The organism is Coralloluteibacterium stylophorae (assembly GCF_018122625.2).
GTDB lineage: Bacteria > Pseudomonadota > Gammaproteobacteria > Xanthomonadales > Xanthomonadaceae > Coralloluteibacterium > Coralloluteibacterium stylophorae.
Map to the genome: position 1 here is coordinate 55,772 of NZ_JAGQFT020000005.1, position 57,671 is coordinate 113,442.

Sequence of the window (57,671 nt, forward strand, 5' to 3'; positions counted from 1 at the left end):
CGGCACGCATGGCGGGCACAGCCCGCAGCCGCGGCGGGCGCTGGGGCCGCGCCCCCCGCGCGGGTGCCTCAGCGCGCCGCGGATTCGAGCTGCGACTGCGCGACCACGGCCTCGATGCCGGATTCGAGCTGGACCAGCAGCCTGGGGTCGTCGCCCAGTTCGGCGAGGCTGGAGACCTCGCCCACCTCGCCGGCATGCGCGCCGCCGGCGATCCGCACCTGCGTGCCGTGCGCCACGGTCACCCCGGCGACGGGTTGGTGCGACAGGTAGGCGCTGTACTGTTCGGGAGTCGGCTTCATCGGCGTCGGCGCCTCGTGCGGAAGGGGCGGCGACGATGCAACGGCCCCGGCCAATGCCGCGTGAGGCCGGGCGCCTTGGGGCGCGGGCCGAGGCGGTGCTTCCGCAGGAGCGGCTTCAGCCGCGATGGGGGCAGGGATGGGGGCAGGGATGGGGAACAGGGAACAGGGAACAGGGAACAGGGAACAGGGAACAGGGAACAGGGAATGGGGAATGGGGAATGGGGAATGGGGATGGGTGCTTCTGTAGGAGCGGCTTCAGCCGCGACCGGGCGGGCGGGCGCGGGACGGGCGCAGGGCGGACGTCGGGAACGGGTCGGTCCTGGGCTCGGGCATCGGTCGATGCAGGCCGGCGCCGTGGCACGGGGCCGATGTGGGAGGGGCTTCAGCCCCGACGGTGTGCGGTCGGGCGCAGGTCGCGGCTGAAGCCGCTCCTGCGGATGGGCGTTCCGTCTCGTGCCCGAGCCAGGCGGCGCAGCCGGTCTCACGCTCCGAGGCGCATCCAGGTCGGGGCGTGATCGCTCGCCTTGGGCTCGCCGCGGACCCAGCGATCGACGCCGGCCTCGCGCAGCCGCGGGGCCAGCGCGGGGCTCAGCAGCAGGTGGTCGATGCGCAGCCCGGCATCGCGCTCCCAGCGCTGCCGGAAGTAGTCCCAGAACGTGTAGATGCGCGCGTCCGGGTGCAGGTGGCGGAGCGCGTCGGTCCAGCCCTGGGCGAGCAGGCGCTGCCAGGCGGCGCGGCTCTCCGGCTGCAGCAGGGCGTCCTTCTTCCAGGAGCGCGGGCTGTAGATGTCGAGTTCGTCGGTCGGCACCACGTTGTAGTCGCCGGCCAGGACCACCGGATGGCCGCTGTCGAGCAGGCCCTGCGCATGGGCGATCAGGCGCTCGAACCACGCCAGCTTGTAGTCGAACTTCGGTCCCGGCTGCGGGTTGCCGTTCGGGAGGTAGAGGCAGCCGACGATGAGCCCGTGCGCGGCGGCCTCGAGATAGCGGCTGTGACTGTCGTCCGCATCCCCGGGCAGGCCGCGGCGACTCTCCAGCGGAGTCATGCCGCGGGCGAGGATGGCCACGCCGTTCCACGACTTCTGCCCGTGCCAAAGCGCACCGTAGCCGGCGGCCTCGATCGCGGCCTGCGGGAAGGCCTCGTCGGGACACTTCAGCTCCTGCAGGCAGACGATGTCCGGGCGTTCGCGCTCGAGCCAGGCGAGCAGGGCCGGCAGCCGCGAGCGGATGCCGTTGATGTTGAAGGTGGCGACGGTGAGGGCGGTCATGGGCCGTCACCGATACGCAGGCGCGCGTGTAGGCGTCGTCCGCGCCGGCCTCAGTAGAAGGTGAAGCTGTTCTCGAGTTCGGCGTCGTCGAGGTCGAGCTCGTATACGCCCTCGGCCGACGCGGTCGGACGCGGCGGCGCGTCGAGCCGCTCCGCCAGCGCTTCCCAGTCCTCGACGTGGCCGTCCATGCCCTGCGCGGCGAGCAGGCGGCGGTCGAGCGGAAGGCCCGCGGCCAGCGCATGCGCGACGTGCACGGCGGTGGTGGTGCCGAAGGCATCCTCGTGCGCCTGCGCCGGCCGTGCCTGCCAGGCCACGGCGTTGACGATCTCGCGCGGCAGCGCCCACAGGTGCAGCAGGTAGGCGCCGGCGACCGAGTGCGCCGGCGGCAGGTCCTGCGCGTCCCACTCGTCGCCGGCGAAGAGGTCGGCTACGGCCTCGTTGCGCAGCGGCAGCAGGCGCCCGATCTCGGCCAGGGTGGCGGCGGTCGCGACCATGCCCGGGTTCAGTCCGGCGGCCTCGGCGCCCAGCCCGCGCAGGAGCCGGGTGGCGATCTGCGCGCCCAGCAGGGCGCGTTGCTGCAGGCTCGCCTGCGCCTGCGGCGAACCGACCTCGCCGAAGGCCTCCGCTGCCAGCACCACGCCGATCAGGGTGTCCATGCCGAGGCGGACCAGGGCCTGGCCGAGGTCGACGATCGGCGAGCCGCGGTTGTAGAGCGCGGAGTTGCTGAGCTGCAGCACCTTGGCGGTGACCGCCGGGCTGCCGCGCAGCAGCTCGATGATCCGGCTGCTGTCGCTGTTGGGGTCGGTCGCCAGGCTCATCAGCGACAGGGCGATGCCCGGAGGTGCCGGCAGCTTGCCCAGCGCGGTGATCTCGCGGCGCAGGCGCGGGTCGTCGAGCATCGCCGCGAGACGGTTGACCATGTCCAGCGCCGTGGTGAGGTCGCCGGGCTCCAGCGGCGTGGTCATCACCCGGTGCGCGAGGTCGAGCTGGCCGATGGCGTCGGCGTCGGCGGCATAGCGCAACACGGCGAAGCGCATCATCCCGGGCGCGATCGCACCGCACTGCTCGAGCAGGTCGCGGGTCGCCGCGCGCGAGGATTCGAGATGGATCACCGCCGCATCGAAGGCGCGGCCGGCCAGCACGTCGGCCAGTACCGCCGGATCCTCCAGCGCCACCACGTCCCAGTCCGGACGCAGTTCCAGCAGGGCGCGCTCCAGCGCGTGCAGGCGGCTCGACTGGTCGTCGACGATGAGAAGGTGCATGGCAGGTCCGCGGGTCGGGTTTCGTCGCCAGCGGTATCGGCCGCGGCTGAACCGCCTTGAGTCGCGTTCCGTGATCCGGCACGCGGTTTGCAGGATCCGACGCGCCGGCGCGGCGCGCGCCGGTCGACGCGGGCGCACCCGTGCGGAGCGCCCACGGCGATGGCGGAAGGCGAAGACGGCCAGGAAAAGACCGAACAGCCAAGCGAAAAACGGCTGCGCGACGCCCGCGAGAAAGGCCAGATCGCGCGCTCCCGCGAGCTCAACACGGCGCTGGTGTTCGTCGCCATCGCCGGCGGGCTGCTGGCCATGGGTGGCCACCTGGCGCACGCGGCGCTGGGCTGGATGCGCGAGGCGCTGTCCTTCGACGTCGCCCGCATGGGCGACCTGCGCCGGCTGCCGGTCCATTTCGGCGAGCTGCTCGGCGGCCTGCTCTGGCACGCGCTGCCGCTGATGGCGCTGTGCCTGGCGGCCGGCCTGGTCGCGCCGATGCTGCTGTCGGGCCTGCGCTTCAACAGCCAGTCGCTGGTGCCGGACTTCAAGCGCATGAACCCGGCTGCCGGGCTCAAGCGCATCTATGGGCGCGAGGGCGCGGTCGAGCTGCTGAAGGGCATCCTGCGCGTGCTGCTGATCGGCATCGCCGCGGGCCTGGTCCTGTGGGGCGCCTTCGGCAGCCTGCTGGCGCTGATCAACCAGCCGCTGGAGACCGCCGCCGCACAGGGGCTGGGGCTGACCGTGCGCCTGGTGCTGGTCATGACCTGCGCCCTGGTCGCCCTGGCCGCCGCCGACGTGCCCTACCAGCTCTGGAGCCACCGCCAGAAGCTGATGATGAGCCGCCAGGAACTGCGCGACGAGATGAAGGAGTCCGAGGGCAGTCCCGAGGTCAAGGGTCGCGTGCGCCGCCTGCAGCAGGAGATGGCGCAGCGGCGGATGATGGAGGACGTGCCGAAGGCCGACGTCATCGTCGTCAACCCGACGCACTACGCGGTGGCGCTGAAGTACGACGCCGGCAGCATGGGCGCGCCGCGGGTGGTGGCCAAGGGCGTGGACGAGGTCGCCCACCGCATCCGCGGCGTCGCCGAATCGGCGCGCGTGCCGGTGATCTCGGCGCCGCCGCTGGCCCGCGCCCTGCACCGCGAGGTCAAGATCGGCCAGGAGATCCCGGTCAAGCTCTACGCCGCGGTGGCGCAGGTCCTGTCCTACCTCTACCAGCTGCGCGAATGGACTCCCGGCCGGGGCGTCCCGCAGCCGAGCCTGGGGGCGGTGAAGCTGCCGCCGGGGTTCGAGGATGTGTGAGGGGTGGGGAACGGGGAACGGGGAACGGGGAACCGGGAACCGGGAGCCGGGAATCGGGAATCGGGAATCGGGAATGGCGGCGTGGCCGCGGTGTCCGGCGTTTCCTCGCCGAGGGTGAGGTGAGGGCGCGCGTGTTGCTGTGGGAGGGGCTTCAGCCCCGACGGGCGCCGGGTCGGGGCTGAAGCCCCTCCCACGGGCGACGGGCCATGCTTGGATGGTTCCCGGTGCTTCCACCCGGCGACCGGGGTTCGCGGATGTGGGCGGTGAGGTGGAGCGGGGAATCGGGAATCGGGAATCGGGAATGGCGGCGTGGCCGCGGTGTCCGGCGTTTCCTCGCCGATGGTGAGGTGAGGGCGCGCGTGTTGCTGTGGGAGGGGCTTCAGCCCCGACGGGCGCCGGGTCGGGGCTGAAGCCCCTCCCACAGGCGACGGGCCATGCTTGGACGGTTCCCAGTGCTTCCACCCGGCGACCGGGGTTCGCGGATGAGAGCGGTGAGGTGGAGCGGGGAATCGGGAATCGGGACTCGGGAATGGCGGCGTGGCCGCGGTGTCCGGCGTCTCCTCGCCGAGGGTGAGGTGAGGGCGCGCCTGTTGCTGTGGGAGGGGCTTCAGCCCCGACGGGCGCCGGGTCGGGGCTGAAGCCCCTCCCACAGGCGACGGGCCATGCTTGGACGGTTCCCGGTGCTTCCACCCGGCGACCGGGGTTCGCGGATGTGGGCGGTGAGGTGGCGCGGGGAATCGGGAATGGGGAATCGGGAATGGCGGCGGCGCCGCGGTGTCCGGTTTCTCCTCGCCGAGGATGAGGTGAGGGCACGCCTGTTGCTGTGGGAGCGGCTTCAGCCCCGACGGGCGCCAGGTCGGGGCTGAAGCCCCTCCCACAGGCGACGACCATCCATTCCCGATTCCCCATTCCCCATTCCCCATTCCCGATTCCCCATTCCCGGCCCATTTCCGACTCCCCATTCCCGCTCCATCCGCACTGGCACAAACCCTGCATCCCCCGCCGCGTCGCTCCCGCGAGGCCGTGCTGCCGTGATCCGATCCGAGGTCCTCCACGTCGCTCTCCACCGTCGCGCCCCGCGCGGCGTCGCGTGCCGCGGGGCGCGCTGAGATGGCGGCGACGCAGGCGGCGCAGGGGGTGAAGTTCGGGCAGGTGGTGCGCCAGGGGCTCGGCGCGCCGCTGATCGTGATGGCGATGCTGGCGATGGTGGTGGTGCCGCTGCCGCCGCTGGTGCTCGATGCGCTCTTCAGCTTCAACATCGCGCTGTCGATGGTGGTGCTGCTGGGCGTGGTCTACATCAAGCGCCCGCTGGAATTCTCGATCTTCCCGACCGTGCTGCTGATGGTCACGCTGCTGCGCCTGGCGCTGAACGTGGCCTCGACCCGCGTGGTGCTGCTCAACGGCCACAAGGGCCCGGGCGCGGCCGGGCATGTGATCGAGTCCTTCGCCGACTTCGTGGTCGGCGGCAGCTTCGCGGTGGGCCTGGTGGTGTTCACCATCCTCACCATCATCAATTTCGTGGTGATCACCAAGGGCGCCACGCGCATCTCCGAGGTCTCCGCGCGCTTCATCCTCGACGCCCTGCCCGGCAAGCAGATGGCGATCGACGCCGACCTCAACGCCGGCCTGCTCTCGCGCGAGGACGCCAAGCTGCGCCGCCAGGAGGTCCGCGAGGAGGCCGACTTCTACGGCTCCATGGACGGTGCCTCCAAGTTCATCCGCGGCGACGCCATCGCCGCGATCCTGATCCTGTTCATCAACCTCATCGGCGGCCTGGTCATCGGCATGGCCCAGCACGGGCTGTCGTTCTCCCAGGCCGGCACCACCTACGTGCTGCTGGCGATCGGCGACGGCCTGGTGGCGCAGATCCCGGGCCTGCTGGTCTCGGTCGCGGTGGCGATGCTGGTCAGCCGCGCCACCGGCGCGCAGGACATGGGCAAGGCGGTGCAGGGCCAGGTCTTCGGCCAGTACAAGGCGCTGATGATCACCTCGATCCTGCTCGGCGTGGTCGGCCTGGTGCCGGGCATGCCGAACCTGGCGTTCCTGAGTCTGTCGGCGATCACCGGCTACGCCGCCTGGGTGCTCTACAGGAAGTCGAAGAAGGACGAGGCGCCCGCCGCCGAGGTCGCGCCCGTCGGCGCCGACGGCGCGCCGATGCCGGCGCCGACGCCGGAGCTGTCCTGGGACGAGCTGCGCCCGGTCGACGCGCTCGGCCTGGAGGTCGGCTACCGCCTGATTCCGCTGGTCGACGCGTCCAAGGGCGGCGGCCTGATGGCGCGGATCAAGGCCGCGCGGCGCAAGCTGACCCAGGACCTGGGCTTCCTGGTGCCGGCGGTGCACATCCGCGACAACCTCGAGCTCGGCCCCGGCACCTACCGGGTCCTGGTCCACGGCGTGCCGGTCGCCACCGGCGAACTGCACCCGGACCGCGAGATGGCGCTCGACCCGGGCCGCGTCTACGGCAACCTCGAGGGCATCGCCGGCAAGGACCCGGCCTTCGGCCTGGACGCGGTGTGGATCCTGCCGGCGCAGCGCGCCGAGGCCGAGGCGCTGGGCTATACCGTGGTCGACGCCAGCACCGTGGTCGCCACCCATATCTCGCACCTGGTCCGCGAGCACGCCGCCGAACTGCTCGGCCACGAGGAGGTGCAGGAGCTCCTGGCCACCCTCGGCAAGGCCGCGCCCAAGCTGGTCGAGGACCTCACGCCCAAGGCCCTGCCGCTGTCGGTGATCGTGCGCGTCCTGCAGAACCTGGTGTCGGAGAAGGTCCCCGTGCGGCAGATGCGGCAGATCGCCGAGGCCCTGATCGAGCACGCGCCGATGACCCAGGACCCGGCCGCGCTCACCGCCGCGGTGCGCACCGCGCTCGGTCGCTTCATCGTCCAGGAGATCAACGGCATGGCGCCGGAGCTGCCGGTGTACACGCTCAACCCGGGGCTCGAGCGCGTGCTGCAGGACTCCGTGTCCGGTGGCGGCGGCGCCGTCGAGCCCGGCCTCGCCGAGCGCCTGCACGGCAGCCTCGGCGACTGCGTGCAGCGTCAGCAGGCCGTCGGCGAGCCCGCCGTCCTCCTGGTCCCCGGCGCCGTGCGCTCGGTGCTGGCCCGCCTCACCCGCCACAGCGTCCCCGGCCTGTCGGTGCTGGCCTACGGCGAGGTGCCGGAGGACAAGCGGCTGAAGCTGATCGGGTCGATAGGGTAGGGAGGCGGGTAGAGCGGGAATCGGGAAACGGGACGCGGGACCCGGGGGTGAGGCACGGGCCCGGGCGCGGGGCCGGAAGCCAGGCCGACGTGACGGGCTCGCGCCCACTCGCGAGGGAAGGGCTGGTAGAGCGTAGCCGCGCACGGTCTGCCCGTCGCCGCCGGCAGGTAGCGCTCCGAATCCGCTTCCCGACCTCCCTCGCAGCGGGGAGGGAGCAGGGCGCAGGGCGACACGGGCTCACGCGGCACCGGCAGGCCGTCCCCGAGGACCGCCCGAAGCGTCCCGCCCCGACCCCTGCAGCTCCCGGGTCCCCATTCCCGCTTCCCGATTCCCGGCCCACCGTTCTGGCACGCCAGTTGCAACAAGAGCCCCGACACGTTCCCGGGGCCTTCCCATGCGAATCCGACGGTTCACCGCTCCCGACATGCGCACGGCCCTGGCCCAGGTCCGCGATGCGCTGGGGGCCGACGCGGTCATCCTCTCCAACAAGCGCGGCGAGCACGGCATCGAGATCGTGGCCGCGACCGACTACGACGAGGCGCAGGTGCAGCAGGCCCTGCGCGCGGCGATGCCGGAACCGCGGCAGCCGGAGCCCGCACCCGCGATGCCGCCCCCGCCGCCGGCGCCGGTGATGCAGGCGACGCCCGTCCCGGCCGCCGGGATCCCGGCGGCCCGCGCCGACCTCGACGACATGCCGGCGCCGACCCTGTCCTTCGCCGCGCGCCTGGCCGCCATGCAGCAGGCCCAGCCGCAGCCGGGTCCGCCGCAGGCGGAGGCCTTCGCCGTGGCGCCGCCGCGCGCCCCGGTCGCGCCGCAGGCCGCGCCGACGCCCGCCGCCGCGCAGCAGCCGGCCCCGGTTCCCGTCGCCACGCCGGAGCCGGCGCTGCCGTCCCCGGCCACGCCCTCGGCCGCGCGCGGCATCGCCCCCGAGCACGTGATCACCGCCATCGACACGCGCGCCAGGCGCCTGCCGCCGATGCCGGCGCCCACGCCCGACCCCGAAGCCGCCGTCGCCGAACCCGCGCCGCCCGCGCACGCCCTGTCCGCGGTGCCGCAGGCACCGCGCGCCGAGGCCGGCGTCGACGAGCTCCGCGAGGAACTGGCCGCCATGCGCGGCATGATTGAGCGCGAGATGGCGCGGATGAACGACGAGCGCCTGCGCGGCGCCCCGGTCCGCGCGCAGATCCTCGACCTCCTCGGCGACTACGGCTGCGAGATCGAACTCGCCCGCAGCATCGCCGCGCAGATTCCCGCCGACATCGAACCGGCGCGGGCCAAGGGCCTGATGCTGGGCCTGCTGGCCAAGAAGCTCGCCATCGCCGAGGTCGATCCGGCCGAGTCCGGCGGCGTGCTCGCCCTGGTCGGCCCGACCGGCGCCGGAAAGACGACGACGCTCGCCAAGATCGCGGCGCGCTACGCCTCGCGCCACGGCGCCCGCGACGTCGCCCTGGTCACCACCGACACGGTGCGCGTCGGCGGCCGCGAGCAGCTGGCCGCCTACGGCCGCCTGCTCGGCATGGCGGTGTTCGAGGCCGACAGCGCCGAGTCGCTGTCCAGCCTGATCGAGCGCCTGGCCGACTACCGCCTGGTGCTGGTCGACACCGCCGGGCTGTCGCAGCGCGACCGCGCGCTGATGACGCGGCTGGCCTGGCTGCGCGGCAGCCAGCGGGTGAAGAGCCTGCTGGTGCTGCCGGCCAACGCGCATCCGGCCGATCTCGACGAGACCCTGCGCCGCTTCCGCGGCATCGAGCCCGCGGGTGCGGTCCTGACCAAGGTCGACGAGACCGGCCGCCTCGGCGCCGCGCTCTCGGTGCTGGTCCGCCATGGCCTGCCCCTTGCATACGTAGCGGACGGCCAGCGGGTTCCCGAGGACCTGCAGACCGCCGAAGCCCACCGCATCGTGCTGCGCCTGGACGCCCTGCGCCGCGCCGCCGATACCCAGACCGAAACGGAGAACGCGCATGTCGCCTGAGTCGTCGTCACACCCCGCGTCGCGCGTCCCCGAACAGGCCGCCGGCCTGGTCGCCGCCCGTCGTCCGCCGGTCCGGGTCATCACCGTGACCAGCGGCAAGGGCGGCGTCGGCAAGACCAACGTGTCGGTGAACCTTGGCGTGGCGCTGGCCGCCGCCGGGCGCAAGCCGCTGCTGCTCGACGCCGACCTCGGCCTCGCCAACGTCGACGTCATGCTCGGGCTGTCGGCGGAGCGCACCCTCGCCGACGTCATGGCCGGCCGCTGCGGCCTGGCCGACACCATCCTCGAGGGCCCGCACGGCCTCGGCATCGTCCCGGCGTCCTCGGGCAAGCGGCACATGGCCGAGCTGACCCCGGCCGAGCACGTGGGCCTGATCCGCGCCTTCTCCGAGATCGACCGCCCGCTCGACACCATGCTGGTCGACACCGCCGCCGGCGTGACCGACAGCGTGCTGACCTTCTGCCAGGCCGCGCAGGACGTGATCGTCGTGGTCTGCGACGAGCCGGCCTCGATCACCGACGCCTACGCCCTGATCAAGGTCCTGTCGCGCGAGCGCGGGGTCAACCGCGTGCAGGTGCTGACCAACCAGGTCGGCAGCCCGCAGGAAGGCCGCGCGCTGTACGAGAAGCTGGCCCGGGTCAGCGACAAGTTCCTCGACGTGACCCTGGCCTACCTCGGCATGGTCCCGCACGACGAGTACCTGCGCCGTGCCGTGCAGCGCCAGCTGCCGGTCACCGTCGCCTATCCGTCCAGCCCCTCGGCGCGCGCCTTCCGCGAGCTCGCCGGGCGCATCGAGCGCTGGCAGCCGCCGGCCGCCGCGCGCGGGCACCTCGAATTCTTCGTCGAACGCATGATCGATGCCGGAGGCATGGCCGCATGATCGTCCCCGCAGCCGAATACCGGGCCGTCGCGCAGGACAACGCCGCCGCCCTGGTCCAGCAGCACACCGAACTGGTGCGCCGCATCGCCCACCACCTGGCCACGCGCCTGCCGGCCAGCGTCGAGATCGACGACCTCGTCCAGGCCGGCATGCTCGGCCTGATCGAGGCCTCGCGCGGCTTCGACGCCAGCCAGGGCGCCAGCTTCGAGACCTACGCCTCGATCCGCATCCGCGGCGCCATGATCGACGAGATCCGGCGCGGCGACTGGGTGCCGCGCTCGGTCCACCGCGGCGCGCGCAGCGCCGCCGCGGCGATCCACCGCGTCGAGCAGCGCACCGGGCGCGCCGCCCAGGCGCAGGAGGTCGCCGACGAGATGGCGCTGCCGCTGGCGGAGTACCTGAAGCTGGTCGAGAACGCCGCCCGCGGCCACGTCCTGAGCCTCGACGCCCAGGCCGAGGACGCCGGTGAGATGCCGGCGGTGCGCGACGGCGGGCCGTCGCCGCAGCAGCGCCTGGAGCGCTCCGAGTTCGCGGCGATGCTGGAATCGGAGATCCACCGCCTGCCCGAGCGCGAACGCCTGGTCCTGTCGCTGTACTACGAGCAGGAGCTAAACCTTCGGGAGATCGGTGCCGTTCTAGGGGTGAGCGAATCGCGCGTGTGCCAGATCCACGGCCAGGCCATGGTCCGCCTGCGCGGACGCCTGGAACCCTTCCGCGGCATCGACGCCGACCTCGACGACGAATGATCCGGCCGCCCGCCCCCGCGCCGGCCCACCCCTACGGAGCAGTGCCTTGAACACCAACATGAAGATCCTGATCGTCGACGACTTCTCGACCATGCGCCGCATCGTCAAGAACCTCCTCGCCGATCTCGGCTACACCAACACCGTCGAGGCCGACGACGGCACCAGCGCGCTGACCGTGCTGCGCCAGGGCGGCATCGAGTTTGTGGTCACCGACTGGAACATGCCGGGCATGACCGGCATCGACCTGCTCAAGGCGATCCGCGCCGATGCCGCGCTGCGCATGCTGCCGGTGCTGATGGTCACCGCCGAGTCCAAGCGCGAGCAGATCATCGAGGCCGCGCAGAACGGGGTGAACGGCTACATCATCAAGCCGTTCACCGCGATCACCCTCAAGGAGAAGCTCGACAAGATCTTCGAGCGCATGGGAGCCGCGGCGTGAGCGCGGTGCACATCGACCGCGCGGAGTTCGCCGCGCGCCTGCAGTCGGCCCTGGATGCGATGGAGCGCGGCGACGACGTCAGCCTGCGCGGCGAGGTCGAGGCGCTGGCCGCCTGGCGCGCCGCGTCCCTGGTCAAGGGCCTGTCGCGCATCGCCCGCGAGCTCGGCGACGCGCTCGGCGAGATTCCCGCGCAGGGCAACGAGGCCGCCAACGAGCTGCCCGACGCCTGCGACCGCCTCGACCACGTGGTCAAGACCACCGAAGAGGCCAGCCTGCGCACCCTCGACCTGATCGAGGCCGGCCGCGGCCACCTCGACCGCATCGCCGCCGGCGGCCTCGACGACGCCCAGCGCGCCGAGCTCGACGCCCTGCGCGCGTCGCTGTCGGAGATCTCGCTGGCGCAGAGCTTCCAGGACCTCACCGGCCAGACCATCCGCAAGGTCGTGGGCATCGTCCGCCGCGTGCACGAGGGCTTCAACGCGCTCGGCCTGCCGCCGGAGGAGCACGCCGGACGCAGCGCCAAAGCCGGCCTCGCCGGGCCCGCGGTGCCCGGCCTCGACCGCCATGCCGTGTCCCAGGAGGACGCGGACGACCTGCTTTCCGCGCTCGGCCTGTGACCGCGCGCGCCACCCGGACCTGCCCATGAGCGCCGTCACCGACGACATCGCCGCCGACTTCATCGTCGAGGCCCAGGAAATCGTCGACCGCCTCGGCGAGCAGCTGGTCGACCTCGAGCACGCGCCCGGCGAGGCCGAGCGCCTCAACGCCGTGTTCCGCGCCTTCCACACCATCAAGGGCGGCGCCGGCTTCCTCGACCTGCCGCCGATGGTGGCGCTGTGCCACGTGGTCGAGGACGCCCTCAACCTCGCCCGCAGCGGCGAGCACGCGCTGTCGCCGGCCGACTTCGACGCCGCCCAGCAGGCGGTCGACGGCGTGCGCGACATGCTCGCCTCGATGACCGCCGGCACCGCGATGCCGGAGGCCGCACCCGAGCTCATCGCCTACTTCAAGGCCATCGTCGCCAAGCCGACGCCGCCGGGCGCCGCGCCCGCCGCCAAGGCCGCGCCCGCACCGGTGCGCAAGCCACAGGCCAGGGCCGCCAACGACGCCCCGGCCGCGCCCGCCGAGCCGCCCGAGGCGACGGTGCGCGTCGACACCCGGCGCCTGGACGCCATCGTCAACCTGGTCGGCGAGCTGGTGCTCGCGCGCAACCGGCTGAAGACGCTGCGCGAGGAGCTGCGCGACGAGCGCCTGGAGCGCGCGGTCGGCGCCCTCGACATCGCCACCAGCCGCCTGCAGTCGGCGGTGATGAAGACCCGCATGCAGCCGGTCGGCCGCGTGTTCGCGCGCTTCCCCAAGCTCGCCCGCGACGTCGCCCGCTCGCTGGGCAAGGACGTCGACCTGCAGATGGACGGCGTCGACACCGAACTCGACCGCAACCTGGTCGAGACCCTGGCCGACCCGCTGGTGCACCTGGTGCGCAACGCGATCGACCACGGCATCGAGGACGGCGACCTGCGCGCGCGGCTGGGCAAGCCGCGCAGCGGCACCGTGCGCCTGAAGGCGACCCAGGAAGGCGACCACGTCACCATCGAGGTCTCCGACGACGGCGCCGGCATCGATCCCGAGCGCCTGCGCGCCAAGGCCCGCGAGAAGGGCCTGATCGACGACGAGTCGGCGGCGCGCCTGAGCCCCGACGAGTGCCTGCAGCTGGTGTTCCTGCCCGGTTTCTCGACCAAGGCCCAGGTCAGCGACCTGTCCGGCCGCGGCGTCGGCATGGACGTGGTGCAGTCCAAGATCCGCGAGCTTTCCGGCGAGGTCCGCATCCAGTCCGAGATCGGGCGCGGCAGCCGTTTCCTGATCCGCGTGCCGCTGACGCTGGCGATCCTGCCGACCCTCCTGATCCAGTGCGGCGAGGCGGTCTACGCGCTGCCGCTGGCGCGGGTCACCGAGGTCATGAGCTGCAAGACCCGCGAGCGGCGCTGGATCAACGGCTGCCCGGTACTCGACATGCGCGAGCGCCCGCTGCAGCTGCTCGACCTGAGACGCTGGCTGGGGCTGTCCGATCCCGGCGCGGACGAGCTCATCGTGGTCGTGCTGGAAGGCCGCGACACCCGTTTCGGGCTGATCGTCGACGCGGTGCGCGGTCGCGAGGAGATCGTGATCAAGCCGCTGCCGCGCACCCTGCGCGGGCTGCCGGGCTATGCCGGCGCCACGCTCATCGGCGACGGCAGCCTGGCACTGATCCTGGACATCGACGGCCTGCCCGGCGGCTCAAGTAACGCGGTGACGGGCCGATAGGCCGTGCCATGGACCTCCTGAGTCTCATCGGCCTGGTGCTCGCGCTGGTCGCCCTGATCGGCGGCAGCGTGCTCAAGGGCGCGGGCATCTCCGGCCTGTGGTCGCCGGCGGCCTTCGTCATCGTGATCCTGGGCACGCTCGCGGCGATCCTGCTGCAGACCCCGATCGCGAGCTTCAAGCGCGCGCTCGGCATGGTGCGCTGGGTCCTGTTCCCGCCGCCGTCGGCGCGCGAGGAACTGCTCGCGCAGATCGTCGAGTGGGCGCAGATCACCCGCAAGCAGGGCCTGCTGGGCCTGGAGAGCCTGGTCAGGCAGCAGGAGGATCCCTTCATCCAGAAGGGCCTGCAGATGCTGGTCGACGGCATGGAGCCGGATGCGATCCGGCAGATGCTGGAGGTCGAGATCGACGCGCTGGAGCACCGCGAGACCGCGGCGGCCAAGGTGTTCGAGGGCATGGGCATCTACGCGCCCACGCTCGGCATCATCGGCGCCGTGCTCGGCCTGATGGCGGTGATGAAGAACCTTTCCGACCCGAGCAAGCTCGGGCACGGCATCGCCGCGGCCTTCACCGCGACGATCTACGGCATCGGCGCGGCCAACCTGATGTTCCTGCCGATCGCCAACAAGCTGAAGGCGGTGATCGCCGGGCGCATCGGCGAGCGCGAGATGCTGGTCGAGGGCATGATCGCCATCGCCCAGGGCGAGAACCCGCGCAACATCGAAGCCCGCCTCGCCGGCTACCTGCACTGAAGGGCCGGCAGCCATGGCCCGCAGGAAGAAGCACGAGGAGCACGCCAACCACGAGGCCTGGGCGATCCCCTACGGGGACCTGCTCACCCTGCTGCTGGCCTTCTTCGTGGTGATGTACGCGATCTCCTCGCTCAACGAGGGCAAGTACCGGGTGCTGTCGAACTCGTTGTCGGAGGCCTTCGGCGGCGCACCGCGCTCGATCCAGCCGATCCAGGTCGGGCCGGTCGCGCCGGCCGACCTGCCGCCGCACCAGAGCCGGCCGATCCCGCTGGGCGCGCGCGCCAACCCGATCCGGCTGATGCCGAGCATGCGCTCGTCCTACGGCCCGCAGCTGTCCGAGCGCGAGCCCGCCTACCTGCCGGTGGCGGTGCCGGCCAACGACCGCGAGCGCTACCGCCACCGCGGCGCGCAGGCCCAGCTCGGGCGCATCGCCATGGCGCTGGAGGACGCGCTCGAGGACCTGGCCGCGGCCAACCTGGTGCGCCTGACCCACGGCGACTACTGGATCGAGGTCTCGATCAACAGCGACATCCTGTTCGCCAGCGGGTCGGCGGCGCTGGGCGAGAACGCGCGCCGGATCATCGCGCGGCTGGCGCCGACCCTGGCCGAGGTGCCCAACCTGCTGCGCGTGGAGGGCCACACCGACGACCGCCCCATCCACACCGCGGCGTTTCCTTCCAACTGGGAACTCTCCGCCGCGCGCGCGGCGAGCGTGGTGCACGTGCTGGCCGCCGACGGCGTCGCGCCCGGGCGCATGGCCGTGGTCGGCCAGGGCGAGTTCCATCCGAGCGCCGCCAACGACACGCCGGAAGGCCGCAACGCCAACCGCCGCGTGGCCCTGATCATCCTCGCCACGCCGGAGGCCGAGGCCGACGCCGCGGGCGAGCCCGACATCCACAGCGCGCAGGCGGGCGAATCCCCGCCGGCCGCGTCCTCAGCGCCGGAGGCAGGCTGACATGCAGACCTGGACCATCGCCAACCAGAAGGGCGGCGTGGGCAAGACCACGACCACGCTCGCGCTCGGCCACCTGCTGGTCCGCGGCGGCCGCCGCGTGCTGCAGATCGACCTCGACCCGCACGGCTCCCTGACCCGCGCCCACGGCGTGCCGGTCGACCCCGCGCCCACCGGCGCCCTCGACCTGTTCGCCGAGCAGCCGCGTGCCATCGCCGAGGTCGCGCGCAGCACGCCGCTCGACGGCCTCGATCTGGTCGCCGCGCAGCCCGCCCTGGCCACGCTCGAGCGCCGCGGCGCCACCCAGCCCGGCCTCGGCCGTGCGCTGTCGCGCGCGCTGGCCGAACTCTCCGGCTACGACGTGGTCCTGCTCGACTGCCCGCCGACCCTCGGCCTGCTGATGGTCAACGCGCTGGCCGCGGCCGACCGCCTGATCGTGCCGACCCAGACCGACCCGCTGGCCCTGCACGGCCTCGAGGGCATGCTGCGCACCGCCGACATGATCGAACGCTCGCGCAGCCGCGCCCTGCCGACCGCGGTGGTGCCGACCCTGCACGACCGCCGCACCCGCGCCGCCCAGGACACCCTGGTGGTGATGCGCGAGCGTCACGGTGCGCACGTGTGGCCGGACGAGATCCCGCTCGACACCCGCCTGCGCGACGCCGCGGGCTTCCTCGATCCCGACCTCCGTCGCGGGCGCGGCCTGCGCGCCTACGACGATCTTCTGGACTGGCTCCTCGAGGGCGAGACGGCCCAGCGCGACCAGGTGGCCTGATGACTCCCACGACTTCCCCCGTCGACCCCATGCTCGACGACTACATGGACCTCCTGCTCGGCCCCGACCCGGCCGTGCCCGAGGCGACCAACGATGCCGCGCCGCCGGCCGAGGGCCTGCAGTCGGCGCTGGCCGATGCGATCGCGCTGGGCGAGGGCGACGAGACGCGCGCGCCGGTCCCGGCGCCGCCGGTCGCCGGCGACGCCGAGCGCGAGGCCGCGCTGGACGCGGTGCTCGACGCAGCCGGGGCGGACGACGCTCCGCCGGCGCCGGGCGATTCCGACGACCTGGAGGCGGCATTCGAGGCGGCGCTGAACCTGCCGCAGGCCGACGCTCCGCCGGCGCCGCCGGCCCCGGGCGATTCCGACGATCTGGAGGCGGCATTCGAGGCGGCGCTGAACCTGCCGCAGGCCGACGCTCCGCCGGCGCCGCCGGCCCCGGGCGATTCCGACGACCTGGAGGCCGCGTTCGAGGCGGCGCTGAACCTGCCGCAGGCCGACGCCCCGCCGGCGCCGCCGGCGCCGGGCGATTCCGACGACCTGGAGGCCGCGTTCGAGGCGGCGCTGAACCTGCCGCAGGCCGGCAAGCCGCCCGCGCCCCAGGCACCGGGCGATTCCGACGACCTGGAGGCCGCGTTCGAGGCCGCGCTGAACCTGCCGAAGGTGCGAGCGGTCCCGGCCCCGACGCCGCTGCGCGCGGCCGCCTCGACGCCGCTGACCCGTGCCGAACACGGCAGCAAGGCGCCGGTGTCGGCGCAGGGCAGCCGCTGGCTGTACCTGCGCATCGCCGGCCAGGCGCATGCGCTGGAACTGCTCAAGGTCCAGGAGGTCCTGCGCATCCCGGCGATCCAGCCGCTGCGCGGCGCCTCCACCGGCATGCTCGGCGTGATGAACCTGCGCGGCCAGATCGTGCCGGTGCTGGACCTGGGCGCGCTGCTCTACGGCCAGTCCTGCGTGCCGGACGAGGCCAGCCGCGTGGTCGTGCTCGAAGAGCGCGGCGAGACCCTCGGCCTGCTGGTGCAGGGCGTGACCGATGTCGCCACGCTCACCGCGGCCATGGTCGAGCCGCACGCGATCGTCGGCACCAGCCGCGCCGCCGGCGCCTTCCTCGGCATCGCCCGGGTCCAGTGCGGACCGGTCGTGCTGCTCGACGCCGGGCACCTGCTCGCCGCCTGAGCGAAACGCGGCGTGCATCACGCCCGGCCGCCGTCGCCGTCCTCAAGCCCGGGCGACGGCGGCCGATACACGTCCCAGAGTCCTTCCTAGAGTCACCGAGATGACCGCAGTAGATCTGGGTGCCGACCTCGGCATCGAGGCCGCCGCCGAACTGAAGGCGCGCCTGTCGGCGCACCTGGCCAGCGAATGCGGGGTGGTGCTGGCGGCGGAAAACGTCGAGCGCGTGCACACTGCCTCGCTGCAGTTGCTGAGTGCGTTCGTGCGCGACCGCCGCAAGGCCGGCCTGCGCACCGACTTCGAGGCCTGCGCCCCGCCGCTGCGGGAGGCCGCGCGCCTGCTCGGCCTCGACGTCCACCTGGGCCTCGACACCGTGGCGTCATCCGAAACAACTTCCATCCCGGAGCAGTCCAAATGAGTTCCAAGATCCTCGTCGTCGACGACTCGACCTCGATGCGGCAGATGGTGGCGTTCGCCCTGAGCAGCCAGGGCTTCGACGTCACCGAGGCCGAGGACGGCGTGGCCGCCCTCGATCGCGCCAAGGGCCAGCGTTTCTCCGCCGTCGTGACCGACGTGAACATGCCGAATATGGACGGCATCTCGCTGATCCGCGAGCTGCGCCAGCTGCCGGACTACAAGTTCACCCCGCTGCTGATGCTCACCACCGAGTCCGGCACCGACAAGAAGGCCGAGGGCAAGGCGGCCGGCGCGACCGGCTGGCTGGTCAAGCCGTTCAACCCCGAGCAGCTCGTCGCCACGGTCCGCAAGGTCCTGAGCTAGACGCGCTCCGCCACGCCGCCACACCGCCGCACCCCGCTCCCGCCACTACGCATCGATCGCCATGAACATGGACATGCAGCGCTTCCAGGCCGTCTTCCTCGAGGAGAGTCGCGAGGGCCTCGACATCATGGAAGCCGGCCTGCTCGCGCTGGAATCCGGCCAGGGCCAGCCCGACACGATCCATGCGGTGTTCCGCGCCGCGCACTCGATCAAGGGCGGCGCCGGCACCTTCGGCCTGCAGACGCTGGCGTCGCTGACGCACCTGCTCGAGACCCTGCTCGACGAGATCCGCGACGGCCGCCGTGCGCTGACCGCCGCCGCCAGCGATGCGATGCTGAACTCGGTCGACGTGCTGCGCGGCCTGCTCGGCGCGGTGGAGAGCGGCGGCGCCGAGGATGCGGCTGCGGTCGGCGCGATCAGCGCCCAGCTCAGGGCCGTGCTCGACGGCAGCGCCGCGCCGGTCCAGGCCGCCGCGCCCGCCGCCGCGCCCGCGGCGCAGGCCGAGGCCAGACCCGAGGGCTGGCGCATCGGCTTCAAGCCGCAGCCCGGCCTGTTCATGGGCGGCAACGACCCGCTGCGCATCTTCCGCGAGCTCGACGGCCTCGGCCGCTTCAGTGCCACCGCCGATCTCTCCGCACTGCCGGAGTTCGACGCGCTCGACCCACTCGCCGCGCACATCGCCTGGGACCTCGGCCTGATCGGCGAGATCCCGCGCGCCGCCGTCGACGACGCCTTCGCCTGGGTCGAGGACGAGTGCGAGCTCAGCGTCGAGCCGCTGCTGCCCGCAGCCCCGGCCGCGCCCGTGGCCGAAGCGCAGGCCGAACCGGCGGAGCAGGCCTCGGCCACCGTCGTGCCGATCAAGCCGACCGCCGACGCCGCGGCCGCGGCGTCGCCCGCCAGCGGCGGCGACGCGCAGGCCGACACCACCATCCGCGTCAGCGTCGCCAAGGTCGATGCGCTCATCAACCTGGTCGGCGAGCTGGTCATCACCCAGGCGATGCTGCAGCAGGCCGGCGGCGAGTTCGAGGCCGGCCCCGCGCAGAAGCTCCTGGCCGGCCTCGCCCAGCTCGAGCGCAACACCCGCGACCTGCAGGAGGCCGTCATCGGCGTACGCATGCTGCCGGTGTCCTCGGTGTTCCAGCGCTTCCCGCGCCTGGTCCGCGACCTCGCCGGCCGCCTCGGCAAGCAGGTGCGCCTGCAGACCACGGGCGAGTCGACCGAGATCGACAAGAGCATGATCGAGAAGATCGCCGACCCGCTGGTGCACCTGGTGCGCAACGCGATCGATCACGGCCTGGAGACGCCGGAGGACCGCCGCGCCGCCGGCAAGTCCGAGACCGGCACGCTCACCCTCGACGCCTCGCACCAGGGCGGCCACATCCTGATCGAGGTCGGCGACGACGGCCGCGGCCTGAACCGCGAGCGCATCATCGCCAAGGCCACCGAGCGTGGCCTGGCGCTGCCGGAGAACCCCACCGACGCGCAGGTCTGGGACATGATCTTCCAGCCCGGCTTCAGCACCGCCGCGGCGGTGACCGACCTCTCCGGCCGCGGCGTCGGCATGGACGTGGTGCGCAGGAACATCCAGTCGCTCGGCGGCGAGGTGGCGATCGAGAGCAAGACCGGCGGCGGCACCCGCATCCTGGTCAAGCTGCCGCTGACGCTGGCCATCCTCGACGGCATGACCGTGGCCGTCGGCGGCGAGACCTTCGTGCTGCCGCTCAACCACGTGATCGAATCGCTGCAGCCGCAGGCCGGCGACATCCGTGCGGTGCAGGGCGACGGCCGCCTGCTGCGCGTGCGCGGCGACTACATCCCGATGCGCGACATGCGCTCGCTGTACCGGCTGCCACCGGCGCCGGGCGAGGGCCGGCCGCTGGTGGTCGTGGTCGAGAGCGAGGGCCGCCGCATCGCGCTGCAGGTCGACGCGCTGCTCGGCCAGCAGCAGATCGTGGTCAAGAACCTCGAGTCGAACTACCGCAAGGTGCAGGGCGTCTCCGGCGCCACCATCCTCGGCGACGGCCGGGTGGCGCTGATCGTCGACGTCGGCGACATCGCCCGCGGCATGGCGCACCTGCAGGCGGCCTGAGCCGCCGCGCCTCCGAGCTGCAGGAGCGGCTTCAGCCCCGACCTGCGGGAGGGTGTCGGCGCCGACCCGCGTCCCGTCGCGCACCGTCGGGGCTCGAAGCCGCTCCCGGATCGGGCTCCCCGCCGTAACCCGGGACTGCACCGGCCGCTGCCGGAGCTCGCGATCGAGCCGTTGGTCCCGACATCTGCGCCCTTGCGCCCGACCCGGTCGCGGCTGAAGCCGCTCCTACGGACGCGCGGATGGTGTGCCGGCCGCAGATGCTGTGTAGGAGCGGCTTCAGCCGCGACCTGCGGGTGGGCTTCGGCACCGACCCGCATCCCGTCGCGCGCCGTCGGATTCATGCCGCCCCGCGGGCCCGCACCGCCCGCCCCGCGCATCGGAAGGACGAACGGGTGTTCAGTGCGCAGGCGCCGTGCCGATAACGACGTCGACGCCATGTGAATGGCGACGTCATGCCGGAGCGCTTCCATGTCCCTGCTGCAGTCCACCCGCTGGTCCATTTCCGCCAAGCAGTCCCTCGCCATCGCCGTGGCGATCTGCGTCGTCTTCGCCGCGCTCGCCTTCGGCGTGGCGCGGCACGTGGAGGGCGTCACGGCCGACAAGGCCCAGGCGCAGCTGCGCAGCGCACTCGAGGTGGCCGACGCCAGCGTGGCCCGCTTCCACGACAGCCTGCTCGCCGACACCGAGCGCCTCGGCCAGGCCTTCGTCGCCGCCCTGCCGGAAGGCGAGGCCGCGCTCGAGGCGCCGCGCCCGGTGCGCGGCCGTGGCGCCGCGGACGCCGGGGCCGACCCGGTGCCGGTGCTGACCTTCGGCGGTGAGCCGCTGGACGGCGAGGGTGCGCTGGTCGACCGCTTCACCGAATCCACCGGGAGCATCGCCACCGTGTTCGCGCGCGAGGGCGAGGACTTCCGCCGCGTGGCCACCTCGCTGCGCCGCGAGGACGGCGAGCGCGCGACGGGCACCGTGCTCGACCACGCCCATCCGGCCTATGCACGCATGCTCGCGGGCGAGGGCTACACCGGCACCGCGACGCTGTTCGGCACGCTCTACATGACCCGCTACGTGCCGCTGCGCGACGCCGCCGGGGAAGTGGTCGGCATCGCCTTCGTCGGCACGCCCTACGCCGCCAGCCTCGAAGCCCTGAAGGCGAGCCTGGCGGGCGTGCGCATCGGCGACAGCGGCTTCCTGCTTGCGCTCACCCGTGGCGCGGCGCCGGCGATCGAGGTGCATCCGGGCCTCCGCGGGCAGCCGGCGAGCGCGCTGGGCGAGGCCGCCACGGCGCTGCTCGCCGCCGACCCGCAGGCCGGAGGCATCGTCGCGGTCGACGGCGTCGGGCGCGACGGCGCAGTGCATGCGCAGCGTGCCCTGGTCGCCGACCCCGCCGGCTCGGGCTGGCGCCTGGCCGCGGTCATGGACGAGAGCGAGATCCTGGCCGCGGGCCAGAGCGTCGCCCGCGTCATCGCCGTCGCCGCCGTCGCCGCCACGCTGCTGCTGGCCGCGCTGGTCTACCTGCTCGCCCAGCGCATGGTGCGCCGTCCGCTCGACCGCGCCATCGGCGCCGTCGAGCGCGTGGCCGCCGGCGCCCTCGACACCCGCATGCCCGCCGCCGGCAGCAACGAGATGCTCCGGCTCAACGCCGCGATCCAGCGGATGATCGACGCGATCCGCGAGCGGATCGAGGCCGAGGCCGAGGCCGCGGTCGCCGGCGACAACCTGCGCATCCGCCAGGCGCTCGACAACGTCACCGGCAGCGTGATGATCGCCGATGCCGACCGCCGCATCGTCTACGCCAACGCCTCGGTGCAGGCGCTGCTGCGCAACGCCGAGTCCGACCTGCGCCGCGACCTGCCGGCCTTCGACGCCTCGCGCCTCATCGGCGGCAGCATCGACGACTTCCACCGCCGCCCCGAACACCAGGCGCGCCTGCTGGCGGAGCTCACCGGTACCCACAGCGCGCGCATCGTCGTCGGCGGCCGCACCATGACCCTGGTGGTCAACCCGATCGTCTCGCCCGAGGGCGAGCGCGTGGGCACCGTGGTCGAGTGGAACGACCGCACGGCCGAGGTGGCGGTCGAGGACGAGGTGGCGCGGATCGTCGCCGCCGCGCAGCGCGGCGACCTCGACGCGCGCATCGACCTCGCCGGCAAGCAGGGCTTCCTGCTGCAGCTCTCCGAGGGCATGAACCGCGTGCTCGACACCACCCGCGACGGCGTCGGCGCGGTGCAGGACATGCTCGCCGCGATGGCCGAGGGCGACCTCACCCGCCGCATCGACCGCGAACTGCCCGGCACCTTCGGCCGCATGCGCGACGACGCCAACCGCACCGCCGCGCACCTGGCCGAGATCGTGCGCGGCATCCAGGTCACCGCCGGCACCATCCGCGACGCCTCCGGCGAGATCGCTTCGGGCAACCAGGACCTGTCCGGCCGCACCGAGGAGCAGGCCGCCTCGCTCGAAGAGACGGCATCGTCGATGGAGGAGCTCACCTCCACCGTGCGCCAGAATGCCGAGAACGCGCGCCAGGCCAACCAGCTTGCGCAGGGCGCGGGCGAGGTGGCGGTGAGCGGCGGCAGGGTGGTCGAGGAGGTGGTGACCACGATGGGCGCGATCAGCGAATCGTCGAAGAAGATCGCCGACATCATCGGCGTGATCGACGGCATCGCCTTCCAGACCAACATCCTGGCGCTCAACGCCGCGGTGGAAGCCGCGCGTGCGGGCGAGCAGGGCCGCGGCTTCGCCGTGGTGGCGTCGGAAGTGCGCAGCCTCGCCGGCCGCTCGGCGGACGCGGCCAAGGAGATCAAGGCGCTGATCGCCGACTCCAGCGAGAAGGTCGAGCTGGGTTCGGAGCTGGTGAACCGGGCCGGCGCGACCATGACCGAGATCGTGAGCTCGGTGAAGCGCGTCACCGACATCATGGGCGAGATCACCGCGGCCAGCGCCGAGCAGAGCGCGGGCATCGAGCAGGTCAACCGCACGGTGACCCAGCTCGACGAGACCACGCAGCAGAACGCGGCGCTGGTCGAGGAAGCCTCGGCGGCCGCGCGCAGCCTGGAGGAGCAGGCCGGCGAGCTGGCGGCGTCGGTGGCGGTGTTCCGGGTCGAGCAGGCCGTGCAGCAGGCGGCCACGGCGGCCCCGCGCACGGCGGCGCCTGCAAAGGCGGGCAAGGTGGACTCCGCCAAGGCGATCAAGCCGGCGCAGCCCGCCAGGCCGGCCGACGCGGCGGTGCCGAAGACGGCGGCGCCGGCAACGAACGCGAAGGCACCCGCGGCACCGGCCAGGCCGGTCGTGCGCAGGCCGGAACCGGTCCTGGCCGACGACGGCGACTGGCAGGAGTTCTGACGCGCCTTTGCTTGAAGCCTTCCCCCTTGCGGGGAAGGCTGGGATGGGGGTGCGCGAAGCGCTCGCGGGTGCCCCGGACCAGCGAGCACGCGGCTGGCGCCGCGCCACCTCTCCCCAACCCCATCCCGCGGGGGGAGGGCGCCAGGTGCGCTTCGGTGCGCGCACGTAGCAAAGCCGAACGCCCGCCGACCGTTCGTCGGCCGCGGCCTCAATCCCGGCGCGCTCCGGGCCGATAACCGAATCGCACATGGAGTGTGATCGGGAGCAAGGGCGCAGCAGCCAGTCCGCGCCACCTACGACGCGACCCGCTCGGCAGCACCCTAGCCGACGGATGTTTCCAACAGAAGACGCCCACTCCAGGACCTACCGATGCGCTGGTTCAACGATCTGCCGATCACCTACAAGCTGCTGGCGAGCGTCTCGCTCGCGGCCCTGCTCACCCTCGTGCTGAGCCTGTTCTCGTTCCAGCGCCTCAACGACGCGCACCGTCAGATCGGCGCCATCGCCGGCGAGGACATTCCCAAGGTGCAGGCGCTGGGCGATATCCGCGGCTACCTCGGCGAGCTGCGTACCTACGAGCTGGCCCTGGTGTCGACGCAGAATTTCGGCGAGTACGAGCCGAGGTTCGCGGCGATGGACACCGCCATCGCGGGCGCGCGCGAGCAGTATGCGAGCCATCTCGATCCGGATGCCGACCGCACGCGCTACGAATCCATGCGCGGCGCGATCGATGGCTATCTCGCCGCGTCCGCCCGCCTTCTCGACGCAGCACGCGCCGGCGACTACGAAGCCGCCGCGGCGATCTCCAGCGACGAGTCGCGGCCGCAGCGCCGCGTGACGTTCGCCGCGATCGACGCCCTCACTGCCGCCGACCGCGAACACCTCGACGCAGACCTCGCCGCCTCCGAGGCCGCCTTCGTGCAGAGCCGCAACGCGCTGGTGGTGCTGACGCTGGCCGCGGTCGGCATCGCGCTGGGTGCGGGCTTCTTCATCTCGCGCCGGATCGGCGTCGCGCTCGGCGAGGCCACCGCGGTGTCGCGGGCGATCGCCGAAGGGCGCTTCGACAGCCGCATCGAGGCGACCTCGCGCGACGAGACCGGACGCCTGCTGGAGAGCATGTAGCGCATGCAGGCCCAGCTGCAGGCCTATGCAACCGCGCAGCTGGAGCTCGAGCGCCGGCACGAACGGGGCGAGATCAGCTACCGGATCGACGCCGGCGCCTTCCGCGGCGCCTACGCCGAAATGGCCGCCAAGACCAACGACCTCGTCGCCGCGCACCTCGCGGTCAAGATGCAGCTGGTCGACCTGATCGAGCAGTACGGCCGCGGCGACTTCAGCCGCGACATGCCGGAGCTGCCCGGCGAGAAGGCGCGCATCACCGAGGCGATGCGCCGCGCCAAGGTTGCGCTGGTCGGCATCAAGGACGAGATCCTGGTGCTGTCGCAGGCTGCGGCGCGCGGCGACTTCGGCGCGCGCGGCGCGGCGGAGCGGTACGAGAACGGCTTCCGCGAGATGGTGGTGGCGCTCAACACGCTGATGCAGGAGGCCGATGCCGGCCTGTCCGACGTCGGCCGGATCATGGGTGCGATCGCCGACGGCGACCTCACCCAGCGCGTCGAGGCGCAGTACCAGGGCGCATTCGGCACCCTGGCCGCCGACGCCAACCGCACCGTCGAGCGCCTGACCGACATCGTGCGCGGCATCCAGTCCGCGGTGTCGTCGATCAGTACCGCCGCCGGCGAGATCGCCAGCGGCAACCAGGACCTGTCCGGCCGCACCGAACAGCAGGCCGCATCGCTGGAAGAGACGGCGTCGTCGATGGAGGAGCTCACCTCCACCGTCCGCCAGAACGCCGAGAACGCGCAGCAGGCCAACCAGCTCGCGCGCGGCGCGGGCGAGGTCGCGGCCAGCGGCGGCAAGGTGGTCGACGAGGTGGTGACGACCATGGGCGCGATCAGCGCCTCCTCGGCACGCATCGCCGACATCATCGGCGTGATCGACGGCATCGCCTTCCAGACCAACATCCTTGCGTTGAATGCGGCGGTGGAAGCCGCGCGCGCCGGCGAGCAGGGGCGGGGCTTCGCCGTGGTGGCATCGGAAGTGCGCAGCCTCGCCGGGCGTTCGGCGGATGCGGCCAAGGAGATCAAGACGCTGATCTCGGACTCGACGGAGCAGGTCGAGCTCGGCTCCGACCTGGTCGCGCGCGCCGGCAGCACGATGAGCGGGATCGTGACGTCGGTGAAGCGCGTCACCGACATCATGGGCGACATCGCCGCGGCCTCGAGCGAGCAGCGCGCCGGCATCGAGCAGGTCAACCACGTGGTCACCCAGCTCGACGAGACGACCCAGCAGAACGCCGCACTGGTCGAGGAGGCCTCGGCCGCCGCGCGCAGCCTCGAGGAGCAGGCCGGCGAGCTGGCCGCCGCGGTGGCGGTGTTCCGCATCGAGCGCGCGGCGACCCGGGCCGCCGCCACGCCGGCGTCGTCGACGTCGGTCGCCGCTGCCGGGCAGCGCATGCCGGCGCCGCGCGCCGCCGCACCCGCGGCCAGGCCGATGTCGACGCCGAAGCAGAAGCCCGAACGCGCCGCGGCCCTGGCCGCCGTCGGCGGCGACGACGGCGACTGGCAGGAGTTCTGACCCCTCCGCGCGGGCGTCGCCTGCTGGCGGCGCCCGCACACCCCGGCGCGCCGTGTCCGCGGGCGCCACGCATCCCGCACTTCCCACCCCGCCCCACGGCCGCCCGCCACAGGCCTCCCGTCCCATCATCACGCTCCGGCCTGCGCCGGGGCGCAGGATCCGCACGCATGCGCTCCCAGCTCCTCGTCCTCACCCTCGGCCTCGTCGCCGGGCCCGCCCACGCTCAATGGCCCGCAATCACCGCGGCCACCCCGATCGGCGACAGCGAACTCGCCTTCACCGCCAACTGGGCGTACGACCACAACGCCTTCCATCACGTCGGCGAGTTCGGCAGGGCCGACGGCTTCCGCAACGACTCGCACTTCCGCCGCCGCGAGACCGGCTTCGTCCTGCGCAGGAAGGGCGTCTACGACTTCACCCTGCAGTACGACTTCGAGGCCGAGGTGTGGATGGACGTGGCGTTGCGCCTGCAGTCGGAGGCGTTCCTCGGGCGCGACGTCGGCGCGCTGCGGCTGGGCCAGTTCAAGACGCCGGTGGGCTTCGACAGCGTGGGATCCTCGCGCAACGCGCCGTTCCTGGAGCCGGCCCTGCCGGTGCAGGTGGCCTACGCCGGCCGCCGCGTCGGCGCCGAATGGTCGCTGCAGCGTCCGCACGCGTTGGCGAGCGTCGCCTGGTTCGGCGGCAACGACCTCGAAGGCGACAACGCCGGCCAGACCGCGGCGCTCCGCGCCGCCTGGGTGCCGCGCAACGCCGCCGGCGACGTCCTGCACCTGGGCGTCGCGGCCAGCCGCGAGGAGCCCGACAGCGCCAGCTTCCGCATGCGCGCGCGGCCGGAGGCCGGGCTGACCCTGGTGCGCCTGGTCGACACCGGCAGCCTCGAGCACACCGAGGCGATCCACCGCGTCGGCCTGGAAGGCCTGTGGATCGAGGGGCCGTGGTCGCTGCAGGGCGAGGTGCTCGACGTGCGCGCGGCGCGCGGCGACGGCTTCGCCGACGTCACCGGGCGCGGCGCGTACGTGTTCGGCAGCTGGGTCGTCACCGGCGAGTCGCGCGGCTACAACGGCTACGCCACCAACGTGGTGCCGGCGGCGACCTCGGCGCTCGAGCTGCTGCTGCGCTACAGCGCACTCGACCTCGACGACGGTGGCACCCGCGGCGGCTGCCAGTCCGACTGGACCGTCGGCGCGAACTGGTACGTCGGCCGCAACCTGAAGTTCCAGGCCAACTACGTCTTCGCCCACAGCGACCGCCAGGGTGTGGTCAGCGATCCCGAGGTCTTCGGCCTGCGCGCGCAGCTGTTCTTCTGAGCGGCGGGCGCAGGGCGCAGGGCGGGCAGCGACCCGCGTGCGGAGTTGAGGCCGGCGCAGGAAGTTGAACGGCCGCGCCAGGTGCGGCATCGGCGTCTGGCAGACGCCGATGTCCATTCTGTGAAGCCGGTGTGGCAAAACGGGCTTCCAACGGTCAAGCGGACGCACCGCGCGGCCGATACCGGTGGTGCGGGGCGGGCCCAAGGCCGACGGCCCCGCACCCCATATCCGCCCCCGGAAACACCCGCCCCATGACCGCCTTCCTCCAGCGCTTCCGCGTCGGCCAGCGCCTCGGCGCCGCCTTCACCCTGCTTGTCGCCCTGCTCGCCGTTCTGGCGGCCATCGCCTTCTCGGGCATGCAGAACATCGAGAGCCACCTCGAGAACATCGTCGAGGACGACATCCGCAAGTCCGCGCTGCTCAACGAGATGATCGACGCCAACAACGCGATCGCCCTCGCCATGCGCAATGCGGTGCTCCTTCAGGATGCCGCCGCACTCGACGCGCAGCGCAAGGTGCTCGAGGCGTCCCGTGCGAAGTACACCGCCGCGCGCGAGCAGCTGGAGGCGAATCCGCCCAGCGCCGCCGCCGCCCCCATCCGCGCCGAGATGAAGGCGGCGCGCGAGGTCACGCGTCCGCTCAACGACCGCGTGCTGGAGCTGGCTTTCGCGGGCGACACCGTGACGGCCACGCAGCTCCTGATCGAGGAGGCCGCGCCCGCCATGGAGCGCTGGCAGGCGGCGCTGATGAAGAATCTCGCGCTGCAGCGGACCGACTCGGCGGCGGGCTACGCCGAAGCGCGCGGCAGCTACGAGGCGGCGCGGACACTCCTGTTCGCGCTGACGGCGGTGGCGGTGCTGCTGGCCGCCGCCTGTGGCTGGCTGATCACCCGCAGCCTGACCCGTCCGCTGTCGGAGGCCACGCGCGTGGCGGACGCCATCGCCGGAGGCGACTTCAGCAGCGTCATCGATGCGCGTGCGAATGACGAGACCGGCCGGCTGCTGGCCAGCATGCAGCGCATGCAGGTCACGCTGCAGTCGTATTCGAAGGCGCAGCTCGAGATGGGCGCCCGCCATGATGCAGGGCAGATCAGCCACCGCATCGACGCGAGCGCCTTCCGCGGCGCCTACGCCGAGATGGCCGGCACCACCAACGCCCTGGTGGAGTCCCACATCGTGGTCATGCAGGAACTCGCTGCGCTGGCGCAGCGCTATGCAGTCGGCGATCTGTCCGACGACATGCGCGACCTGCCCGGCGAGAAGGCCGCCATCACCGAAGCGATGCAGGCGACCAAGCAGAACCTCTCTGCGGTCAACGCACAGATCAGGACGCTGGCGGATGCCGCGGCGGCGGGCGACTTCGGCGCGCGCGGCGACGAGTCGCGCTACGACTTCGCGTTCCGCGAGATGGTGGCGGCGCTGAACCGCCTGATGCAGGAGGCCGATGCCGGCCTCGCCGACGTCGGGCGGGTGATGGGCGCGATCGCCGAGGGCGACCTGACCCGGCGCGTCGAGCGCAGCTACCAGGGCGCCTTCGGCCGCCTCGCCGCCGACGCCAACCGCACCGCGGACCAGCTGACCGACATCGTGCGCGGCATCAAGGGCTCGGTGGAGTCGATCAACACCGCCTCCGGCGAGATCGCCGCGGGCAACCAGGATCTCTCCGCCCGCACCGAGCAGCAGGCCGCGTCGCTGGAGGAGACGGCGTCGTCGATGGAGGAACTGACCTCGACGGTCAGGCAGAACGCCGAGAACGCACGCCAGGCCAACCAGCTCGCGCAGGGCGCGGGCGAGGTGGCGGTGGACGGCGGCAAGGTGGTCGAGGACGTGGTGAGCACCATGGGCGCGATCACCGAGTCCTCGAGGCGGATCGCCGACATCATCGGCGTGATCGACGGGATCGCCTTCCAGACCAACATCCTGGCGCTCAACGCGGCGGTGGAAGCCGCGCGCGCCGGCGAGCAGGGGCGCGGCTTCGCGGTCGTCGCGTCCGAGGTGCGCAGCCTCGCGCAGCGCTCCGCGGATGCGGCCAAGGAGATCAAGGCCCTGATCGCCGACTCCAGCGAGAAGGTGGAGCTGGGTTCGGAGCTGGTGAATCGCGCTGGGGCGACGATGACCGAGATCGTCAGCTCGGTGAAGCGGGTCACCGACATCATGGGCGAGATCACCGCGGCCAGCGCCGAGCAGAGCGCCGGCATCGAGCAGGTCAACCGCACCGTGACCCAGCTCGACGAGGTGACCCAGCAGAATGCGGCGCTGGTCGAGGAGGCCTCCGCCGCGGCACGCAGCATGGAAGAGCAGGCCGGCGAGCTGTTCGCGGCGGTCGCGGTGTTCCGGCTGGAGCCGGGCGTGCCGGCCGCGAAGGCCGCGTCGGCCGCGCTCGGGAAGAAGGCGTCTGCGAAGAAGCCCGCGGCCGCACCCGCGGCACTCGCTGCTCGCGTGAGCGAACGGCCCGCGCCGCAGGCGGCGGCCAGGCCGACCGCGCCGAAGAAGCTTGTCGCCGTCACTGCCGAGGATGGCGACTGGCAGGAGTTCTGACGCCGGATGCGACGCGGCCGCACCGGGTGCGCCGCGTCGTCCGCCGAGGAGACGGCCGGTCCAGGTTTTCGGAGATGGACTCAAGCGCCTCCCGCGCAGGCCGATAACGACGGCAGCCGCCTCCCCTTCGCGGCGCCAGAGAGCCCGTCCGTGAATCCTGTCACCTACCTGCGTCGGCGCCTCGCCGACCTCTCCCTCAACCGCAAGTTCGTCGTGCTGTGCGTACTGCTGGCCTGCGGCGTCGTGACGCTGTCGGTCATTGCGGCGCGCATGCAGTACCTGGACCTGTTGGACGCCCGCCAGGACCGCGTGCGCACCCAGGTCGACATGGGCATGAACGTGCTGCGCCACTACGCCGCGGAGGCCGCCAGCGGCGCGCTGACCCGCGAGCAGGCCCAGGCCGAGGCGCGCATTGCACTTGCGCAGATGCACGCCAACGACGGCGTCGACTACTTCTTCGTGCTCGGGCCCGACCTGCACATGGTCGTGCACCCGAGCAAGCAGGGTCAGGACATGCACGGCGAGGTCGATGCGAACGGCTTCGAGCCGTACACCGCGATGCAGGAGGCGGCGAAGGCCGGTGGCGGGTTCACCACCTACCTCACCTCCAAGCCGGGCGCCGAGGGCGACTTCGCCAAGGTCACCTACAGCGCGCTGCTCGACGACTGGCAGTGGACGCTCGCGATGGGCGTGTACATCGACGACGTGCAGGCCGAGGCACTGGCCTTCACCGGCGTCCTCACCGTCGCCGGCGCCGCCCTGATCGCGATCATCGCGGGCCTGTGCTGGGTGATCGCGCGTCTCATCGCACGTCCGGTGCGTGCGGCCACCGCCGCCGCCGAGTCGATCGCCGCCGGGCGCATGGACGTCGACCTGGAAGGCGAGTCCCGCGACGAGGTCGGTCGCCTGCTGGAGAGCATGCGCCAGATGCGCGCGCGCCTGCAGGCGGTGATCGCCGCGCAGGTCGAACTGCAGCACCGCCACGAGGCCGGCGAGATCAGCTACCGGATCGACGCTTCGGCGTTCGCCGGCGCCTACGCCGAGATGGCGGAGAAGGCCAACGACCTCGCCGCCGGCCACATCGCGGTGCAGACCCAGGTGGCCGACCTGGCGCAGCGCTACGCCGTCGGCGACCTCAGCGAGGACATGCCGGAGCTGCCGGGCGAGAAGGCGGCGCTGACCGAGGCCATGCGCACCACCAAGCGCAACCTCGCCGCCATCAACGACGAGATCCAGCGCCTGGCCGGCGCCGCCGCCCGCGGCGACTTCGGCGCGCGCGGCGACGAGGGCCGCTACGACTACGCGTTCCGCGACATGGTCGCCGCGCTCAACGCGCTGATGCAGGAGGCCGACGCGGGCCTGACCGACGTCGGCCGCGTGATGTCCGCGATCGCCGAGGGCGACCTGACCCGGCGCGTGGACCGCGCGTACCAGGGCGCCTTCGGCAGGCTCGCGGCCGATGCGAACCGCACGGCGGAGCAGCTCACCGGCATCGTGCGCGGCATCAAGGGTTCGGTCGACTCGATCAACACCGCCTCCGGCGAGATCGCTTCGGGCAACCAGGACCTGTCCGGCCGCACCGAGGAGCAGGCCGCCTCGCTCGAAGAGACGGCATCGTCGATGGAGGAGCTCACCTCCACCGTGCGCCAGAACGCCGAGAACGCCCGCCAGGCCAACCAGCTCGCGCAGGGCGCGGGCGAGGTGGCGGTGAACGGCGGCAGGGTGGTCGAGGAGGTGGTGACCACGATGGGCGCGATCAGCGAATCGTCGAAGAAGATCGCCGACATCATCGGCGTGATCGACGGCATCGCCTTCCAGACCAACATCCTGGCGCTCAACGCCGCGGTGGAAGCCGCGCGTGCGGGCGAGCAGGGCCGCGGCTTCGCCGTGGTGGCATCGGAAGTGCGCAGCCTTGCCGGCCGCTCGGCGGACGCGGCCAAGGAGATCAAGGCGCTGATCGCCGACTCCAGCGAGAAGGTCGAGCTGGGTTCGGAGCTGGTGAACCGGGCCGGCGCGACCATGACCGAGATCGTGAGCTCGGTGAAGCGCGTCACCGACATCATGGGCGAGATCACCGCGGCCAGCGCCGAGCAGAGCGCGGGCATCGAGCAGGTCAACCGCACGGTGACCCAGCTCGACGAGACCACGCAGCAGAACGCGGCGCTGGTCGAGGAAGCCTCGGCGGCCGCGCGCAGCCTGGAGGAGCAGGCCGGCGAGCTGGCGGCGTCGGTGGCGGTGTTCCGGGTCGAGCAGGCCGTGCAGCAGGCGGCCACGGCGGCCCCGCGCACGGCGGCGCCTGCAAAGGCGGGCAAGGTGGACTCCGCCAAGGCGATCAAGCCGGCGCAGCCCGCCAGGCCGGCCGACGCGGCGGTGCCGAAGACGGCGGCGCCGGCAACGAACGCGAAGGCACCCGCGGCACCGGCCAGGCCGGTCGTGCGCAGGCCGGAACCGGTCCTGGCCGACGACGGCGACTGGCAGGAGTTCTGACGCGCCTTTGCTTCAAGCCCTTCCCCTTGCGGGGAAGGCTGGGATGGGGGGCGCGAAGCGCTCGCGGGTGTCCCGGACCAGCAAGCACGCGGCTGGCGCCGCGCCCCCTCTCCCCAACCCTCCCCCGCGAGGGGGGAGGGAGCCGGGTGCGCTTCGTGAGGAGCCGACCCGCACGCCACGCGCCCTGCCTAAGCCCCTTCCCCCCTTGCGGGGGAAGGTTGGGATGGGGGGAGGCGCGAAGCGCTCGCGGGCGCATCGAACCAGCAAGCACGCGGCTGCGCCGCGCCCCTCTCCCAACCCTCCCCCGCGAGGGGGGAGGGAGCCGGGTGCGCTTCGTGGAGCCGACCCTGCACCCCATGCGCCCCTGCCTTCAGCTCCTTCCTCCTTGCGGGGGGAAGGCTGGGATGGGGGGGGGGCGCGAAGCGCTCGCCGGCGCGCCGAACCAGCAAGCGCGCGGCTGCGCCGCGCCCCTCTCCCCAACCCTCCCCCGCGAGGGGGGAGGGAGCCGGGTGCGCTTCGTGAGGAGCTGGCCCGCACGCCACGCGCCCTGCCTAAGCCCCTTCCCCCCTTGCGGGGGAAGGTTGGGATGGGGGGAGGCGCGAAGCGCTCGCAGGCGCACCGAACCAGCACGCACGCGGCTGCGCCGCACCCCTCTCCCCAACCCTCCCCGGGAGGGGAAGGGAGCCGGGTGCGCTTCGTGAGGAGCCGGCCCGCACGCCACGCGCCCTGCCTAAGCCCCTTCCCCCCTTGCGGGGGAAGGTTGGGATGGGGGGAGGCGCGAAGCGCTCGCAGGCGCACCGAACCAGCACGCACGCGGCTTTGCCGCGCGCCACACCCGAACTCCCGCACGAGGGGGAGAGAGCAGATCGCGGAGCCCGCGTCGCGCTTGTGCAAACGCACATCCGACGCCTGTCACGGTTCCGCATACCGCATGTCGTCGCGATGTAAAGACGCCGTGATCCGGATCCGATAAGTCGAGGGACGGTCTGCCCGTACCCATCGCGGGCGCGCCGTGCAGGCATCTCCCCGATCGGCTCCCGGCATCGCACTCATGACCAGGCTCTCCGTTCCCGAATCCCTCCTCGCCCGCTTCGGCGGGGCTGGCGTGCGCGCGCGCTTCCAGCTCCTCGGCGGCCTCTGCGTACTGGCGCTGGTCGCCATCTGCGGCTTTGCGCTGGACGCGCAGTACCGCGCGCTGATGGGCGAGCGCCAACGTGCGGTGCAGGCGACCGTCGACATCGCCCACGGCGTCGTCCAGCACTACGTCGATCTCGCCGAGGCGGGCACCCTGCCGCGCGAGGAAGCCCAGGCGCAGGCGCTGGCCGCGGTCCGTGCACTGCGCTACGGCGGCAACGAGTACTTCTGGGTCAACGACATGCATCCGCGCATGCTGATGCATCCGATCAAGCCCGAGCTCGACGGCACCGACCTCAGCAGCAACGCCGATCCCAACGGCAAGCGCCTGTTCGTGGTGTTCGCCGAGACGGTGCGTGCGCACGGCGCGGGCACGGTCGACTACCTCTGGCCGAAGCCGGGCTCGGACACGCCGGTCGAGAAGGTCTCCTACGTCCGCGGCGTGGACGCCTGGGGCTGGGTGATCGGCTCCGGCGTCTACATCGACGACGTGCAGGCCGCGTTCCGGGCGCTGGCCCTGCGCCTGGGCCTGATCCTGCTGGTCGCCGCGGTGGTGCTCGGCGTCGTGTTCTGGCTGACCGCGCGCGCCATCACCCGGCCGCTGGACGATGCGGTCGGCATCGCCGGCGCCATCGACGAGGGACGCCTCGACAATGCCATCCGCCCGCGCGGCAGTCGCGAGACGCGGCAGCTGCTGGCGAGCCTCGCCACCATGCAGGACCGGCTCGGCGAACAGATCGGCGAGATCGAGCGCGTGCTGCGCGAGAACGCCTTCATCGCGAAGGCGCTGGACGACCTCGACACCATGGTGCGCATCGCCGATCCGGACGGGCGGGTGGTCTTCGCCAACCGCGCGCTGCTGCGCATGGTCGAGCGCATCGAGCCGGAGGTACGCCAGTTCCGACCCGGCTTCCGCGCCGCGGACTTCGTCGGCGGCAGCATCGGCGACATCTATCCGGACGCGCAGGCCGCGGTCGAGCGCATGCGTGCGCTCAAGGAGACGACGAAGATGCGTGCGCCGTTCTTCGGCCGGCAGATCGACTTCGTCTACAGCCCCATCCTCGACGCCGACGGCCGCCAGCTCGGCACCATCGCGCAGTGGCTCGACGTCACCGGGCAGGCCCAGGCCGAAGCCGAGCTCGGCCGCGTGCTCGAGGCCGCGAATGCCGGCGACTTCTCGCGGCGCATCGATGTCGCTGGCATCGACGGCGTACTGCGGCCGCTGGCCGAGGGCGTCAACCGCCTGTCTGACACGGTCGAAGCCAATCTCGGCGTGCTCGCCGGCGTGCTGCGCGCGCTGGCCGATGCCGACCTCACCCGACGCATCGACGGCGAGTACGAGGGCGTCTTCGGGCGGATGCGCGACGACGCCAACCGCACCGTCGACCGCCTGGCCGAGATCGTGCGCAGCATCCAGACCAGCGCGGGCAGCATCCACACCGCCTCGGGCGAGATCGTCGCCGGCAACCAGGACCTCTCCGCACGCACCGAACAGCAGGCCGCGTCGCTCGAGGAGACCGCGTCGTCCATGGAGGAGCTGACGTCCACCGTGCGCCAGAACGCGGAGAGCGCGCGCCAGGCCAACCAGCTGGCGGCAGGCGCCGGCGAGGTCGCGGTCCGCGGCGGCCGGGTGGTGGACGAGGTGGTCACCACGATGGGCGCGATCAGCGCATCGTCGAAGAAGATCGCCGACATCATCGGCGTGATCGACGGCATCGCCTTCCAGACCAACATCCTTGCGTTGAATGCGGCGGTGGAAGCCGCGCGCGCCGGCGAGCAGGGCCGTGGCTTCGCCGTGGTGGCGTCGGAAGTACGCAGCCTCGCCGGCCGCTCGGCGGACGCGGCCAAGGAGATCAAGACGCTGATCTCGAGCTCGGTGGAGCAGGTCGAGCTCGGATCGGAACTCGTCACCCGTGCCGGCAGCACGATGGGCGAGATCGTGGCCTCGGTGAAGCGGGTGACCGACATCATGGGCGAGATCACCTCGGCCAGCGCCGAGCAGAGCGCGGGCATCGAGCAGGTCAACCGCACCGTGAACCAGCTCGACACCGTGACCCAGCAGAATGCCGCCCTGGTCGAGGAAGCCTCCGCCGCGGCACGCAGCATGGAAGAGCAGGCCGGCGAGCTGGCGGAGGCGGTGGCGGCGTTCCGGCTCGCCGATGCGCCGCCCAGCAGCGGACCGGCGCGCATCGTTGCGCTGGTGTCGGAGCAGATGAGCCAGATCACCGCCGCCACCCGCTGATCCGTCTCGTTCACGGCACGCTGTGCAGGGGCTGTGAATTCATGCATATACGGGTGGGACGATCCGGCGCGCCATTGAGCGTATAGATGGAGCGATAGCCGCCGCTAAAGAAGCTCGGACGTCACCCGACGTCCCCGCGCCGATTCCGGCGCGCGTCCTCGACAGGTGGAGAGCTTCATGCGTGTGGGTGATCTGAGGATCGGGCAGCGTCTGGCGCTGGCCTTCGGCGCGGTGATCGCACTGCTGGTGGTGCTGACGGCCGTGGGCGTGCATCGGGTCGCGCAGATCGATGCCGGGCTGGCGACGATCAACGCGGTCAACAGCGTCAAGCAGCGTTACGCGATCAACTTCCGTGGCAGCGTGCACGACCGCGCCATCGCCCTGCGCGACGTGGTCCTGCACGGCGACCCGCAGGCGCGCGCGCAGGCCGGCGCCGACATCGACGCGCTCGCCGTCGCCTACGCGGACTCCGCCGCGCCGATGGACGCGCTGTTCGCCGGGGGCGCGAACGTGGACGCGCGCGAGCGCGAGATCCTCGACGGCATCAAGGCGGTCGAGGCCCGCACCCTGCCGCTGGTCGCCGAGGTGCGCGCGCTGGCGGAGGCGGGCGAGGCCGAGGCCGCCCGCGTCCTGCTGCTGGAGCAGGCGCGCCCGGCCTTCGTCGAATGGCTGGCGCGCATCAACGCCTTCATCGATCTCGAGGAGGACAAGAACCAGGCCGAGGCCGCCGCGGCGATGGCTACCGCGCACGGGTTCGCGACGCTGATGCTGGCGCTGACCGCGCTCGCGCTGGTGGCCGGTGCCGGCGTGGCCTTCTGGATGACCCGCAGCGTGACCCGTCCCCTGCGCCAGGCGCTGGACGTCGCCGAGCGCGTGGGCAACGGCGACCTCGACAGCCGCATCGACACCGTGCGCCGCGACGAGACCGGCCAGCTCCTGCGCGCGATGCGCCGCATGCAGGACCGTTTGGTGGCGTTCTCCGCCGCGCAGGAAGAGATCGCCGCGCGCCACGACGCCGGCGAGATCAGCTTCCGCATCGACGCCTCCGCGCATCCGGGCGTCTACGGCCGCATGGCGCAGGACGTCAACGACCTGGTCGCCGCGCACATCGCGGTGAAGATGCGCACCGTCGCGCTGATCGAGCGCTACGCGGTGGGCGACTTCGCCGAGGCCATGGACCGCCTGCCCGGCGAGAAGGCGCGCATCACCCGCACCATGGACACCGCGCGCGACAACCTGGTGGCAATCGGTGCGGAGGTCGCGCGGCTCGCGGCCGCCGCGGGGCAGGGCGACTTCGCGGTCCGCGGCGATGCCGGCCGCTTCGAGTTCGGCTTCAGGACCATGGTCGAGGACATGAACGGGCTGATGGCCACCGCCGACGCCAACCTCGCCGGGATCTCGCGGGTGCTGGCCGCACTGGCGCAGGGCGACCTGGCGCAGCGCATGGAGGGGAGCTATCCCGGCGTGTTCGGCCGCATCCATGCCGACGCGCGACGCACCGTCGAGCAGCTCGGACGCATCGTCGGCGACGTGCAGGAGGCGGCCGGCGCCATGCGCGCGGCATCCGGCACCATCGCCAGCGGCAACGCCGACCTCGCCGTGCGCACCGAGGCACAGGCCGCCTCGCTGGAGGAAACCGCCGCCTCGATGCAGGAGCTCACCGCCACCGTGCGGCAGAACGCGGAGAACGCGCGCCGCGCGGACGCGCTGGCGCGGGGCGCCGGCGAGGTCGCGGCCGACGGTGGCCGCGTGGTCGACGAGGTGGTGGCGTCGATGGGCGCGATCAGCGAGTCGTCGAAGAAGATCGCCGACATCATCGGCGTGATCGACGGCATCGCCTTCCAGACCAACATCCTGGCGCTCAACGCGGCGGTGGAAGCCGCGCGCGCCGGCGAGCAGGGCCGCGGCTTCGCGGTCGTCGCTGCCGAGGTGCGCAGCCTGGCCCAGCGTTCGGGCGACGCGGCGCGCGAGATCAAGGCGCTGATCTCCGAGTCGGTCGGCCAGGTCGAGAGCGGCGCCGGCCTGGTCGACCGCGCCGGCACCACCATGCGCGAGATCGTCGCCGCGGTGCAGCGGGTGACCGCGATCATGGCGGACATCAGCGCGGCATCGGGCGAGCAGAGCGCCGGCATCGAGCAGGTCGACCGCACCGTGACCCAGCTCGACGAGGTCACCCAGCGCAACGCCGCCGCCGTCGAGGAAGCCTCCGCCGCCGCCCGCCGCCTGGAGGAGCAGGCCGTGGAGCTGGCCGGCGCCGTGGCGGTGTTTCGCCTCGCCGGCGATGCCGACACCGGCGGACGCACCGCCCCCGCACTCGCCGCCCCGATGACGGCCCACGCCGCCTGAGCGGGCGCTGCGCGCGACCGTTCTTCCGGCGAGGGGGGAGCAGGTCACTCGTCAGGGAGCCGGTGTCCGACCCCGCGCACCCCCGCTCCTGGCCCCTTCCCCCCCCTTGCGGGGGAAGGCTGGGATGGGGGGAGGCGCGAAGCGCCGCTCACACATGCGGAGAGCGAAAGCCGCGGCTGCGCCGCACCCCCACCCCGACCCTCCCCCGCAAGGGGGAGGGAGCAGTCCGTGTTGCGTGGGAAGTTGGTGCCAGGCCTCGCACGCCCCTGCTTTGGCCCCTTCCCCCCTTGCGGGGGAAGGCTGGGATGGGGGGAGGCGCGAAGCGCCGCTCACACATGCGGAGAGCGAAAGCCGCGGCTGCGCCGCACCCCCCACCCCGACCCTCCCCCGCAAGGGGGAGGGAGCAGTCCGTGTTTCGTGGGAAGTTGGTGCCAGGCCTCGCACGCCCCTGCTTTGGCCCCTTCCCCCCTTGCGGGGGAAGGCTGGGATGGGGGGAGGCGCGAAGCGCCGCTCACACATGCGGAGAGCGAAAGCCGCGGCTGCGCCGCACCCCCACCTCATCGCTCCCCCACAAGGGGATGGAGCAGTCCATCCCCTCATGGAACGCCGGTGCCAGCCCATGCGCCCGCACCTCCGATCCCTCTCCCAACCGGCAAAGCGCGATCGCGCTCACGTTTCATGCACGGCCCCTAAAGGGATGCGGGCCGCGGCCGATAGAGCGGGCGTCGGGTCCCTCGGGTCCCGCCCTTCCCCGCCCCATCCCGGAGATCCACGTCATGTCGTTCCGTTTCCTCACCCTCGCCCTGCCGCTCGCCGGCCTGCTCGCCTTCGCCGCCGTCGAGGCGCGCGCCGCCGACATGATCCCGCCGGAGATGGCGACCCGCTTCGTCGGCAAGGACGGCATGGTCTGCGGCAAGGTCGAGAAGGCCAAGTACGCGCAGAACTCCGAAGGCGAGCCGACCTTCCTGTACATGGGCGGCGCCTTCCCGCGCCACACCTTCTCCGCGCGGATCCCGGGCAGCGTCCGCGCCCAGTTCAATCCGGCGCCGGAGGCCCTGGAGGGCAAGGACGTCTGCGTGATCGGCTCGATCGCCCGCGACGCCTCGCGCGCCGAGATCGTGGTCGCCGGTCCGGCGAACGTGAAGCTCGCGACGATCAACTAAGCGCCGTACCGCTCGACCCGCGGCGGCCCGGAGAAGGCCGCCGCGATCCAATTCGCACAGGGGATCCTTCCGATGCAGTGGCTCAAGAACCTGCGGCTCGCGCCGGCGTTGTTCGCCGGATTTGGTCTGGTGCTGGCATTGATGCTCGTCCAGAACGTCGCGTCCTGGGTCGGCATGTCGTCGCTCGGCGGCGCCACCGACAACGTCACCCAGCGCGCCCTGCCCGCGGTGAAGTCCGCAGGCGAGATGCGCGCCCTGCTCGGGGAGTTCCGCAACGCCTCCTATCGCGGCCTGATGCGCGCCAGCGAGGCCGTCAAGCTCGAGTCGCGCACGCAGGCGACCGACCTCTCCGCCCGCATCGACCAGGAAGCCGCCGGCTACGGCGCGCTCGTGTCCAGCGACGAGGAGAAGGCCCTGCTCGACGCCTTCGTGACCGACTGGACCGAGGCGCAGGCCTCGTACGCGTCGGTCAACGAGATGATCGACCTCGAGCTGCCCGAAGACGCGCTCGACACCTTCCTCGGCGAGACCGCCGAGCTGCACAACGCCGCCGCCGCCTCGCTGTCGAACCTGATCGCCTACAACGACACCAAGGCGCAGGCCGCCGCCGAAGCCGCGGCGACCGCCTCGACCACCGCCAAGACCCTGATCATCGTGCTGCTGCTGGTCGGCATCGCCGGTGGCCTGGCGCTGGCCTGGTTCTTCGCCGGCGCCATCGCCAGGAGCATGCGCGAGGCGATCTCGGTCGCCAACGACGTCGCCAACGGCAAGCTCGACGGCTACATCGACACCTCGCGCAACGACGAGATCGGCGAGCTGCTGCAGGCCATGGCGCGCATGCAGCGCGACCTGCGCGAGCGCATCGAGGCCGATGCCCTGGCCGCCGGCGAGAACATGCGCATCCGCACCGCGCTCGACAACTCCGGCACCAGCGTGATGATCGCCGACCCGGAGCACCGCATCATCTACGCCAACCGCGCCGTCACCGCGCTGTTCTCCACCTACGCCGACGAGGTCCGCAGCGAGCGTCCGGACTTCGACGCCGACGCACTCGTCGGCAGCGCGCTCGAGGACTTCCACTGCGACAGCGACATGCTGGCCACGCTCGAGGGCACGCGGCGCAGCCAGGTGCGCATGGGCGAGGCCTGGTTCGGCCAGAGCGTGTCGCCGGTGCGCGACGCCGACGGCGAACTGCTGGGCTACGTGGTCGAGTGGCGCGACCGCACCGTCGAGGTGCGGGTCGAGGACGAGGTCGCGCGCATCGTGCAGGCCGCCGCCGCCGGCGACCTCTCCGGCCGCGTCGAGACCGACGGCAAGGACGGCTTCTTCCTGCAGCTGGCCGAGCGCCTCAACGGCCTGCTCGACGCCAACGCGCAGAGCCTCAACGAGGCCTCGCGCATCCTCTCGGCGCTGGCCCAGGGCGACCTCACCCAGCGCATGCACGGCGACTTCCAGGGCGTGTTCGGCCGCATCCGCGACGACCTCAACACAACCGCCGAGCAGCTGACCGACATCGTCGGCCGCATCCAGCAGTCCTCCGCCTCGATCACCACGGCGACCTCCGAGATCTCCTCGGGCAACCAGGACCTCTCCGCACGCACCGAGCAGCAGGCCGCCTCGCTGGAGGAGACCGCCAGCTCGATGGAGGAGCTGACCTCGACGGTGAAGCAGAACGCCGAGAACGCGCGCCAGGCCAACCAGCTGGTGGTCGGCGCCGCCGACACCGCGGCGCGCGGCGGCGAGGTGGTCGGGCAGGTGGTCGCCACCATGAGCGCGATCGAGTCGTCCTCGAAGAAGATCGCCGACATCATCGGCGTGATCGACGGCATCGCCTTCCAGACCAACATCCTGGCGCTGAATGCCGCGGTGGAAGCCGCACGCGCCGGCGAGCAGGGCCGCGGCTTCGCGGTCGTCGCCTCCGAGGTGCGCAGCCTGGCCGGACGTTCGGCGGATGCGGCCAAGGAGATCAAGTCGCTGATCGGCGATTCGGTGGGCAAGGTGGCGGTCGGTGCCGACCTCGTCGCCCGTGCCGGCGAAACCATGAAGGAGGTGGTGGGTTCGGTGAAGCGCGCCGCCGACATCATGGGCGAGATCACCGCGGCCTCGGCCGAGCAGAGCTCCGGCATCGAGCAGGTCAACCGCACGGTGACCCATCTCGACGAGACCACGCAGCAGAACGCGGCCCTGGTCGAGGAGGCCTCGGCCGCGGCCCAGGCGCTCGACGAGCAGGCTTCGATCCTCTCCGAGGCGGTGTCGGTGTTCCGCCTGCGCGCACAGCAGGCCCCGGACCTCTCGCGCCTGCAACTGGTGCATCCGCGCGCGGCCGCCGAGGCCGAAGCGGTCTGATCCGTCGCGACGGACGGGCCTCAAGTCCGTCCGTCGCGCGGCCGATATCGAAGGCACGCGGCGCCAGGCGCGCCGCATCCCGATCCAACCGCACCGCCACCGCGGTGCGACAACGACCCCAGCGGAGCTGCGAATTCCATGAGCCAGAGCGCAACCGAAGCCAAGCGTGGCGCGGCCGCCGGTGAGGCCGCCGAGTCGGCCGAGTACCTGACCTTCGACCTCGGCGGCGAGCAGTACGGCGTCGACATCCTCAAGGTGCAGGAGATCCGCGGCTACGAAGGCGTCACCCGCATTCCCGACGCGCCCGAGTACATCAAGGGCGTGATCAACCTGCGCGGCACCATCGTCCCGGTGGTCGACCTGCGCCTGAAGTTCCGCATGAGCGAAGCGCGCTACGACGCCTTCACCGTGATGATCGTGCTCAACGTGCGTGGCCGCGTGGTCGGCATGGTGGTCGACAGCGTCTCCGACGTGACCCGGCTCACCACCGAGCAGGTGCGCCCGGCGCCGGAGATGGGCTCGGCGGTGGACACCCGCTACCTCAGCGGCATCGGCGTGATCGGCGAGCGCATGCTGATCCTGATCGACATCGAGCGCCTGGTCGGCAGCACCGAGCTGTCGCTGTTCGACGAAGCGGCCTGATCCGGACACCCGGAGCGGTCGGGCGCGTGGCGCCGGAGGCGGCATGGACATCGACGCGCCCGAGCGCAACGCGCTGCGGGAATTCAGCTTCACCGACCGTGACTTCGCGCGGGTCCGCGCGCTGATCCACGCCCGTGCCGGCATCAGCCTGGCCGACAGCAAGCGCGACATGGTCTACAGCCGGCTCTCGCGCCGGCTGCGCGCCACCGGCCGCACCAGCTTCGCCGCCTACCTCGACGCGCTCGAGGCCGACGGCGGCGACGAGTGGGAGGCGTTCACCAACGCGCTGACCACCAACCTCACCTCGTTCTTCCGCGAGGCGCACCACTTCGACACGCTCGCCGCGCACCTGCGCGCGCGTCCGGGGCGGCGCCTGAGGATCTGGTGCTGCGCGGCCTCCACCGGCGAGGAGCCGTGGACGCTCGCACTCACCGCCTGCGAGGCGTTCAACACGCTGGCGCCGCCGGTGGAGATCCTCGCCACCGACATCGACACCGCCGTGCTGCAGACCGCGGTGCGCGGGGTGTATCCGCTGGAGCGACTCAAGGGCGTGAGCCCGGAGCGACAGAAGCGCTTCTTCCAGCGCGGCGCCGGCGCCAACGCCGGGCTGTGCCGGGTCAAGCCGGAGCTGCGCGCCCTGGTGCGCTTCGCCCAGCTCAACCTGCTGGCGCCGCGCTACGAGGTGGACGGCCCGTTCGACGCGATCTTCTGCCGCAACGTGATGATCTACTTCGACAAGCCGACGCAGCGCGAGGTGCTGACCCGCCTGGTGCCGCACATGGCCGACGACGGCCTGTTCTTCGCCGGCCACTCCGAGAGCTTCTTCCACGCCGCCGACCTGCTGACGCTGACCGGCCACACCGTGTACCGGCGCGCCGGCGCCGGCGGGCGCGCGGCATGAGCGCGCGCATCGCGCCCGCGCCGGAGCGCAGCGGGCCACGGCCGTACTTCGACGTCGGCCTGCGCGTCGATGCGTACAAGCTGCTGCCCGCCGACTACATGGTCGGCACCGACGGCACCGCACTGACCACCGTGCTCGGCTCGTGCGTGGCCGCCTGCCTGCGCGACCCGGTGCTGCGCATCGGCGGCATGAACCACTTCATGCTTCCCGACGGCGACGTCGGCACCGGCGCGCCGGCGCGCTACGGCAGCTACGCGATGGAGCTGCTGATCAATGCGCTGCTGGCCAGGGGCGCGCGCCGCGACCGCATCGAGGCCAAGGTCTTCGGCGGCGGCAACGTGCTCAAGAGCTTCACCACCCAGCCGGTCGGCACGCGGAATGCACGCTTCGTCCTCGACTATCTCGCCACCGAGAACATCCCGGTGAAGTCGAAGGACCTGGGCGGCATCCATCCGCGCAAGGTCGCCTTCTTCCCCGAGACCGGCCGCGCGATGGTGCGCCAGCTCCAGCACGCCCACGAGGACGCGGTGCGGGCCGAGGAGAACGCCTACCGCGAGCGCCTGGTCGCGGCGCCGGCGACCGGCTCGGTCGAGCTGTTCTGACTCCACGCGGGTCTTCGGTCCACCCCCAATTCACCAGCGCACCCGGGAGGGTGCCGGCCCCATGTCCGTCAAGGTTCTGATCGTCGACGACTCGGCGCTGATCCGTCAGCTGCTGAGCGAACTCCTCTCCGCCGATCCCGCCATCGAGGTGGTCGGCACCGCGGCCGATCCCTACGTCGCCCGCGACAAGATCAAGCAGCTGCGCCCCGACGTGCTCACGCTCGACGTCGAGATGCCGCGCATGGACGGCCTGAAGTTCCTCGAGAACCTGATGCGCCTGTATCCGCTGCCGGTGGTGATGGTGTCCTCGCTGACCGAGGCCGGTGCCGAGGTCACGCTGTCGGCGCTCGCGCTGGGTGCGGTGGACTTCGTCGCCAAGCCCAAGCTCGACGTCGAGCGCGGCATGCGCGAGTACGCCGACCTGCTGCGCGAGAAGGTCAAGGGCGCGGCGCGTGCGCGTCCCGCCGCGCGCACCGACACGCCCGCGCGCGCGATGCCGGTGCTCTCCGGCGGCTACCGCACCACCGATCGCCTGATCGCGCTCGGTGCGTCGGCCGGCGGCACCGAGGCGCTGCGCGCGGTGATGGAGCGCATGCCCGCCGACGCCCCGGCCGTGGTCATCACCCAGCACATCCCCGCGGGCTTCAGCCGTCCCTTCGCCGAGCGGCTCAACCGGTCCTCGGCGATGACCATCTGCGAGGCCGAGGACGGCCAGCCGATCACGCCCGGCTGCGGCTACGTCGCGCCCGGCGGCCGCCACCTGGAAGTGGTGCGCAGCGGCGCGCGCTGGCTGTGCCGGCTCACCGACGCCGACCCGGTCAACCGCCACCGCCCCAGCGTCAACGTGCTGTTCGATTCGGTGCTCGCCGCCGCCGGCCGCAACGCCGTGGCCGGCCTGCTCACCGGCATGGGCGACGACGGCGCCCGCGGCCTCCTCGGCCTGCGCAGCGCCGGTGTGCACACCGTGGTGCAGGACGAAGCGACCTCCGTCGTCTGGGGCATGCCCGGCGCCGCCTGGAAGCTCGGCGCCGCCGACGAAATGCTGCCCCTCGACCGCATCCCCGAGCGCCTGCTGCGCTGGGCCTCGGAGTAGGGCGCCGAAGCGGGGACTGGGAACGTGGAACGGGCGCCGTCCCTGTAGGAGCGGCTTCAGCCGCGACCAACGCCCGTCGGGGCTGAAGCCCCTCCCACAAACGCCGGCCCTGCCCCTGTAGGAGCGGCTTCAGCCGCGACAGGCCCACCCAACGGCGCGCACACGACCCCGCGCCCGAACCCCCGCCATTCCCCATTCCCGCTTCCCGCCTCACCCATCCCGCTTCACCAACCAAACCCCTAAAGCCCCCGCCCCATCCGCCGATAACTCGGATGTACCCCCGATGGTGACACCCATGCACGCTTCGCTTCCCATCCGACTCGCACCTCCCGTCGCCCTCACCGTGCTCATGGCGGTCGCCGAGGGGCTCGGCTGGTCGACGCCCGTCCGCCTGGCGATCCTGACCACGCTGTCGCTCGCCTGGGGCACCTTCGCCTGGTGGAGCCTGGCCGGCCGCGTGCGTCGCAGCCCCGACGAGGAGAAGCTCGTCCGCGAACAGGACGCCCTGCTCAACGACCTGCGCACCTTCGTCGGCAACGAGGTCGAGGGCTCGCGCCACGAGATCGATCGCACCCGCACCCTGATCCGCGAGGCCGTCGCCCAGCTCGGCACCGCCTTCGACGCGATGAACCGCAAGTCGCGCGAGCAGGGCAACGCCATCGGCCGCATCGTCGACCGCTCGGATGCCGAGCACGGCGGCGTCGACTTCGCCCGCTTCGCCCTGCACGCCAGCAAGCAGATGGAGCAGCTGGTCGCCGCCCTCGAGGACGTCAGCGGCCAGAGCAATGCCACCGTGCATCACATCGACGCGATGGCGCAGCACCTCGACGGCATCTTCTCGCTGCTGGAGGACGTCAAGTCGATCGCCGACCAGACCAACCTGCTCGCGCTCAACGCCGCCATCGAGGCCGCGCGCGCCGGCGAGGCCGGCCGCGGCTTCGCGGTGGTCGCCGACGAGGTGCGCAACCTCTCCGAGCGCTCGACCGCATTCAACGAGCAGATCCGCAAGCTCGCCCACTCCTCGCGCGACGCCGTCACCAAGGTGCGCGAGTCGGTCACGCAGATGGCCTCGCGCGACCTCGACCGCTCCAAGGAGGCGCGCAGCGAGTCGGCCTCGATGCTCAAGCAGGTCGACGCCATGAACGACACCCTGGCCCAGGGCATGCGCGACATCTCCAGCTGCGGCAACGCCGTGAGCGGCTCGGTCGCCGAGGCGGTGCGCGCCCTGCAGTTCGAGGACATCGCCAACCAGGCGCTGGGCTCGGCCCTGGTCCACATCGAGCGCCTGGGCAACATCAACCGCGAGGCCAGTGCCCTGCAGGAACTCCTGCACAGGGCCGGCGCCGCCGACGCCGGCGACCTGCTGCCCATGCTCCGCCAGATCGGCCAGCGCCTGCGCGAGCAGCGCACCGAATGGGAGCGCCCGATCCACAAGCCGGTGAGCCAGCAGTCGATGGTCGCCGGCGAGATCGAACTCTTCTGACCCGCCGGGCGGTGATCGATCAGGGGGTATGCCAAGGGCCGACATTGTCGGCCCTTGGCGCTTTTTATTTGGAGTTGGGTACCTGTGAGGTTTCCGGTCGGGAAGTGGTTCGTCGCGGTAGAGCAGCTGGCGATGTCGAGACCTGCTCCGGCATCAGCTCAGTCGGGCCGGCGGCCTGACCTTGCGGCCCATCGTGTCGAGCAGCCACAGCAACGTGCCTCTTGCCAAGCCATGCAGACGGACCTGATAGCGACGGTACAGCATCGCGTGACCGAACTGCGCGACGCGGCCGCGCAGGAAGCCGCCATCGAACAAGCCGAAGCGCCCGAGCGTGCCATAGGCGTCGAAACCCCCGAGCGACACCAGTCCGCCGAAATCACGATAGGTGGCGGGCGGCGCCCGCCCGCCCGCGATCAGCGCGGGCAGGTGGCGGCAGAGATAGCGCGCATGCTGGCTCGCCGCCTGCGCGGTGGTGGGCACCGGCCCGTCGCGCCCGGAGAACCGCGGACTGGCGCAGTCGCCGAGCGCGTAGATGCAGGGGTCCGTCTCGGTCGCCAGCGTCGGTCCGACGACGAGCTGCCCCGCGCGGTTGCGTTCCATGCCCATGACCTTGTCGAGTAGCGGCGGTGCCTTGACCCCCGCCGCCCACACCTTCAACTCGGCCGGAACGGTTTCGCCACCCTCCAAGTGGAAGCCGGCCTCATCCACCGCCGTGACCCGCGTACCGACCCGCACCTCAATACCGAGCTGCTCCAGCTTCCTGGTCGCCGCCCCGGCCACCCGCTCAGGGAAAGGCGCGAGCAGGCGCGGACCTGACTCGATCAGGACGACCTTCAGGTGGCCTGTTGCGCCGGCGATCCCGTAGCGCTCCGCTACATTCGCCACCTGAACCAGTTCAGCCGCGAGTTCGACACCAGTCGCTCCACCACCGACGATGCCGATCGTCAGCGGTGATCCCGACGCGACGTTCCGCAGCAGTTCGATCCGGAGCCGGTCGTTGAAGGCGATGGCGGCGGACCGATCGTCGATGCTCTGGCAATGTTCGAGCACGCCCGGCGTGCCGAAGTCGTTCGCACGACTGCCCACCGCCAGCACCAGAGTGTCGTAGTCAACTGTGCGTTTTGGCACGATTGCCCGTCCATTGGCGCCGATCGGCGCAAGACGCACCTGCCGCGACCGGCGGTCCACCCCGATCGCCTCGCCATATTCAAAGCAGAAGCCGTGGCTCAGCGCCTGCGCGGCATAGACCGTTTGCTGCAGGGCGGCATCCGCGGTGCTGGCCGCGATCGTGTGCAGCATTGGCTTCCACACATAGGCCGTCTCGCGATCGATCAGGGTGACGCGCAACGTCCGGTCGCCGGAACGCTTGCCCGCAAGCTGCGTGGCGAGGTCGAGCCCGGCCACGCCTCCGCCCACCACCACCAGCCTGTGATCCGCCATATCGCCTGCCACTCCAAACAATTTCTGCCGATTGAAGAAATTTTATTACACACATCCTTCCTCCGGACAGGCGGACCACACCGGTTGTTGGACCGCTCGGTGGCCGGGTCTCTTCTGCTGGAGCGCCGATTCCACCTCGTTCGTTCGACCGGCGCTTGCCCGGGAGGCTGCCCGCTGGTGCAGGGCATCGGCGCTCGGGCAGCGACAACATTCGGTCTCCCGACAGGTGCCCGATCAAAGCACGCTTAACCACCCGGAATGGACGCTCCACCTTCGCCCGGACGCTGGCCTTGAAGTGCTCCCGGCGCACGGTATGACGGCGCTCGCAGCACCGACGGTTTCTCCGCGACCAGAACACGCCGGTGACGTCCCGAAGTTCTCTGCGATTGTCCGCACCTATGTAACCGCAGTCGCCGATCACGGTGTTCTCCTTGCCATGCAGCAACCGGTGTACCCGGGCGACGTCGGCCACGTTCGTCGCCGTGCAGGCGACGTGGTGCGCCAGGCCGGAGAACTCGTCCACGCCAATGTGCGCCTTCATCCCGAAGTACCACTGGTTGCCCTTCCTCGTCTGGTGCATCTCCGGGTCGCGGGTGCCGTCGGCGCTATTCGTCGAACGAGGGTGGTCATCTCGTCGGGAATCGCATCGCGCCCGCCCAACTGCGCGAAGCGGCGCAGCGTCGGTATCTCGTAGAGCGCCTCCTCCATCGCCGCGTCGCTCAGCGCGTACCACTGTTGCAGGAAGCGGATGCGCAGCATCGTCGTCAGCGGGTAGGACTGCCCGCCCGGGGCGCCCCTGCGTCGGGTAGTGCGGTGCGATCAGCGCCAGCAGTGCCGTCCACGGCACCACCTGCTCCATCTCCGCCAGGAACACCTCGCGCCGCGTACGGTTGCGCTGGCCCAGGCGCTCGGCGTCGTCTTCGTCTGTGCGTCGTGCCATTGTGGCGTAGGTGGGAGTTGTTCAGAGCTTCCCTAGCGTGGCCCGGCCGGCACGGGCCAGACCTCCGGCTGCTCGCCGCCCGGGCTCTCGCAGTACGTGGCGTATCACGCGTCCAAGGCGTCGACGTCGGCGGTGTAGCGCTCGGGTTTGACCAACGCCGCCACGGCGTCAAGGCCGCGCCCGCGGAGATTCCCGGGTTGGTCGGTGATGGTGGCGAAGGCCTCGCTCGGGCTCGGTGTGCGTCGCCCTCGTCCAGGAGATCCTGCGCCAGGTCGTGCATGTCGCCGACGAGCTGCTCGGCCTCCGGCAGATTCATCGGATTGAGGCCGGCAGCGAGGATCGCGGCATGCATCGTGATCCAGTGCGCCGTGCGGTCGAGCTGCGTCCCGAAGCCGGACAGCTGCTCGTCGTGTCCACGACGACGCCGCATCCGGCGAGGCCGAACATCGCGAACTTGATGCTCAAGGACCCGAGGTTCGGCACCAGCAGCTGGCCGGCAACGGACATGGCCGCAACCCTTCAAACGTCCCCGGCCTTACCTAACCTGCGCAGGCGGAACGCCACGATCACCTGCAACAGGCCATAGACCAGGACCGTCGCGCCCAGCCAAAGCGAGGTCACCACCAGGCCGGACAGCGGGTTGAGGGCGAACAGCACGCCAAGCAACACGGCCAGCACGCCGCTGACGATCAACATCCATTCGCCGTGGATGTGTTTGCGCACGCCGATGGCGAAGACGATGCGATAGATGCCCGCGACCAGCAGCCAGGCCGCCAGTACCAGCAGCAGGATTCTGGCCATCCCCAGCGGATGGAGCACGGCCAGTGCACCGAAGACGATGGACAGCAGCGCGTAGACCGTCGCCCAGCCGCGCGAGACCGGTGCCGAGCCGCTGAAGGCGGCGATCAGCGCCGCGACCCCTTCGACGATGGCCAGCGCGCCGAGCCAAAGCGTCAAGGTGGCCGCGGTCGCGACCGGCCAGAGCAGGGTCAGCACGCCGAAGACGACGGCCAGCAGGCCGAACATCAGCACGACCCACCAGTTGCGGGCCAGGATGCCGGTCAGCGGACCGGTGGAAGCCGATTGCTCGTTCATGGGAAGTACCTCTTGGCAGGCGGAGCGGGTTGGGTCGGGCACGAGCGATGCTCGCTCCCGTACTGGATTTACTGTGCGGTATAGCCGCCGTCGGCGGCCAGGGCGGCGCCGGTGACGAAGCTGGCGCCATCGGACAGCAGGAAGGCAATGGCATGTGCGATTTCCTCGGCGTGCCCGAGCCGGCCAATCGGATGCAGGCCAACCAGGCCGGTCCGCGCGGCCGGGTCGAGGTTGTCCAGAATCGGCGTTTCCACATAGCCCGGGTGGATCGAGTTCACTCGGATTCCACTGGCCGAATACGCTAGCGCGGTCGAGCGGGTCAGGCCGGTGACGGCGTGCTTGGCCGCGTTGTAGCCGGGTGCGGTGGCGATGCCGACCAGGCCAAGGATCGAGGACATGTTGACCACGGCGCCGCCGCCAGCGGCCAGGATCGCGGGGATCTGATAGCGCAGGCCGTAGGCCACGCCGTTGAGGTTGATGTCGATTACCCGCTGCCAGGCCTCCAGTGACATCTCACCGACCGCTCCGGCCTGGCCGCCGATGCCAGCGTTGTTGACCGCGTAGTGCAATGCGCCGAAATGCTCTTGCGCCGATTCCACCGCGGCCTGCACCTGGTCGGGCTTGGCGACGTCGCAAATATTGCCCACGGCCCTGCCACCGTCGGCACTGATCGCGTCGACTACACGCTGCACGGCGTGCGCCTGGATGTCCGAGACGACCACCGAAAGCCCGTTGGCCGCCAACAGGCGGGCGGTCGCCTCGCCGATACCAGAGGCGGCCCCGGTCACGAGGACGGAATTGCCTGAGAAGGTGTAGTGCATGGCATTGCTCCTGGGTCCGTGGGAGTGCGAGCGCTGCTCGCACGCTCTAGGGAACGTCTGAACAACTCCCTCCGCCCGCGCCACAATGGCACGACCTCCAGGGGATGACGATCGATGCAGCTGACGTTCGGTGATGCGGAAGGGCTGGGCCAGCGCAAGCGCACGCGGCGCGAGGTGTTCCTGGCGGAGATGGAGCAGGTGGTGCCGTGGACGGCGCTGCTGGCCTTGATCGCACCGCACTACCCGTCGATGGGCCGTCGATGGGCCGTCCCGGCCGGCAGCCGTATCCGCTGGCGACGATGCTGCGCATCCACTTCCTGCAGCAGTGGTACGCGCTGAGCGACCCGGCGATGGAGGAGGCGCTGTACGAGATCCCGACCCTGCGCCGCTTCGCGCAACTGGGCGGACGCGATGCGATCCCCGACGAGACCACCATCCTCAACTTCCGCCGCCTTCTGGAGACGCACGGGCTGGCCGCGAAGCTCTTCGAGCAGGTCAACGCGCACCTGGCGCGCAAGGGCCAGAGCCTGCGCGCCGGGACGATCGTGGATGCCACGATCATTGCCGCGCCGAGTTCGACCAGGAACGCCGACGGCACCCGCGACCCGGAGATGCACCAGAAGAAGAAGGGCAACCAGTGGCACTTCGGGATGAAGGCGCACATCGGCGTGGACGAGTTCTCGGGCCTGGTGCACCACGTCGACTGCACGGCGGCGAACGTGGCCGACGTCACCCGCATCGACCGGCTGCTGCACGGTCGGGAGGACACGGTGATCGGCGACAGCGGCTACACCGGGGCGGACAAGCGTGAGGAGCTGCAGGGCGTCGAGGCCGCGTTCTGGATCGCGGAGAAGCCATCGAAGGTGCGGGCGATCAGGAGTCAGCGCGAGCGCGCGCAGACCCGTCGCTGGGAGCAGTTCAAGGCCAGCGTGCGGGCGAAGGTGGAGCACCCGTTCCGGGTGGTGAAGCGCCAGTTTGGTTTCACCAAGGTGCGCTACCGCGGACTGGCGAAGAACACCGCGCAGATGCTGGCGCTGTTTGCGCTGTCGAACCTGTGGATGGCGCGGCGGCGCCTGTTGGCGCCGGCGGGATAACTGCGCCTGACGGGCGGGAAACCCCGTCCACGGGCGCCGGAAACGGCGCAAGACGTCACCCTTTGAAGCCATTTGCCTCGTCAAACGGGCTGGTCCGGCGGTCAGAGCGGGTTGTTCAGATGATCCCTAAGCCCCGTACAAAGACGCACCGTAATGAGTCGGGTCTGAAGAATCGATATCAGGCCAGGCAACCGAGCCTCAACGGCTGCCGGCTTGATGTATCGGCGTTGGCTATTGCCCGGATCCAGGCCCACAAAAACACGATCCACCGCAGCAGCCAGCGGATGTTGTAGCCGGCCGCGCAGGCGATCACGTGCAGGGCGTCGCCTTCGGCGCCCTTGAGAAGCGTAGCACCGGTCAAGGCCCCTGCATCGGCGCAACGGTGAACATCACGCGCTCGCGATACGGGCGGCCCAGCGTTTCGACGCGATAGCCCTTCGCCTCGATGCGGGACCGAACCTCGTCCCACAGCGCCTGCTTCGTGATGTAGACGACACCGGGTTCGCCTTCGGCCAGCTCGGTCGCCAGATCCTCATCGAACGTGGGATTGAAGCGCGCCCCCGGGACCGGCAGCAGCGACACCTTTTCGACCTCCGCGTTCAGATGCAGACGCAATCCGTAGCGCGCCATGTCCTCGACGAAGACCACTTCATGAATGGCGTCCGGCGTACGACTGCGCAGCACGTCGGACCACTCGGCCGCGTTCTTGTGCGACGGCCAGGCGGCCGCGCCGAGCTTTAGCGCGAGCAGGGCACCGCACCATGCCGCCAGCCATCCCCAATGCGGCAGGCTGCGACGTTCGCCCTGGCGCTGGATGGCGATGAGGATCGCGAGCGGCACGAACATCGGCAGCACATAGAGCGGCAGCCGCGAGCGCGCGAGGCAGAACACCGCCAGCGGCAGCAGCACCCAGATCGCGAGCAGCAGCATGGCCGCCTCCTGGTCGCGCGCACCGGGATCGCGCCAACGCCGGATCCGGCCGGGCAAGCCCCTGGTCCAGCGCCACAGCGACGGGGTCCACGGCATCGTCCCCAGCACCAGCGTGGGTGCGTAGACGGCGAGCCAGCCATACCACTGGCCATTACGTCCGAACGCGTTGGTGGCAATGCGATTGACCACCTCGTCGCCGATGAAATACTCGAACAGGCCCGGGTTGTTCAGGAAGACGGCCGCGTACCACGGCAAGGCCAGTACTGCGAACAGGACGACGCCGGTGATCTCCAGCGCCCTGCGCCGCCCGGGCAACAGCCAGTCGCACAGGACGATGACTGCAAGCGGCAACAGCCCCGGCGGCCCCTTGGCCAAAAACGCGAGCGCGAACGCGGCCCACATCAGGACGATCCACATCTTGGGATGCGTCTTGCCCCACCGCGCTTCGACGAACGCCCAGACCGCGAGGGTTTCGCAGGCAGCGAGGACGAAATCCGTCGTCACGAGCTGCGAGGCCCCGAACGGCAGCAGCATCGTGGCGTAGACCACGGCCGCGGGCGTCTCGGTTCCCGGAGCGAGACGCCGCGCGGTGCGCCACGTTAGCCAGACGCAGAGCAGATAGGCCAGCGCGATCGGAAGCCGAGCAGCCCACGGGTTGCGGCCCAGCACGCCGACGCTCGACGCGATCGCCCAGTAGGTCAGCGGCGGCTTGGTCCAGTGCCCGACCTCGTCGTTGCGGCGCGGGTTGAGCCAGTCGCCGCTGTCGAGCATGTTGACGGCGACGTTCGTGTAGCGCCCCTCGTCCGGGTCCCAGATGCCGCGGCTGCCAAGGAACGCGAGCGCCAGCGTCAGGACCATCACGATGGTCCAGAGGCCGGGCGCCGGCTTGCGCGGGAAGACCATCGACACTGCGGATTAAGCTCCGGTGCACCCGTCCGCAATGAGCGCGTGTCGTGGAAGGAGACGGTGGAGGCGGTTGTTGACGCTGCCCATGAGCGGGATGGCTCCTAACGGGGTGTCCAGCCGTACACGTGCCAGCCGGGCTGCAGCGGATGGTCCAGCGTGGGCTGTCGGAAATCGGTCGGAACGTCGTCAGCCGAGACAGAAGGGCAGTGCTCGCGCCGAAACCGCGGGGTGCGGAGGTGGAATGTCCGAGTCTCCGACCGGCTTCCGACCGTCGGACCGCTACAGTGGCCGCGGTCTGCCCTGTCTGCCGAATGGAGTGATGGATGCGCGTCCTGGTGGTCGAGGACAACCGGAACCTGATGTCCAATCTGTTCGAGTACTTCGAACCGCTGGGGCATACGCTCGACGCCGCGCCGATGGGCCACCGGGCTGCACTTGGCGCTGACCCAGAAGTGACCGCCGTTCAGTCGTCGTCGGTCACATGCGGGTCGATGCGCCAATCGCTCTTGTCATAAAGCCCGAAGCCGTTGGGGATTAAGGGGTCGGGTTCATTTCAGGAACTAAGGGGTCAGGAACTAAGGGGTCGGGTTCATTTCCAGCGGGTCAGCGGATAAGGGGTCAAGTCATCCCTTTTTGCACCACGGAAAGCAAACCTGACCCCGTTGTTCACCCGGGCCTGCCGCTGCGCCAGGACCTGCGGGTGTTCCATTTCGATCCATAGGCGTGAGCGCCGTTGCGCCGCACCGTGGCCGGACGCCACCGACAGGGCTGTCCGTAACGCCACCGACTCCTCCCCCATGCGCCGACTCCGTCTAGGGGAGGAGTGGACATGCGGTGTGTGCGAAAGCAGTGGTTCTTTTCCTACCCGCGTACGGGCGGGCCGCCTCGGATCGAAACTTCACGAGCGGGTACGGTGGCGGCTCGCTGCACGGAGGCTCGCCACCTGTCGTGCGGGACCGCCACCGCGCGTGCTCAGCCGAGCGACCCGCCGGCCTCACTTCGCCTACCCTCGGCGACAGCGACGCCCGTGCACCCCTCAGGACGAGACCATGCCCGCATTGCTCCAGCGCACGAGCCGATCCTTCGCCGTCAGCGGCGCGTTCGCCGGCAGACGCAACCGCCGGCGCCCCTGGCCGCGGGTTGATCTTTGCGCGGCACTGCTCGCCCTGCTGGGGGCAACCGCGAGCCTCGGCTGCGCCACCGCATCCGAACCACCTTCGACGGCCAAGGAGGCCGCGGTCATGACTGCCCCGGAATCCGCATTCACAGCTGCCAATCCCACCCTCAGCGCCGAAGAGATCGGTGAGCGGTTCCTGAAGCTGGTCGGAAGGCTGGAATCGCGCAGTGACCTTGATCTGGATCTTGTTCGAACGACTCTGGGACTTAGGTTCTCAAGGGTTCCCGGGGATGAGCACCATCTTGTATCCGAGGCTCCTCTCGGTTCGGGTTGGAGCTACATCGCCGGCTTTCTTGAAGCGACTCCCTCGAACCTGAGCTCGGTATACCTGGACTTCAGGAGCTCGCAGGGCCCCGATGCAGAACTGACGCCTGTCTGCACCCTTGATTTCGGGCACTACCATAATGCGATGATCGAAATGGGCTTCATGGCCGACCCATACTACGATTACGATCACGGGCGTGAGCGTCTGCTGGACTGGCGCTATACGAAGTTCCGGGAAGGCGACGGTTCAGTCGATATGACCATTTCTATTGTTCCGCAAGATCCTCCCCCAGGCGCAACAGATCGCCGCTGCGTGAAATCCATCAGCATGTTGAACTGACCCCTTAGGGAGCGCCAGGATGGCCACTCCAAATCCCGAGCTCGAAGCCGCGCTCGGCGCTTTCGCCGCGCAACCCGGCACCACGCTGGATCAGGAAGCGCAGCTGCGTGCGGCGGTCGTCGCCGACGCCGATCGACTCGATCTGCTCAACCAGCAGGCCGCCGCCGGTCAGCTCAAGGGTTTCACCCTGGAAGCACCTGGCGGCGCATCCAATCTGACTGGCACCTATGACAAGGCAGCGGGCGTGGTCACCGTGCCGCTAGCCAGCTTTCGGAATAAGGGGTCGGGTTTCATTTCCAGCGGGTCAGCGAATAAGGCGTCAAGTCATCCCTTTTTGCACCACGGAAAGCAAACCTGACCCCGTTGTTCACCCGGGCCTGCCGCTGCGCCCAGGAGCTGCGGGTGTTCCATCTCGATCCATAGTCGTGAGCGGCATGTGCGAGCCACGGTAGCCGGGACGCCATCGACAGGGTTGCCGGCAAGGTCACCGACTCCCCACCGCGCGCCGACTTCGTCCAGGGGAGGAGTGGACATGCGGCGTGCGAAAGCAGTCGTTGTTTTCCTACCCGCGCATGGGCAGACGGACTCGGACCGAAGCTTCACGAGCGGGTACGGTGGCGGCTCGCTGCACGGAGGCTCGCCACCTGTCGTGCGGGACCGCCGCCGCGCGTGCTCAGCCGATCGACCCGCCGGCCTCACTTCGCCTACCCTCGGCGACAGCGACGCCCGTGCACCCCTCAGGACGAGACCATGCCCGCATTGCTCCAGCGCACGAGCCGATCCTTCGCCGTCAGCGGCGCGTTCGCCGGCATATGCAACCGCCGGCGCCCCTGGCCGCGGGTTGATCTTTGCGCGGCACTGCTCGCCCTGCTGGGGGCAACCGCGAGCCTCGGCTGCGCCACCGCATCCGAACCACCTTCGACGGCCAAGGAGGCCGCGGTCATGACTGCCCCGGAATCCGCATCCACAGCTGCCAGTCCTGTCCTCAGCGCCGACGAGATCGGCAGCCGGTTCCTGAAGTTGATCGAGGGGTTGGAGTCGCGGGAAGACCTGAGTCCGGATCGCGTGCAGGAAGTACTGGGTCTCCCACTTCAGCGTCGTGCGGATAGAGGGTTTTCCCACTATGGCCAAGTGCAGAAAAACGGCTGGAGGACCGGCCTTTTCCTGTACGACGAGTCACCCGGGCATAAGAGGCGGGTGAGCTTGCAGATCGACCAGTTCGAAGAAGGGATGCCTGCGACCGCCTGTGCCCTGGGCTTCGCGAAGTATCGCGGCGCGTTCGAAAGGATGGGCTTCTTCGGATCGCCTGTGCACGGGGAGCATGGACAACTCGAGTACTGGCACTACTACAAGCCCAACGATCTTGTATTCCAGATAGTTCCTCAATATGCGGTGCCTGAGGTTCCTGGCGTGGCAGGGCCGCTCTGCGTGCGCTCCATTGACATGTTGGACTGAATAAGGGGTCAGGTTCATTTCTATGCTAGCCGAGCCTTTCAGGCAGCGCCGCTTTCCAGAAGTAAGGGGTGGGGTTCAACTCCAGCGGATCAGCGAATAAAGAGGCCAGTCTCCTCTTGCGCACCAGAGAAATTGAACATGACCCCTTTGTTCCCCGTGCGTGGCGGCACCCGCGTGAGCAGGCCGGAAGCGCGCAGATAGCGCGAACGCTCTGCGCCTTGCCGGCGTGGCGGGCTTCGCGTCCGGCGACCCGATGATGCGCACCTGCCGCGTGCACGAGCGCGGTTGCATGCATCCGCGGCGTACCTTGCCGACCGCCTCTGCACTCGCGACACGACGCTGTGGTATTGATTCCATGTCCGGCACCGTCGCGCGAGGCGACGCGGCCTGAGGACATGGAGCGGAGATCATCCGCGCGTCCGGCGCGGATGCCGCATTGCAGGGAGCAGGGGACACATGAAGGATTACGCCGTAGGCGCCATGCTGGCGCTGTGCCTGTGCGCGACCGCCGCGCAGGCCGTCGCCCAGGAGGTCATGGCCGAGCGTGAGCAGGTATCGCGCGTCATGCCCGCGCGCCCGCCGGATGCCGCGCGCTGGCAGGCGGCGATGGCGCCGGGCACCGCGACCATCCGCGGCGTGGCGACCACCCGCCACCGGCTCAAGGCCGGCTTCAGCGGCATGATGTTCTACATCCCGAGCTCCAAGGATCGCAGGCCGGTGGAGTCGCAGCCGGTCCACCTGATGCCCTTCGATGAATATACGCAGGAGTGGCTGGA

The 57,671-nt window shown here is 71.2% G+C and carries 42 protein-coding genes and 4 pseudogenes (1 of these 46 cut by a window edge); 37 read left to right on the top strand and 9 right to left on the bottom strand.

Annotated features, from left to right (window positions below; translation table 11 throughout):
* Positions 1–68: 68 nt before the first annotated feature.
* The 3 genes from KB893_RS08805 to KB893_RS08815 form a co-directional block, all read right to left on the bottom strand.
* Positions 69–299, bottom strand: a complete 231-nt coding sequence (locus KB893_RS08805; RefSeq protein WP_211927146.1) for a hypothetical protein — start codon at positions 297–299, stop codon at positions 69–71.
* Between the two features lie 481 nt (positions 300–780).
* Positions 781–1,566: an exodeoxyribonuclease III gene (locus tag KB893_RS08810; protein ID WP_211927147.1), complete on the bottom strand. Its 786-nt coding sequence runs from the start codon at positions 1,564–1,566 to the stop codon at positions 781–783.
* Positions 1,567–1,616: 50 nt separating this feature from the next.
* Positions 1,617–2,828, bottom strand: a complete 1,212-nt coding sequence (locus KB893_RS08815) for an HDOD domain-containing protein (protein WP_211927148.1) — start codon at positions 2,826–2,828, stop codon at positions 1,617–1,619.
* 159 nt (positions 2,829–2,987) lie between these two features.
* Between KB893_RS08815 and flhB the strand changes: the two genes are divergently transcribed.
* The 31 genes and pseudogenes from flhB to KB893_RS08965 all read left to right on the top strand — a co-directional run bounded on the left by flhB (position 2,988) and on the right by KB893_RS08965 (position 46,433).
* Positions 2,988–4,121, top strand: a complete 1,134-nt coding sequence (flhB, locus tag KB893_RS08820; protein ID WP_213173616.1) for a flagellar biosynthesis protein FlhB — start codon at positions 2,988–2,990, stop codon at positions 4,119–4,121.
* Between the two features lie 1,110 nt (positions 4,122–5,231).
* On the top strand, positions 5,232–7,319 hold the full coding sequence (flhA, locus tag KB893_RS08825) for a flagellar biosynthesis protein FlhA (protein WP_211926414.1): 2,088 nt from the start codon (positions 5,232–5,234) through the stop codon (positions 7,317–7,319).
* A gap of 394 nt (positions 7,320–7,713) precedes the next feature.
* Positions 7,714–9,291 (top strand): flagellar biosynthesis GTPase FlhF, encoded by a 1,578-nt coding sequence (gene flhF, locus KB893_RS08830; RefSeq protein ID WP_211926413.1) that lies wholly within the window; start codon positions 7,714–7,716, stop codon positions 9,289–9,291.
* The gene (locus KB893_RS08835; protein WP_211926412.1) at positions 9,281–10,171 is read left to right on the top strand and encodes a MinD/ParA family protein; all 891 of its coding nucleotides are present in this window, start codon (positions 9,281–9,283) and stop codon (positions 10,169–10,171) included. Before flhF ends, KB893_RS08835 begins: the two co-directional genes overlap by 11 nt.
* Entirely contained in the window at positions 10,168–10,917 is a 750-nt protein-coding gene (locus tag KB893_RS08840; RefSeq protein WP_211926411.1) for an RNA polymerase sigma factor FliA, read from the top strand. The genes KB893_RS08835 and KB893_RS08840 overlap by 4 nt, the downstream gene beginning before the upstream one ends.
* A gap of 46 nt (positions 10,918–10,963) precedes the next feature.
* Positions 10,964–11,356, top strand: coding sequence for a chemotaxis response regulator CheY (gene cheY, locus KB893_RS08845; protein WP_211926410.1), 393 nt, complete (start codon positions 10,964–10,966; stop codon positions 11,354–11,356).
* A 59-nt stretch (positions 11,357–11,415) separates the two neighbouring features.
* Positions 11,416–11,973: a protein phosphatase CheZ gene (locus tag KB893_RS08850; protein WP_211926415.1), complete on the top strand. Its 558-nt coding sequence runs from the start codon at positions 11,416–11,418 to the stop codon at positions 11,971–11,973.
* A 25-nt stretch (positions 11,974–11,998) separates the two neighbouring features.
* Complete coding sequence (locus KB893_RS08855; protein WP_211926409.1) at positions 11,999–13,657, top strand: chemotaxis protein CheA; 1,659 nt, start codon at positions 11,999–12,001, stop codon at positions 13,655–13,657.
* A gap of 8 nt (positions 13,658–13,665) precedes the next feature.
* Entirely contained in the window at positions 13,666–14,406 is a 741-nt protein-coding gene (locus KB893_RS08860; protein ID WP_213173617.1) for a flagellar motor protein, read from the top strand.
* Between the two features lie 13 nt (positions 14,407–14,419).
* On the top strand, positions 14,420–15,361 hold the full coding sequence (gene motD, locus KB893_RS08865; RefSeq protein ID WP_211926407.1) for a flagellar motor protein MotD: 942 nt from the start codon (positions 14,420–14,422) through the stop codon (positions 15,359–15,361).
* Between the two features lies 1 nt (position 15,362).
* Positions 15,363–16,133, top strand: a complete 771-nt coding sequence (locus KB893_RS08870) for a ParA family protein (RefSeq protein ID WP_211926406.1) — start codon at positions 15,363–15,365, stop codon at positions 16,131–16,133.
* Entirely contained in the window at positions 16,133–17,308 is a 1,176-nt protein-coding gene (locus tag KB893_RS08875) for a chemotaxis protein CheW (protein ID WP_211926405.1), read from the top strand. The genes KB893_RS08870 and KB893_RS08875 overlap by 1 nt, the downstream gene beginning before the upstream one ends.
* 100 nt (positions 17,309–17,408) lie before the next feature.
* Positions 17,409–17,723: an STAS domain-containing protein gene (locus tag KB893_RS08880; RefSeq protein ID WP_211926404.1), complete on the top strand. Its 315-nt coding sequence runs from the start codon at positions 17,409–17,411 to the stop codon at positions 17,721–17,723.
* Positions 17,720–18,085 carry a response regulator gene (locus KB893_RS08885; protein ID WP_211926403.1) on the top strand — a complete coding sequence of 122 codons (366 nt, stop codon included), beginning with the start codon at positions 17,720–17,722 and terminating at the stop codon, positions 18,083–18,085. Before KB893_RS08880 ends, KB893_RS08885 begins: the two co-directional genes overlap by 4 nt.
* Positions 18,086–18,146: 61 nt before the next feature.
* Positions 18,147–20,174 carry a chemotaxis protein CheA gene (locus KB893_RS08890; protein ID WP_211926402.1) on the top strand — a complete coding sequence of 676 codons (2,028 nt, stop codon included), beginning with the start codon at positions 18,147–18,149 and terminating at the stop codon, positions 20,172–20,174.
* 468 nt (positions 20,175–20,642) lie between these two features.
* Entirely contained in the window at positions 20,643–23,513 is a 2,871-nt protein-coding gene (locus KB893_RS18610; protein ID WP_213173618.1) for a methyl-accepting chemotaxis protein, read from the top strand.
* Positions 23,514–23,882: 369 nt separating this feature from the next.
* Positions 23,883–24,635, top strand: a complete 753-nt coding sequence (locus KB893_RS08900; protein WP_211928259.1) for an MCP four helix bundle domain-containing protein — start codon at positions 23,883–23,885, stop codon at positions 24,633–24,635.
* A gap of 3 nt (positions 24,636–24,638) precedes the next feature.
* Positions 24,639–26,150, top strand: coding sequence for a methyl-accepting chemotaxis protein (locus tag KB893_RS08905; RefSeq protein ID WP_213173619.1), 1,512 nt, complete (start codon positions 24,639–24,641; stop codon positions 26,148–26,150).
* A 167-nt stretch (positions 26,151–26,317) separates the two neighbouring features.
* Positions 26,318–27,457, top strand: coding sequence for an OprO/OprP family phosphate-selective porin (locus tag KB893_RS08910; RefSeq protein WP_211927789.1), 1,140 nt, complete (start codon positions 26,318–26,320; stop codon positions 27,455–27,457).
* A gap of 251 nt (positions 27,458–27,708) precedes the next feature.
* A complete protein-coding gene (locus tag KB893_RS08915; protein WP_211927788.1) occupies positions 27,709–29,994 on the top strand; it encodes a methyl-accepting chemotaxis protein in 2,286 nt (761 codons plus the stop codon).
* Between the two features lie 168 nt (positions 29,995–30,162).
* Positions 30,163–32,481, top strand: a complete 2,319-nt coding sequence (locus KB893_RS08920; RefSeq protein ID WP_246505553.1) for a methyl-accepting chemotaxis protein — start codon at positions 30,163–30,165, stop codon at positions 32,479–32,481.
* 1,198 nt (positions 32,482–33,679) lie between these two features.
* Positions 33,680–34,066 (top strand): annotated as a pseudogene (locus KB893_RS18800) (cache domain-containing protein); the annotation flags it as partial.
* A 12-nt stretch (positions 34,067–34,078) separates the two neighbouring features.
* On the top strand, positions 34,079–35,857 hold the full coding sequence (locus KB893_RS08925) for a methyl-accepting chemotaxis protein (RefSeq protein ID WP_425491154.1): 1,779 nt from the start codon (positions 34,079–34,081) through the stop codon (positions 35,855–35,857).
* Between the two features lie 177 nt (positions 35,858–36,034).
* The gene (locus tag KB893_RS08930; RefSeq protein ID WP_213173621.1) at positions 36,035–38,203 is read left to right on the top strand and encodes a methyl-accepting chemotaxis protein; all 2,169 of its coding nucleotides are present in this window, start codon (positions 36,035–36,037) and stop codon (positions 38,201–38,203) included.
* A gap of 776 nt (positions 38,204–38,979) precedes the next feature.
* Positions 38,980–39,366 carry a hypothetical protein gene (locus KB893_RS08935; protein WP_211926217.1) on the top strand — a complete coding sequence of 129 codons (387 nt, stop codon included), beginning with the start codon at positions 38,980–38,982 and terminating at the stop codon, positions 39,364–39,366.
* Between the two features lie 72 nt (positions 39,367–39,438).
* Positions 39,439–41,712 (top strand): methyl-accepting chemotaxis protein, encoded by a 2,274-nt coding sequence (locus KB893_RS18615; protein ID WP_213173622.1) that lies wholly within the window; start codon positions 39,439–39,441, stop codon positions 41,710–41,712.
* A gap of 138 nt (positions 41,713–41,850) precedes the next feature.
* Positions 41,851–42,354 carry a chemotaxis protein CheW gene (locus tag KB893_RS08945; RefSeq protein WP_211926219.1) on the top strand — a complete coding sequence of 168 codons (504 nt, stop codon included), beginning with the start codon at positions 41,851–41,853 and terminating at the stop codon, positions 42,352–42,354.
* A 43-nt stretch (positions 42,355–42,397) separates the two neighbouring features.
* A complete protein-coding gene (locus tag KB893_RS08950; RefSeq protein ID WP_213173623.1) occupies positions 42,398–43,255 on the top strand; it encodes a CheR family methyltransferase in 858 nt (285 codons plus the stop codon).
* The gene (gene cheD / locus KB893_RS08955) at positions 43,252–43,857 is read left to right on the top strand and encodes a chemoreceptor glutamine deamidase CheD (RefSeq protein WP_211926220.1); all 606 of its coding nucleotides are present in this window, start codon (positions 43,252–43,254) and stop codon (positions 43,855–43,857) included. Before KB893_RS08950 ends, cheD begins: the two co-directional genes overlap by 4 nt.
* A 61-nt stretch (positions 43,858–43,918) precedes the next feature.
* Positions 43,919–44,950, top strand: coding sequence for a protein-glutamate methylesterase/protein-glutamine glutaminase (locus KB893_RS08960; protein ID WP_211926221.1), 1,032 nt, complete (start codon positions 43,919–43,921; stop codon positions 44,948–44,950).
* Between the two features lie 295 nt (positions 44,951–45,245).
* Positions 45,246–46,433 (top strand): methyl-accepting chemotaxis protein, encoded by a 1,188-nt coding sequence (locus tag KB893_RS08965; protein WP_211926222.1) that lies wholly within the window; start codon positions 45,246–45,248, stop codon positions 46,431–46,433.
* A 153-nt stretch (positions 46,434–46,586) separates the two neighbouring features.
* On the opposite strand, the gene KB893_RS08970 is transcribed toward KB893_RS08965, so the two are convergent.
* From KB893_RS08970 to KB893_RS08985, 4 genes and pseudogenes are all read right to left on the bottom strand, one after another.
* Complete coding sequence (locus KB893_RS08970; RefSeq protein WP_211926223.1) at positions 46,587–47,873, bottom strand: NAD(P)/FAD-dependent oxidoreductase; 1,287 nt, start codon at positions 47,871–47,873, stop codon at positions 46,587–46,589.
* Positions 47,874–48,114: 241 nt separating this feature from the next.
* A pseudogene (locus KB893_RS08975) lies at positions 48,115–48,813 on the bottom strand (transposase); the annotation flags it as partial.
* Positions 48,814–49,332: 519 nt separating this feature from the next.
* Positions 49,333–49,908 (bottom strand): HdeD family acid-resistance protein, encoded by a 576-nt coding sequence (locus KB893_RS08980; RefSeq protein ID WP_211926224.1) that lies wholly within the window; start codon positions 49,906–49,908, stop codon positions 49,333–49,335.
* A gap of 68 nt (positions 49,909–49,976) precedes the next feature.
* Positions 49,977–50,729 carry an SDR family NAD(P)-dependent oxidoreductase gene (locus KB893_RS08985; protein WP_211926225.1) on the bottom strand — a complete coding sequence of 251 codons (753 nt, stop codon included), beginning with the start codon at positions 50,727–50,729 and terminating at the stop codon, positions 49,977–49,979.
* Positions 50,730–50,843: 114 nt separating this feature from the next.
* Here KB893_RS08985 and KB893_RS08990 point away from each other — a divergent pair.
* Positions 50,844–51,823, top strand: a pseudogene (locus KB893_RS08990) (IS5 family transposase).
* Positions 51,824–52,001: 178 nt separating this feature from the next.
* Here the strand turns inward: KB893_RS08990 and KB893_RS08995 are convergent.
* Entirely contained in the window at positions 52,002–52,184 is a 183-nt protein-coding gene (locus KB893_RS08995) for a hypothetical protein (RefSeq protein WP_425491156.1), read from the bottom strand.
* Positions 52,181–53,656, bottom strand: a complete 1,476-nt coding sequence (locus tag KB893_RS09000) for an ArnT family glycosyltransferase (RefSeq protein WP_246505556.1) — start codon at positions 53,654–53,656, stop codon at positions 52,181–52,183. The genes KB893_RS08995 and KB893_RS09000 overlap by 4 nt, the downstream gene beginning before the upstream one ends.
* Before the next feature lie 326 nt (positions 53,657–53,982).
* On the opposite strand from KB893_RS09000, the pseudogene KB893_RS09005 reads away from it, so the two are divergent.
* The 5 genes and pseudogenes from KB893_RS09005 to KB893_RS09025 all read left to right on the top strand — a co-directional run.
* Positions 53,983–54,109 (top strand): annotated as a pseudogene (locus KB893_RS09005) (DNA-binding response regulator); the annotation flags it as partial.
* Positions 54,110–54,708: 599 nt separating this feature from the next.
* A complete protein-coding gene (locus KB893_RS09010; RefSeq protein WP_213173624.1) occupies positions 54,709–55,440 on the top strand; it encodes a hypothetical protein in 732 nt (243 codons plus the stop codon).
* 19 nt (positions 55,441–55,459) lie between these two features.
* A complete protein-coding gene (locus KB893_RS09015) occupies positions 55,460–55,798 on the top strand; it encodes a hypothetical protein (RefSeq protein WP_211924877.1) in 339 nt (112 codons plus the stop codon).
* Positions 55,799–56,190: 392 nt separating this feature from the next.
* Positions 56,191–56,895: a hypothetical protein gene (locus KB893_RS09020; RefSeq protein ID WP_211924878.1), complete on the top strand. Its 705-nt coding sequence runs from the start codon at positions 56,191–56,193 to the stop codon at positions 56,893–56,895.
* 456 nt (positions 56,896–57,351) lie between these two features.
* Positions 57,352–57,671 carry the 5' end (the start) of a carboxypeptidase-like regulatory domain-containing protein gene (locus KB893_RS09025; protein WP_211924879.1) on the top strand. Its footprint extends 358 nt past the window's final position, so 320 of the gene's 678 nt are visible here — the first part of the coding sequence; it begins with the start codon at positions 57,352–57,354; its stop codon lies beyond the right edge, outside the window.

Excerpts from the sequence above, each read along its gene's own strand:
- KB893_RS08805 (WP_211927146.1), bottom strand. The coding sequence starts at position 299 with ATGAAGCCGACTCCCGAACAGTACAGCGCCTACCTGTCGCACCAACCC.
- KB893_RS08810 (WP_211927147.1), bottom strand. The coding sequence starts at position 1,566 with ATGACCGCCCTCACCGTCGCCACCTTCAACATCAACGGCATCCGCTCG.
- KB893_RS08815 (WP_211927148.1), bottom strand. The coding sequence starts at position 2,828 with ATGCACCTTCTCATCGTCGACGACCAGTCGAGCCGCCTGCACGCGCTG.
- flhB (WP_213173616.1), top strand. The coding sequence starts at position 2,988 with ATGGCGGAAGGCGAAGACGGCCAGGAAAAGACCGAACAGCCAAGCGAA.
- flhA (WP_211926414.1), top strand. The coding sequence starts at position 5,232 with ATGGCGGCGACGCAGGCGGCGCAGGGGGTGAAGTTCGGGCAGGTGGTG.
- flhF (WP_211926413.1), top strand. The coding sequence starts at position 7,714 with ATGCGAATCCGACGGTTCACCGCTCCCGACATGCGCACGGCCCTGGCC.
- KB893_RS08835 (WP_211926412.1), top strand. The coding sequence starts at position 9,281 with ATGTCGCCTGAGTCGTCGTCACACCCCGCGTCGCGCGTCCCCGAACAG.
- KB893_RS08840 (WP_211926411.1), top strand. The coding sequence starts at position 10,168 with ATGATCGTCCCCGCAGCCGAATACCGGGCCGTCGCGCAGGACAACGCC.
- KB893_RS08850 (WP_211926415.1), top strand. The coding sequence starts at position 11,416 with ATGGAGCGCGGCGACGACGTCAGCCTGCGCGGCGAGGTCGAGGCGCTG.
- KB893_RS08855 (WP_211926409.1), top strand. The coding sequence starts at position 11,999 with ATGAGCGCCGTCACCGACGACATCGCCGCCGACTTCATCGTCGAGGCC.
- KB893_RS08860 (WP_213173617.1), top strand. The coding sequence starts at position 13,666 with ATGGACCTCCTGAGTCTCATCGGCCTGGTGCTCGCGCTGGTCGCCCTG.
- motD (WP_211926407.1), top strand. The coding sequence starts at position 14,420 with ATGGCCCGCAGGAAGAAGCACGAGGAGCACGCCAACCACGAGGCCTGG.
- KB893_RS08870 (WP_211926406.1), top strand. The coding sequence starts at position 15,363 with ATGCAGACCTGGACCATCGCCAACCAGAAGGGCGGCGTGGGCAAGACC.
- KB893_RS08875 (WP_211926405.1), top strand. The coding sequence starts at position 16,133 with ATGACTCCCACGACTTCCCCCGTCGACCCCATGCTCGACGACTACATG.
- KB893_RS08880 (WP_211926404.1), top strand. The coding sequence starts at position 17,409 with ATGACCGCAGTAGATCTGGGTGCCGACCTCGGCATCGAGGCCGCCGCC.
- KB893_RS08885 (WP_211926403.1), top strand. The coding sequence starts at position 17,720 with ATGAGTTCCAAGATCCTCGTCGTCGACGACTCGACCTCGATGCGGCAG.
- KB893_RS08890 (WP_211926402.1), top strand. The coding sequence starts at position 18,147 with ATGAACATGGACATGCAGCGCTTCCAGGCCGTCTTCCTCGAGGAGAGT.
- KB893_RS18610 (WP_213173618.1), top strand. The coding sequence starts at position 20,643 with ATGTCCCTGCTGCAGTCCACCCGCTGGTCCATTTCCGCCAAGCAGTCC.
- KB893_RS08900 (WP_211928259.1), top strand. The coding sequence starts at position 23,883 with ATGCGCTGGTTCAACGATCTGCCGATCACCTACAAGCTGCTGGCGAGC.
- KB893_RS08905 (WP_213173619.1), top strand. The coding sequence starts at position 24,639 with ATGCAGGCCCAGCTGCAGGCCTATGCAACCGCGCAGCTGGAGCTCGAG.
- KB893_RS08910 (WP_211927789.1), top strand. The coding sequence starts at position 26,318 with ATGCGCTCCCAGCTCCTCGTCCTCACCCTCGGCCTCGTCGCCGGGCCC.
- KB893_RS08915 (WP_211927788.1), top strand. The coding sequence starts at position 27,709 with ATGACCGCCTTCCTCCAGCGCTTCCGCGTCGGCCAGCGCCTCGGCGCC.
- KB893_RS08930 (WP_213173621.1), top strand. The coding sequence starts at position 36,035 with ATGCGTGTGGGTGATCTGAGGATCGGGCAGCGTCTGGCGCTGGCCTTC.
- KB893_RS08935 (WP_211926217.1), top strand. The coding sequence starts at position 38,980 with ATGTCGTTCCGTTTCCTCACCCTCGCCCTGCCGCTCGCCGGCCTGCTC.
- KB893_RS18615 (WP_213173622.1), top strand. The coding sequence starts at position 39,439 with ATGCAGTGGCTCAAGAACCTGCGGCTCGCGCCGGCGTTGTTCGCCGGA.
- KB893_RS08945 (WP_211926219.1), top strand. The coding sequence starts at position 41,851 with ATGAGCCAGAGCGCAACCGAAGCCAAGCGTGGCGCGGCCGCCGGTGAG.
- KB893_RS08950 (WP_213173623.1), top strand. The coding sequence starts at position 42,398 with ATGGACATCGACGCGCCCGAGCGCAACGCGCTGCGGGAATTCAGCTTC.
- cheD (WP_211926220.1), top strand. The coding sequence starts at position 43,252 with ATGAGCGCGCGCATCGCGCCCGCGCCGGAGCGCAGCGGGCCACGGCCG.
- KB893_RS08960 (WP_211926221.1), top strand. The coding sequence starts at position 43,919 with ATGTCCGTCAAGGTTCTGATCGTCGACGACTCGGCGCTGATCCGTCAG.
- KB893_RS08965 (WP_211926222.1), top strand. The coding sequence starts at position 45,246 with ATGCACGCTTCGCTTCCCATCCGACTCGCACCTCCCGTCGCCCTCACC.
- KB893_RS08970 (WP_211926223.1), bottom strand. The coding sequence starts at position 47,873 with ATGGCGGATCACAGGCTGGTGGTGGTGGGCGGAGGCGTGGCCGGGCTC.
- KB893_RS08980 (WP_211926224.1), bottom strand. The coding sequence starts at position 49,908 with ATGAACGAGCAATCGGCTTCCACCGGTCCGCTGACCGGCATCCTGGCC.
- KB893_RS08985 (WP_211926225.1), bottom strand. The coding sequence starts at position 50,729 with ATGCACTACACCTTCTCAGGCAATTCCGTCCTCGTGACCGGGGCCGCC.
- KB893_RS09000 (WP_246505556.1), bottom strand. The coding sequence starts at position 53,656 with ATGGTCTTCCCGCGCAAGCCGGCGCCCGGCCTCTGGACCATCGTGATG.
- KB893_RS09010 (WP_213173624.1), top strand. The coding sequence starts at position 54,709 with ATGCCCGCATTGCTCCAGCGCACGAGCCGATCCTTCGCCGTCAGCGGC.
- KB893_RS09015 (WP_211924877.1), top strand. The coding sequence starts at position 55,460 with ATGGCCACTCCAAATCCCGAGCTCGAAGCCGCGCTCGGCGCTTTCGCC.
- KB893_RS09020 (WP_211924878.1), top strand. The coding sequence starts at position 56,191 with ATGCCCGCATTGCTCCAGCGCACGAGCCGATCCTTCGCCGTCAGCGGC.